We start from the raw sequence: 57671 nt of genomic DNA on the forward strand, positions 1-57671 counted from the left end.
TTCGCAGCTGGTACGGCCACCGATGCCGAGCGCGATGCATTCAATAACTGGCTTCAAAGCCTTTCGCCTGAAGCATTCCGGGAAGTACTTGCACAATATGAAGCATTACTATCGACCCAACAACAATTAGGACCACACAATGAAAGGATGCTGCAAAACATCCTTTCGAAACTGGAAAATGAAAAAAGCACGGCGCCTGTCCGCTCCCTCTCCACCGGCAAGTGGTTAAGGTATGCAGCCGCTGTACTGGTTTTGCTGGGCATCGGAACCTGGTTCCTTTTGCGCAAACAACAAGATCCGCAGACGCTGGCAACAAAGGAAAAAACAGAACAACCTGCCAGCCCGGACATTCCTCCCGGCACAGCAGGTGCGCTACTTACGCTGGCCGATGGACGAACCATTCTGCTCGACAGTCTGCAACCCGGCGCCATCGCCGAGCAGGGCAGTAATATTTTGTTGAAAGATGGAGAACTGAGCTATACGCACTGGCAACAGAACGGCAGCTCTTCCACTACCCTCTTCAACACCATGCAAACGCCCCGTGGCCGCCAGTTCCAGCTCACGCTGCCCGATGGCACCAGGGTCTGGCTGAATGCGATGAGTTCTATCCGCTTCCCTGTTGCCTTTCCCGGCAATACGCGTGAAGTGAGCATTACCGGTGAAGCTTACCTGGAAGTGGCAAAGGATGCCAGCAAACCATTCATGGTGCACAGCAATGGCATCACTACCGAAGTACTGGGCACCAGCTTCAACGTGAATGCCTATGATGATGAAGACGCTACACGCATCACATTGCTGGAAGGGAAAGTGAGAGTGCACGACCAGCACAGCAGCATGGAACTGAAACCCGGCATGCAGGCAAGACAAAACAGTACAGGCATTAAACTGGCGGAAGTAGACACTGACCAGATCATCGCCTGGAAAAATGGATTGTTCAATTTCAACCAGATCAGCCTCCAGTCTGGTTTGCGGCAGATCGCGAGATGGTACGATGTGGAAGTGGTATACGAGAAAAATGTACCGGGTATCACGTTCGCGGGAAAGATCCAGCGCAACCTGAGCCTGCAGCAAATATTGAAAGGACTGGAAGACGATCAGGTGCATTTCAGGATCAAAGGAAAGAAACTGATCGTATCGCCATAAAAGTTTTTCGTTAAGGCTCAAAAAAAGAACTGCTCCGGGTAGTGACCGGAACAGTTCAGGATTCTGAGTTCGTTCATAAATAAGTCCGGCAAGACTTGTATCTATTAGTTAACCCAAAACTGTTACAAAAGTATGCAATTAAATGTTGCAAAATCCCGGGTGACTGCGGGATGGCTTTGTAATCCAACTGCTTTGCACCAAACTGCTGAAACGCCCGTTGGCGTTGGATTATCAGGGTCTCACCGCTTCAACCTGCACCAAACTTTGCGCGTAATGAGACTGACCGCTTTTATGCTTCTCTCCTTCTGCCTGCATGTGAGTGCAACCAGCAATTCACAAACCGTGACCTACTCCGGCAAGGAAGTGTCGCTTGAAAAAGTATTCGCTGCTATCGAAAAGCAGACGGGTTACTTCGTGGTATGGAAAACCAACATGCTGCAGCAGACCAAACCAATCACCATCGATGCAGAAAACCTGCCCCTGCAGCAATTCCTTCAGGAAGCGCTGAGAGATCAGCCGCTGGATTTCACCATCGAGAACCAAACCATCTTCATCCGCATGATGGCTGTGCGGGCCGTACCATCCATCCCCCGGCTCTACGTAACGCCGCAGTCCGCCCCTCCCACAGGTGGCCGGATCACGGACGACAGAGGCCGCCCTCTCTCCGGCGTGAACGTATTGGTACGCGGCACCACCCGCGGCGCCACCACCGATGCCGATGGCAATTTCAAACTTGCCGCCAATGCCGGCGATATACTGGTGATCTCTTTCATCGGTTACCAGACCAGGCAAGTGACTGTTCCCGCCAGCCTGGTAGTGAATGTATCGCTCGTGAAAACCGCCATGGAGCTCACTGACGTTGTGGTGAGCGGATTCCAGGACAGGAAGAGGGCAGTAACAGTTGGATCCATCTCCTCCGCCACTGCCAAAGACCTGGAGAATGCAGGCATCACCACTTTTGAAAAAGCATTGTCCGGCAAACTATCGGGCGTGTATGTACGAAGCCAGTCGGGTCGCCCGGGTGAAGTAGGCAATATCATCATCCGCGGTATCAATACGCTCACCGGAAATGCAGAGCCGCTCTATGTGCTGGACGGAATGCCACTGCAAACAGGTGAAGTGTCCGGCGGTATGAACAGCCTTATCACCAACGGTATCGGAAATATCCCTCCTGAAAATATCGAAAGCATCACCATCCTGAAAGATGCCACCGCCGCTTCCATTTACGGTGCAAGGGCCGCCAACGGCGTGATCGTGATCACCACAAAAAATGGAAAAGTGGGCAATGATTATGTGAACTATTCCGGTAAATACGGCATCACCCTTCGTCCGGAGAACAAGTTCAACTTCATGAACTCTGCTGAGAAGATCGCATTCGAAAGATCGATCGTGGAAGACTTTCGTCCCAATTACGAAAAAGGCGGTCGCGTTATCCAGCTCACCAATCTTGCAGACAAAGGCGTGATCACTTACGAAGAAGCTGAACGGAGGATCGCAGAACTGGAAAAAACGAATACCAACTGGATCGATCAGCTCTACCGCGTTGCGCAAAGCCAGAGCCACAATATCAGTTTCAGTGGTGGTAATAACAAAACCACTTATTTCGCCAGCTTTAATTACCAGGATGCACAGGGAAGCCTTATCCAGAACAGGTTCCAGACTGGTGGCCTCAATATGAAGCTCTCCCGTTTTGTTACTCCTGATCTTCTCTTCAGGGTGAATGTGTATGCTACGATCAAGAAAAATATGGAAGGTCAGGCAGGCACTGATCCGTTCAAATATGCAGTGTTTGCCAACCCTTACGAGAAACCTTACAATGAAGACGGTTCCTATGCTTCAGACATGACTTACCGCGAGATCCCTTACACAGTGGGCACTTCATCTTCTTTATACTATTCCAATTTCAATATGATCCGTGAGCTGAAAGAGAATAAGCTCAGCAATACCTATGGTAATATCAGAGGACAATTCAGCCTGGAATACACTTTCCTGCGCAATTTCAAATACACGGGGAATATCGCAGCCAGCTACACATCAGTGCAGGACAAGGATGAATCCTTTGCAGGCACTTACCGCTCCTGGGTGCGGAACTGGCTCAACAGCGCTTCCACCGGGTCCCTCGGCGTGCTGCCCGAACATAACAGGGGCTTCCTGCAGGAAAGCAGTGGCCGCACAATGGATTACACCGTGCGCAACACGATCGAGTATAATAACACTTTCGCAGGAAAACATTTTGTACAGGGTTTCTTCGCCAGCGAATTCGGCGCAGTGAAGAACGATCAGTTCAGGCATTTCAATCCTATCTATTTGCAGGAATACGCCATTGCTGGTTATCCCAGCTGGGACCTCGTTGCCGATACCCGCTTCATGAATCTCAGGCTGGAAGCGCTCGGAGGAACAGGAACAAGAGAAAACAGGACAGCCAGCTTCATCGGCTCTGCCGCCTATGCATACGATAACCGTTATGTGGTGAACGGCAACGTTCGCTATGATGGTGTTGATATCATCGGTTCAGACAACCAGTTCTCACCACTCTGGTCTGCCGGTGTAAAATGGAATGCGCACAATGAAAAATTCCTGAAAGATCATGAAGATGTACTCAGTCGCCTGGTGGTATCGCTGGGTTATGGTTACAGGGGAAGCATCAACAGAAGTGTATTGCCTTTCCACACGTATACGCTCAGCACTAACGTTTACGCCAATACGTCTGTGTCTGACCTGTTCAATTATGGTAACCCTGTTATCAAATGGGAACAGAAAAAAGAAACCAATCTCGGACTGGAGCTTTCGTTCTTCAAAGGCCGCTTCAATACAGAGTTCCGCTACTTCAACGAAGAAGTGTCTGACCTCCTGGACCAAACCAAAACGCCGCCATCAGTTGGCCGTCAGTCTGCCTTCGTGAATGTTGGCAATCTCACCAACAAAGGCTATGAACTGAGCTTCCGCATGGAAGTGGTGAAATCGAAAGACTGGTTATGGGAGATCGGAGGTAACTATACCAAAGTGAACAATAACCTCACGAATGTATTCCAGAAACAGGTGCCGGACATCTCGGACTCTTCTGCGTTGGACATCCAGGGTTATCCCGTGGACAGCTGGTTCGGTTACAAGTTCTCTCACGTGGATGAACAAACGGGCGACCTCATCGTGTACGCACAGAAAGCCAGTACGAAAGTGGTGAACGGTAATGTACAAACGACGTATGAAGATGCGCTCATCAACCTGAGCAGGATCACCGATGCAGACCTGAAAGCCGTATACCGCCCCTATTACCTTGGTCATTACAATGCCGATTTCTACGGCGGTTTCAACACACGCCTTACCTACAAAGCGTTTGAATTCACTGCCAGCTTCGTGTATGCAGGAGGAAATATGATCGAGAGTTTCCGGGACAGGCGTGAAGGTCCCAGCAGAGGTGTTGATGATATCAGCGCCAGCAGGACCAACCGCCTCAAGGAAAATGCTTACCGCTGGCGTCAGGCGGGAGATATCACCAATATCCCGCATTCAGGAACAGTTCCAGCAACTATACCAGAACGCTGATCAGCACGGATATCGAGAAAGGCGATTACATCAAATGCAATGAGATGAGCATCAGCTGGAGGGCACCCAAGTCCATCATCGGCAGAACTGCCATGAAAACCCTGAAAGCCACACTGGTGGCAGGAAACCTGTTCATCATCAGCCCTTACAGCGGAACAGATCCTGAAAGCCGTCTGCCTTTCGGCTATCCCAATACCAGGAATTTCGCTTTGTCATTAACCGTTGGATTCTAAAAAATGACTGCAATGAAAAGAAACAAATTCATCATAGCCCTCACAGTGATCAGCCTGCTGGCTTCAACAGGTTGTAAGAAATACCTGGACCTGGCTCCCAAGAACCAGCGGACAGTTACCACTGCGCAGGATGTAAAATCCCTGCTGGCAAACTACCTCCGCTCCATTACCACTTTTGGCGTGGCCCCCAAACCCGGCACCACCACCACTTCCATCAATGCGATGTGCCCGGTGTACGCCAACCTGATGTTTGAATCGTATTCAGATAATATCGATTTTGATGTGGCACTCACGCAGACCTATCTGAAGTCGAACAATATCCACCAGACACAGGAAAAAGTGTATGCCGACTGGCTCTTATGGAATGATTACAATTCACCCACGAAGATCTGGACGGAATACTATCAGCTCATCGGCTTCTTCAATGCACTTATAGATCAGATGCTGGAAGAAGTGAAAGATGGTACGCCTGCCCTCCGCGATCAGCTGCTGGGAGAAATGTACGCCACCCGCGCTTACTATTTCTTCAAGCTCCTGCAATATTTCGGTCAATATAAAAATGCAGCGCTCGGTATTCCCGTTTACCTGCATTCAGGAAAAGAAGTACTGTCTGTGGACATGTCCAGGAAATCACATGCAGACGTATACAAGACCATCCTGGAAGACCTGAACAATGCCATGCAGATGGCGGAAAGAACACAGCCGCTCACTGGTTACAATGTGCTGTTCAATAGTCGATATTTACATCATCTCACTGCACAAGTGTATTGGTATAAGGCCGAATCGCCCGCAAAAGAAACAGGCGACTATGACCAGGTGAAAACACATGCCGCTATTGCAGCAGAGAATACTGAAAGCGTAATTCCTGTAACCGGCGCCAATATGATCCTGGCTCAATCCGGCAAGCTTACGGATTACCCGGCAGTCTGCATGGAGAACAATATTCAGGGAGGCGTCAGCGCTATTTATGGAAGTTGTTACCAGTACCTGGCTGCGTTCAGTCCAGAGAATATTCCTTTGAAAGCAGATTTCTGCGCCCTTTTCAAACCCGGAGATATCCGTAATGCTATTTACTTCAATGCCAATCCCGCTGTTGCTGGTGGTAAAGTAGGTCCTGAAGGGCAGGTACTCAACTGGGCCTGGCCTTCAGACGGATCAACCATCGGAAGCGTTAAGAGAGGGAACCTTTCGCTGCTCAGACCGGAAGAAGCCTGGCTGATGCTGGCTGAAGCACAGTTCCGGAGTAATCAACCCGGTGATGCCATTATCACTTTGAACAAGTTCAAGAGCTTCCGCAATGCAGGCACAGCTGATGGCCTCTCAGGTGATGCGCTGTTGCAGGAGATCATCGATGAAAGAAGGAAAGAATTCTTCGGGGATTCGGATAAACGCTGGCTGGACCTGAAACGCTATGGCGGCAAAACCATCACCAGGAATTTGCGTTTCTTCCAGAAGGAATACACGCTGAAGGCCGAGCCCAACGATTATCACTATGCGCTTCCGATCCCCCTCGTTGAAATTCAGCAAAACAGGAATATCGTTCCCAACGAAGGTTGGATCACCATTGAATACTAATTGCATTTGTTCAACATACAGAAACACTTATTATGAACAGGAAATTATTATGTGTTGCGGCCCTGCTTGTATTGTTGCTCAGCAACTGCAAAAAGGACAGCTACGATTATAAAATGTACTCGCCCGCATTGAGCGATGTGGACTCCATATATCTATCAGCAACTGATAAAATGCTGATAGCCGATGGACAGGCCAAACTGAAATTCATTGTGGAAGCCTTTCGCCTGGTGAAACTGCCTTCCGGTAAGGATTCTATGGAGAAGATCATACTCGATCAGCTGCCCGCCAATTCCATTAAGATCATCGAGGAAAGATCCGGAACGGAAGTGGGCATGGAATATTCCACTTCCACCCTTCCTTACGATACCGTGAAATTCCATGCAGTGATCGGTGATAAGCAGTCAACCACAAAAGCAGTTGCGCTTCGCGCTAAGCCGGGCCTGCCACAGAAATTATATGTGGATGTGATTTTTCATGTTTGGGAGCTGAACACCACACACCCAACCTATGATGTGTCGTCTTATCAACCAGTCACCTACGAAATGTTACAGACAGCGATCCAGAATATCAATAGCGCTATCAACAACAAATTGAGCAGCAGTCCCAACGGGGCTTCCGCCAATATCGAATTCAGACTGGCCACCAAAAACCAGAACGGCGCCACCATGATCCAGCCCGGTTTCAATAAGGTCGTGTACAGCGATAATGTAAAAGTGAACCCGCTGGCCACCACTTTCAATCCCAATGATTTCACCAATTACATCAATACCAATAAAGCCACACTGATCTGGAAACCGAAAGAATTCCTGAACATCCACGTCCTGCCTTACGGCTCCAACACCAGCATGGGAACTGCACGCGCCACCAAACAACTGGCGCCGCAACCCGGAGAGGAACTGATACCTGGTGTAGCAGGCATTGCCGCCAATGAAGATGATTTCGTTACAGATTATGTGAACACTGTTTGCGGCATGCCACGTACACTCTTCTTTCCCGGCTTTGAAAGGAAGATCGAGATCTTCCAGTTCATCGGCGAGTTCTATGGCCTGTATGTTCCAACCTATCGCGCCAATATCACCAATTCAGATTATTGCTATGATACCAGGGAATACAATACCTCTAACCAAAGCAATTATGTGAATGCTTTGAAGATCGGAGTGGATAATGAGAAATATGTAGCGGACAATGTGATGGACGATAGCCGTTATCCGAGCCTGCTCAATTCCATTACACTGGACCAGGTGAACAGGATGCGCAGTGTGCTGGCCCGCTGCCCCGGCAGAATGAATGCAAAAACACAATAATATACAATGAAAAAAATCGCCCTGCTCCTTGTTACCGGATTTGTTTCGGTACTCGCAACAGCTCAAACCCCGATTGAGTTCAAGCTGAACGGTCAGATCAAAGATGTAAAAGAACCCGCCAAAGTAGCGATGGTATACTTTGCTGATGGTAAACGACAATCGGACACCGTTGAGCTTACCAAAGGTAAGTTTGCTTTCAAAGGAAAAATCAACAGTCCTGTAAAAGCAATTCTCGTTGTACTGAAAAGCAGCGATAACCCCAGGATGATGCTGAGCATCGGTTATGGCGGTGATGTGATGGGACGCGATGGAAGACAGGTGTACCTCGACAAAGGCACTATCACCCTGAAAGGCGACAGCCTCAAAACTGCTACCATCAAAGGTTCTGCAGCCCAGCTCGATTTCGATCAACTACAAGCCCTCCGTCAGCCTGTAGTGAACAAACTCGATGCCATCAACAAAGAACTGTCCAGCCTTTCCGACAACAGGGAAAGTGAAGAGTACAAAACAGTTTACGCCAAACTGCTCACAACGATGAAAGAGTTTGGACCGATAGAAGAAGCTTTCATTGCATCACATCCGGACTCCTGGGTAAGCTGGCATACGCTCACAGGTAAGAGTATCATCAGCGATGTAAAAAAACTGGAAGGGCAGTTCAATGCGATGAACGCTTCATTCCGTAACAGTGCGGAAGGCAAAAAACTGGAAGAGAAGATCCGGAAATCTTACAAAACAGCTATGGGCGCTGTAGCTCCCGAGTTTGCACAGAACAATCCCGAAGGACAGCCGGTAGCACTTTCATCGCTCCGCGGCAAATATGTACTGATCGATTTCTGGGCCAGCTGGTGCGGTCCCTGCCGTGCAGAGAACCCCCATGTGAAAGCAGCCTATGAGAAATTCAAGGACAAGAATTTCGAGATCCTTGCCGTATCGCTGGACAATAAGAAAGACGCCTGGGTACAGGCCATCGAAAAAGATGGACTGCCCTGGCTGCATGTAAGCGATCTGCTCGGATGGAAGAATGCAGTGGCTGAACAATATGATGTGAAGGCCATTCCACAGAACTGGCTGCTGGATCCCAATGGTGTGATCATCGGTCAGAATATGCGCGGAAAAGAGCTGGAAGAAAAACTGGCATCAGTATTGAAGTGATCTTTCTACCTGATCTCTCAATAAAAAATCCGGGCTGCGAAATACAGTCCGGATTTTCATTTTTGTATTGTTCTATTATTATTTCACGCGTACATACTTCTCGATGATATACCTGTCGATCCCCAGATCGGCCAGTTTCTCCACACCCCGTTGTATCAGTGTATCATTACTGATGCTGACAGTGAACTCAAAGCTTCTTCCCTCCCATTCCCGGTAACTGCAGAACTCAAGCAGCTCCGTGTATTTATCATCTTTCAATGAATAGATTCCGCCGCCGCCATCATAGATGGCTGTGTCCTTTCCTTTGGAGAGATCATGACGGAGAAAAGAGAAATGAGACTCGTTGATGATCTTGATCATCTTCTGTCCTTTTGTATAATCCGTTACTACAGTATCATTTTTAGTAATAGCGGTTCCGGTGAGCAATTGCCAGGTGCCCTGGATAGGAAGTTCTTTCGGGCCGGGAGCCTGACAGGAAAAAAAGACAACTGAAACTAACGTTGATACATAGCGGATTTTGATCATATAGACAGGTTTGGGGATGATCTTCATCAAATATAAACATCAAATCACAATTATCGAAGTTCTACTACAGATAGATAGTAGTACGGCTACGCATGAAAGTTATTGCCTGAACTACTTTTACCGGACACACAGGAAAATCAAACTTATGAAGAAACTTTTACTCGTTTGCCTGCTATTGGCAGGTTCAGTATCCTCGTTATTTGCAGTAGACTACTATTGGGTAGGCGGTGCAGGAAGCTGGACCGATATCAACCACTGGGCCACCGCTTCTGGTGGTACTACCAAGCACTCCATTGTTCCCTCAGAAAATGATAACGTATTCTTCGACGCCAACAGCGGACTGTTGAATGGCAATATCGTAACGCTCCCTGCTAACGGTGACGCCTATTGTAAGAATATGAGCTGGGCGGGTGTTACCACTACAGCTTCTTTCCGCCGTGGCGGTGGTGGCTATTCCATTCACATTTATGGCAGCATGGAACTGGCAGCTTCCGTTACTTATGGTATGCAGGCTATTTATTTTGACGGGCCGGACGATGTTACGATCCGTTGTAACGGAGCTGGCCGGGTACCGGTAATGGGATGGTATAATCCTTTTTACATCAATAAACCAGGCGCTACTGTCAAGCTGCTGGATGACATCCCTTTAGCATTGCAGGTGAATGATCTCCTGCTGAGTGCCGGCACCCTGGATCTGTCTGGCTTCAACCATACTTTCTGGCAAATGCGGGCCAACCATAATACGGCAGCCACCATCGATATCAGTAATGCCATCATCAATAATACAGTCCACTGGGATGTGAGAGGGCTCAATAAGACTGTGATCACAACCAATTCTGTGATCAATACAGTTACGCTCTATACAGATGGCAATGTGTATAATGAAGTGAATGTTTCAACTACCGGTACGGATATGGCTATCAACGGTACTACGATAGACAAGCTCACTTTCGTTACCCCAGCTGCCGTAAATGGCAGTGTACGTATTGGAGCCAACAACATTATCAATATACTCGAATTCAAAGGCGGCGGCACGTTGCGCGCCGGCGGAAATGTGATCAATCAGCTGATTGTAGCACCCGGCAAAGGATTGATAGCTTACGGTAATAATACCATCAATACCCTGTTCCGCATGAATACGCCTGACTGTAGTGGTCTGGCTGAGCTCACAGGCGCCACCAATGAAGTGGTCACCCTGACCTTTGGCTCCGGCGCAGTACTGGACCTGAAGAACCTGTTCATAACAAATATGATTGCAGCAGGAAGCGTTACCCTTCCCGTAGACGTGGTGGGCGCAGACGGTGGCAACAACACCAACTTCAATATCACCAATCCCCTCACCGGCACCACACTGTTCTGGGTAGGCGGCTCGGGTGACTGGAACGATAATGCACACTGGTCCGCCACAAGCGGCGGTACCGGCGGATACTGCGTTCCTTTCAAAGCCGATAATGTAGTTTTTGACAATAACAGTGGATTTGCCGCAGGCAACAATTTAGTTACCACCAGTTCCAATACATGGTGTAACAGTATGACCTGGACCAACATTGCAGTACCTACCACCTTCGTTGAAAGCGGCAGCTATACAATGGAAGTGTACGGATCAATTGTTTTGGATCCTAAAGTAACCATGACTGCGAACCTGTTATTGAAAGGCACTGCTGCATCCACACTCACCACTAATGGTGCAGGGCTGGGCGGCCTTGGTATCGATATCAGCAGAACCGGCACGGATGGCGGTCTTACACTTGTGGATGATTTTGTGAATCCCAACGCCACACTGCGTCTCTCACTCGGAAAACTTCTGATGTCAGGCCGTACCGTGGATCTGTTCTTTTTCGCCAGCAATACCAGTGGCGCCAGGGTTATGGATCTGACCAATGCCACCGTTAACGTACGCGAAACCTTTTCCATCAGTGGAACAGGCAGAACCTGGGTTGGTAATGGCGCAGGTTTGACTGTTAACTCTGCCAGGTATTTTGTAGTGGATGGACTCAACTACCCTACTGTTAACCTTAGCTCCCTGGAAAACGTGTTCGATATCAGGAACGCTACTATCGGCACACTCACATTCACCAACACTGCCGGTAATTCCAATGCGAGGATCCTGGCCAACAATACTATCACAACGCTGGATTTCAGAGGCGGCGGTAATATTGCACAAACCGGCAATACTATCGGAACACTGCTGCTGGCGCCTTCCAAATATTATGGATTCACCGGCACCAATACCATCACTACCCATTTACGATTCAACAGCCCAGCCTGTTCCGGATTGGGTGAAATGCGCGGCATCAACGGTGTGTTGTCTACCCTGAACTTCGGACCATCCGCCACTACCGATCTGGCGAATGTTTATATCCAGAATATTGCGGCTACAGGCAGCATCACTCCCATTACGGTTTCCGGTGCAGATGCAGGCGGCAACTCTGGTTTCACCATCAACAGCAATGCCGGATCAGCCAGATACTGGGTTGGCGGCAGTGGAGACTGGAACGATGCCAACCACTGGAGCTTAACATCCGGAGGCACAGGCGGAGCCTGTGTACCTACTGTGAATGACGATGTATTCTTCAATGCACAAAGCTTTACATCCGGCAGCAGCACCGTTACCACTACCGGTAACATATATGCTAAGAATATGGATTGGACAGGCGCTACCAATGCACCTGTGTTCAATGAAAGCACAACTTTCGGATTCGAGCTTTGGGGTAACCTGGTGATGAATCCCGCAGTGACCATGAATGCTACTGCCATCTTCATGGGAAGTACCAACACTACCCTCAATACCAACGGAAGCACCCTCGGCAATTTCGATTTCACATTGAATAAGCTGAATGGCAGCCTCAGCCTGGGATTGAATGATGATCTCAACAATCCCCAAACATTCATCACCCTGCAAAGAGGCACATTGAATGTTGCCAACAGAACGCTTGTTGTGGAGGCCATCAGCGATGAAGGCTCTACAAATGCTACTGCTATCGATATCAGTAACTCTAATTTCACAGGTGGCTGGAGATATAACGGTACCAATAAAACGCTCAATGCAACCAATTCTTTATTGAATGCTGCTACATTCCTGGTAAATGGCGGTGTTTATAACAAAGTGAATGTTGCCAGTATAAACACCACTTACGTGGCAGTCACCAATACCACAGTAAGCAAATTAGTGTTCACCAGTACTGCGCCATTAGCCAACATGAATATAGCGGCTGGTAATACCATCGATACACTCGAATTCAAATCAAGAGGCAATATTACCGGCACAGGTAATAATATTGGTACGTTGATCTTTGCTCCCGGAAGACAATACACTTTCGCCAATGGCACCAACACTACTGTTACCAACGCATGGTATGGTAGCGGCACTCCCTGTAACCTTACAGATATTTCCGCTGCAACCACCGCCACTGTTACGGTGAACGGAGATCCTGTGAACCTGGATTATGTGCTCCTTTCCGGTATCACTGCCGCCGGTACAGCTGCACCATTCCACGCGTATGAACATAGCCGTGACCAGGGACGCAATACCAACTGGACCATCGAGCCATATGCAGGTTCCAATCCAATCCTCGGACTGGGGCCAGATATCACCATCACAACCGATGATCTGCCTTATGTTCTCAGAACAGACGGCTTTTTCGGCTCGCCACTCTCGAACTATCTCTGGAACGATAACAGTACAGGTGATACCCTGGAAATTACAGCAGCCGGCACTTACAGCGTGAACGTTGGCTTCCCTGACGGTTGCAGCATCCCTGATCAGATTGTAGTGACCGTTGTGGCGCCACTGCCCATCACGCTCACCAGCTTCACTGTGAAATCAGTGAACTGTGCACCGGTACTCAGCTGGTCAACTACCGATGCCGTGAACTTCCACAGGTTCGAGATCGAGCGCAGCAGCGATGGCCGTAACTTCCAGCCAGTAGGTTCCATCCATTTCAATGCTTCAGTTAGCCGTTACAGTTATACCGATAACAAAGCTGGTGAAGGCAGGTTCTTCTACCGCCTCCGCCTGGTTGATATCGATAACAAATATGAGTACAGCAATATCATTTCACTCAGCAACAACTGCGGTGGCATCCTGGAAGTAACACCAACTGTTACAGCAGACCTGGTGCAGGTAACACTGCCCGGTGGTTATGAGAATGCCAGGATCCGCGTGTTCAGTGCAGCAGGACAGGAAATGTCTGCCCGTCTCAGCGGCAACGGCAACAGGAAGACCATTGACCTGAGCAGCTTTGCCAAAGGTTACTACTTTGTACAAGTGAACAACGGAGTGGAACTGAAGACCTTCAAAATAATGAAGAAATAAAAGGACGGTTTATTTTCGTGATACAAACAGCGCGCCGGGCAACCGGTGCGCTGTTGCTTTTTGCAATACTGATACAGGCGGAATTGATAAATCTGATACTGTTTTTGTTGGAGGATATTCACCAAATTTGAATAACAAAACCTGTTGCCATGATACCTTTAGCTGAGCTTTGGATATTCATCATCGCCGCATTTGCGCTGGTGATCACACCCGGTCCGAATATGCTGTACCTCATCTCACGTTCCATCACACAGGGAAAGAAGGCAGGACTGATCTCGCTGGTGGGTGTGGTATTGGGTTTTCTCTTCCATGCACTGATGGTGAGTTTCGGGCTCACGGCTATCTTCATGGCCATTCCCTATGCCTTCCTGGTTTTGAAAACCCTGGGCGTGGGATACCTGCTCTGGCTGGCTTTCCAGGCCGTCAGGCCTTCAGGCAAAAGTATCTTTGAAGCACGTACAGACCTGAAGCCAGACAAACCAGGCAAACTCTTCACCATGGGCTTTCTTACCAATGTGCTTAATCCGAAGATTGCCGTTTTCTATCTTTCCTTTTTTCCACAATTCATAAAACCTGAGCAAGGTACGGTTCTGGCGCAAAGCCTGGAACTGGCGCTGGTGCAGATGAGCATTAGTTTCAGCATCAATTTTATCATAGTACTGAGCGCAGCAAGATTGTCTTTATGGTTCAACAAGAATCCTTCCTGGTTGAAAATGCAGAAATGGTTTATGGCCAGCGTGCTTACAGGACTGGCAGTGAAGATGGCTTTCACAAAAGTGAAATAAAAAAGCCGGATGATATCCGGCTAAATAGTATCTGAAATAATTTGGATCTAAAAGAAGATATCTACATAATCCACTGCTGCTCCCTCTTCGCAGTTGTCCATTTCCTGCAGCCGCCAGTACTTACGCACACCGCTGGCAAAGAAGGTGTAGGTACCGGTTTTGTCGCACACTTCATTATTGTTCATGGTCCTTACTTTGGTGAGAATGGTTCCTTCAAAACGCAGCCTGCGCGGAGTGAGCATGATGAGGTTGCCATCGATGCTGGCAAAATCCAGACTGTCTTCTGAACGTTGTTCCCCTTTTACATAATAGGTACTGTCGTTCACCTTCTTTATCTCCACAGATCCGAACTGCTCTCCCCATCCGATCCACTGAAGACTGAACTTATGCTTGCCTTCGCGGATAGTGGCGGGAGCAGGCGCTTCTTTTTCCTGGGCCATTCCGGAGAACCCGGCCAATACAACCGATGCAATTCCAAGTATTTTTTTCATGCGCTTCCAATACGGTTTTATGATCAATGTTTATGAACTAACGTAATCAGTTATCCGAATATCAATTTCAGTGCCAATGCTGCAAGGGCTCCTGCTAAAGTATTGCAGGCATTCACTTCATTGTTGCTGAGCCGGCCCCTGCGTTGAAAGGTGGCGCCCAGTAAAGAGTCTATATAATTTCCGGCAACACCTGCCAGAACAATGTAGATGGCATCCGCGCTAAATCCCTGCATGGCACTGTAAATGACGGCAATCACGGCAGCGGCCGCAAAGCCTGCCAGGGTGCCTTCCAGGCTGATCACACCATCCAGTCCACGCTCCTCTTTCCGGAAATTCTGCACATTCACAAATCGCTTACCCAGCACCGTTCCCAGTTCGGAGGCAACCGTATCGGCAGATGCCGAGGCAAGGCTGCCTGCAATCAAAAGTACAAACAATCCGCTATGTGCAGGATCCACGATAGCCAGTATGGAACAGATACCGGTTATTCCACCATTAGCCAGTACCTGCGCAATATTCCTTTCCTCGCTGTGTGGTTGTCCTGCCGTGACGTTCCGCTTCACTTTCTTTCCGAACCGCGATGCCAGTACGCCCATCATAAAAAAAGCGATGAGCAAAAAAGCGCCGGTGAAACTGGTTCCTTCCACCACTATCAAACCCAATAGGAAGGCTGTGAAGGCAGCGCCGGGTGTTAGTTTTCTTTTGATCACACAGAGGAACAATACCAACAGCATCGCTGGTCCCAGCCATCCCGGGCAGTACATCAGATCATATGGGCCCGAAAACGATTCTTCCATGCCGGCAAAATAGTGCTGTTTTCCATTTTTCCCATAAAAAGCTAACTTAAAGTTCATATTACTGCGCCGGGCAGCACAGTAATTTCGCGCACTATACTCAACAGTCCTTTTATGAAAAAAACCTTTCTAGCTCTCTGTTCCCTGCTGCTTTTGCAAACTGCATCGCAGGCACAGGAACAGCATGTAATACTGATCAGCATCGATGGCCTTCGTCCTGAATTCTATAAAGATCCCAGCTGGAATATGGTGAACCTTCGCCAGGCGATGGCTGAAGGAGCTTATTCAAATGGCGTGGATGGCGTGTTCCCTACCGTCACCTACCCTTCACATACTACCATGATCACGGGAGTGAAACCAGGCAAACATGGCATCAATTCCAATACTCCTGCAGAACCGCTGGGCATTACCGGCAAATGGAACTGGATGTACGATAGCATCAAAGTGCCTACTGTATTTGGTCTCGCAAAAGCAAAAGGATTGACTACCGCATCTGTGTTCTGGCCTGTTTCCGTTGGCTCTCCCGCCACCTGGAATGTTCCGGAATACTGGTACCTGTCCGCAGAAAAAGGAAAGCCCAGGATCATGGCAAAAGCTCTGCGCGAACATGCCAGCCCAAAAGGATTGTTCGAGGAACTGGAACAAAATGCAACAGGAAAACTGGATGAGAAAGATTTTGACGACGATTATCTCAATATCGATGAGAACCTCGCGCGTATGAGCTCTTATATCATTCAGCAATACAAACCCAATCTCCTCGCTGTGCACCTGGTGATGGTAGATCATTTCGAGCACGAGCAGGGCCGTGAGGGCGACAAAGTGCGTGCAGCCATTGCCGGTGTTGATCACGCTGTAAAGACCATCCGCGAAGCCGTGCAGAAAGCAGGCATTGCCGGTAAGACAACTTTCATTGTAACAGGCGATCACGGATTTGTAGACATTCATTCCGTCTTCGCTCCCAATACACTGCTGATGCAGGCAGGTTTGTATGATCCGCAGAAGCCTCAGGACTGGAAAGCTTATTTCCATACATCAGGCGGCGGCGCCATGTTATTGCTCCGCAACAAAAACGATAAAGCCACAAAAGAAAAAGTGCTGCAACTGCTGAAATCACTGCCTGCCACACAGCAACGCGGCTTTATCATCAAGACGCGCGAAGAACTGGATGCTATAGGAGCTGATCCCAATGCAGCTTTCGGTTTGACCGGTCAGCAGGGATTCACATTCACACCTGCAGCTACCGGTAATTTCATCAGACCAGGCAAAGGCGGCACGCATGGCTTCTTTCCTGATTTCAAGGAGATACAGACAGGCTTTGTGGCCTTCGGTAAAGGCATTCGCAAAGGAGCAGTGATCCCGCAAATGGGACTGGTGGATATCGCTCCGCTGATCAGCAAACTGCTGCAACTGGAATTACCTGAAGGCGATGGAATATTGTACGAAGGATTGCTCACCAAATAGTTCAAACACTCACTTCATACGGGCTGCTCCTTCACAACGGGAGTGGCCCTTTATTTTTTTCGAAGTGCAGGAATTTTGGCGCCGCGGGTAAGGTCCCAGTTGGCATTGTAGGATTTGCCGGATTGAGCAGTCACCCAAATGAATCCCAGTTCCTGTTTTGGATCTTTAATAAGTGGTAAAATGGAATCGCCCCAATCCTTCACCGGATCTCCAAGCCGCCACCAGCCCAGTTCTGCGCTGCCATTCATGCCATCTTCATCAGCCGGGTAGCCGAGCTGGAAAGCGCAGGCGGTTGGAGCGAATCGATTGGCCCAGTCTGCAAAGCTTTTGTTGAGCTCATCCAGTTTGCCTTCGGAAGCATCGTTGATGAAAATGAGATCGCCCTTGCCGCGGTAAGAGGGCGGCATATAATCAGCGTTGTAATGACGAAGGAAGAGACGGTAAGATGATTTGATGGATTTCAGTTTTGCATCCCAAACAGCCACTGCGGAATCGGTGGCTTTACCAAAATACTCCAGCTCGATACCCATGCCCACCACACAGCGATGGTGTTTGAATTTCTTCAGCCAGCTTTCCATTTCTGCAGGTATGTCCGTTGCCGTTATGCCTTTCTTCGGATTTGCTTTGAATGGAAACACTTCCAGGAATACCCTCACCCCGATCCTGTCCATATAATAGAGCCATGCCTCATGTGTTGCATCGCTGATGCCGGGATATGCCGGGGTGATCCTGCTCAGGTCTCCCACTGCCCAGGTGGCCCAGGGCGCCGAACCGGGAAATTTATTCTGCACATTGAAGATCACATTGGCAAGTGATTCCTTGGGAAGCGTTAACGATTGCCCGATCTTGATATCCAGTTTGATAATGCCGTCGCCCGCGCTTTTGCGGCTGGGTTGCCAGGCACCTGCCCATTTGAAAGCCGCATGGCCATTGCCCGACACGGGTTTAGCCTGCTTTCGCGGCATTGCGGCATAAGCAGCCGCAGCTGCGAGGATTACGATCAGTATTAGAGGTACAAGTACTTGCTTCATGGGTGGCCTGGTTCTGGGGAAGACAGGAAGATACAAAAACAGGAGCACTTTTACTACATATAATGCTGCAATTGATTGAGTTTGTTTAACAATGGAACCTGATCCAACCTCAAAAAGGACAAACCTTAAAAATATTCAGTGAAATATTTGCGCAGCTATATGACTGCACATATATTTGCAGTCATATAGCTGCAAATAAGATCATCACCAATTAAAACAATTGATATGTCTAAAAGAAATAAGATCGTATACTGGATCGCTACTGTATGGCTGGCATTGGGAATGGTATCCACCGGACTGGTGCAGGTGCTGCAGATGGAGAAAGAAATAGAGCCTGTAGTGAAACTGGGTTATCCTGCGTATTTCCTGATCATACTTGGCTCCTGGAAAATACTGGGCTCAGTGGTAGTATTGCTTCCCAAATTTCCCTTGCTGAAGGAATGGGCTTATGCAGGATTTTTCTTTACTACTACCGGGGCGATACTTTCACATCTGATGACTGGTGCACCGGTTACAGGAACATTTCCAGCTTTGTTGTTGCTGGTACTGACCGTGATTAGCTGGTATTTCAGACCGGCAGAAAGAAGGCTTGCGGCAGTTATTTCCCGTTAAACAGGATTTGATATAATAAGATGTTTGAAAGAAATGATGAACCCAGAAAAGACGTGATGATTTAAGATTAATTTATGGAAATTAGGACTTTGATTGACGATTATTAACTTGTCAATCAAAGTGAGTTTATGAGTCCAAAAGAACAATCAGACATTCGTAGAAAACTTAGGGTACTTAATCATGGAAAAGAGAGTGGAAACATTTCAAAGACATGCAGGCACTTCGGTGTTTCCAGGGAAACATACTATAAATGGAAAAGAGATTATGAGCAAAAGGGAGAGATTTCGCTAATCAATAGTAAACCGTGCCCTCAAAATCCTAAACTTAGAATCCCAGCGCATATTGAGGAGAAAATATTGCACCTCCGTACAACCTACCATTTAGGGCAATAAAGAATTTCTTGGTACTTGAAGCGTTATCACGACATTAAGGTTTCTCCTGTAGGTGTGTGGCATGTCCTAAGGAGAAATGGACTTAATAGACTTCCTAAAAATCAGCGTAAGCGGTCTATGGAGCAGTTTAAACGCTATGAAAAGCAAGTACCAGGTCATAGAATTCAAATTGACGTCAAGTTTTTGTCATTCACTGATAATTCAGGAAAAGAAGTAAAGCGATTTCAATACACGGCAATCGATGATGCAACTCGGGCCAGAGCACTTAAGATTTACCCCCGTCATAGCCAGAAAAATGCAGTTGAGTTCGTAGACTATGTCAGAAACAAATTTCCCTTTAGAATACACACGATTCAAACAGACAATGGTCATGAATTTCAGGCATTGTTTCATTGGCACTGCGAAGACCATGGTATTCGCCACGTATACATACGGAAAGCCAGCCCTCACCTCAACGGTAAGGTCGAAAGATCTCATCTAACAGATCAACAAGAATTTTACCAATTAATAGAATACAAAGATGACATCGATATAGAGAAAAAGCTATCAGAATGGGAGAACTTCTATAATTGCCATCGTCCGAACGGAGCGCTTAATGGGAAAACACCTTATGAAGTCCTGCGAGAGAAGCTGCAGCCTTCATAATTTTTCCCCTGATCGGCCGCCCCCAGAAATAGGTTGATCAGGGGAAAAATTTATATTTGGATTGTCAATCATAGTTCTGATCCGCACACTTTAATAAATTTTCGATTATGTCGTATTACAAATTTAAGCTAGCTGTAGATACTATTGAAACGGGACGAATTTTTCCGCAGGTGCAAAAAATGACAGCGGGCTATGATTTTGATGCTTCGAATTCAGTATATGCCATATCAAGAGAAACAGAAAAACTTCCCGAATATGAACCTAACCTAAACCATTTTTCCCTTCATGGCAGAGCTAAACTTACTGATATCCTAAGTGTTTCCGTAATTCATGGTGGCTTTTTGATCAGTGAAAAATTTAAGACTCTTTTGGAAAAGTTCACCCTTCCCACACATAAATTTTATCCAGCAAAAGTTCAGACGAAGAAACAGTTTCTGGATTATTACTGGCTCCACATTATTTGTAACCTTTCCGACTATGTAGATTATCCAAAATCAACCTTTTTTGTTTATTATAATTTTAGCAAAAATCTTGGTTACGTGGATGTACTTTCTAAAAATGAACTCATTATTAAGGAAGAAAAACTCAAATCAGATAATCCGGGAAAAACTGTAGCTATTTGGGCAGAGAAAATATACTTGAATTCTTCACTAAATACAAGATTTGATCTTTTCAAAATTGGAACTATCAATTCTGATTATTTCATTAGCGAATCTTTACGGCAATCCATTCATGAAGCAAAAATTACTGGTTGTGACATATCTGAAGCCAATAATCTCATTGTTCAATAGAAAGAAGGCTCACCTAACCACATTATTACTTTATTCGATTGTTCGAAAGATTTGTATTTCATGGGAATATTAGATATATGGGATTGTCACTGGAACAGGTTGGGGTTTGGGTTTTGGACCAATTGATCCTGGCGCAGGGATGCCAATTAATATACCATCTTTCACTTGGGGAGGAAGTACACTCTTAAATAGGTCATTTAATTTTGTTTGGGGATTTGAGTTTATTGATTCCTTTAGATCTTTAACTGTTCCTCTGATGAAATCAATGGCTTGTTGAGGAGTCCAATTGGGGTTTTTATCTTGGAACTCTACAAACCTCTTACTTATTTCGTTTGTGTAGTTAGGATGCGGCCCGTGCTGTCCCTCACCTGTGCTTTTATCAAACTTTTCTAATGGAATCTTATTTTCTTTCCCTTCAAACTTAAAGCCCTCCTTTCTTGCCGCTTGCACCAATCTTTCGCCCTTCAATTCCCTCGGAATAATATGGTGCTCTTCCATTTTCGGCACTTTGTTTCCGACTTCCGATGTTTTAGCGCCTACTTCCGCAGCTTTACCTCCAACTTCTAAGGTTGGCTTTATTACTTGTTCAATAATTGGACCTCGCAAAACCGTAGGATTACTACCTAATAAAGGTAGCCCCAACCATTCAAGACCTTCTAAATCTATTCCATTAATAACTCTGTTTTCTGCATATGCATATGTACTGTTATATACATATTTATCAGCTAATGGGTCTATTTGATTAAATCTTCCAATTTGTGGATCATGTGTTCTGAATCTAAACTGATACATATCCCACCCCAAATCGCTTTCAAAATCCTGACCAACGAATTTTTTCTTATTTTCTGCATATCCTAGTTTCAATGCCTTACTACTAATCCCCGCCATTGTCAACCCAAACGGATAATAATCATTCACCTCCAAAATCGGTCCTCGTGTATGCGTCACCTGCAGGTTATCAAAATATACCGGCAGATTACTCTCATTGCTTATATAAATATATAAATATCCACTCTTGCTTACTCCAACCGGACTATTCACAAACTTCACATGATTCTTATACCCACCACCAGCCACAACCCCATCAAAATCAGCCGCTACATACTTGAACTGCTCATCAAACAAGATCCAGTTCACCGCAGCTTTTGCAGTATTTGTTCCTAGAGCATTGCTATTCACAAAGGAAGTGAGCGCGGCAGGATTACCGGAGATCCCAGAAACATCTGTAGTTGCGCTAACGCCTTTCATCGAAGCAATATTGCTTCCAACAAAAGAAGTCAATAATTCCACAAGGCCCATCGTCAGCGGAGCTCCTGCATTCCCACCTGGAAGACTATAAAATGATTCTCCACGGATCGCAACCTTATCTCCTGCCATCACTTTCAAAACCACAGCCAGTCCGGTCTTCTCATTGGTAAGACCACCATGCGTTCGATACAGCTTATTCTCAAAGCTCGTTTGTGTGGCGCCGGTAGTAGCTTTTGAAATGATGCGAGCTGGAACGATATGATATACTTTTTCCTCCGTTGCAACACGCGCATCCTCTACCGTTGCTGCCAGGTAACAATCAGAAGGCTGTTCCTCTGTAAGCACTGCACGCACATTACCCAGATGATCTTTCAGGAAATAATCATATACAAACCGAAGCGGTAAAACCTGACAGGTATTGATAGTTGGTTGCTCCAATCGGACCCGACCTTCGGAATGCATCAGCTGTTGCAGCGTATCATTCCGGTATTCAAAGCCTGCGATGTACAAAGTAATTGTAGTAATATCGGTAACTGTGTCAACAACAGTTTTACTTAGCTTATTACCACCATTATCATACAAATATTCAATGCTGCCTTTGCCCTTCACCCTGATCTTTACAGGAAGATTCAAATGATTATACTCGATGCCGGCAAGCGAAGGATCGTCTATATCCTTGTTCAGATCCTTATTCATGTTGCCATTGACATCATAAGTATAGTCTGTGGTTGTAGCATTTTTAGTGCTCAGCAAATTCATATATGCCTTCGAGCTTCTGAAATCGCCCAGCCGGGTGGCTGTATCATTTACCGCATCGATCACATTCATTAGCAGGTTGCCGTTGTTGTAATAATTGTATTTCAGGGAATCAATATAGCTGCTGCCACTGATCTTCCACCCTTTTTGATTCATGCTCAGAATGTTTCCATTCGCATCATAACTCATGGAGGTCAGGCTGAAATCAAGTCCTGCAGATTTGTCAAATACAGCGCTGGTACCACTCCCTGAAACATATTGGTTGAAATTGGCAGCAGTAATACGATTGCTTGCATCATAGGCGAAGTCATACTTTCGAACACGCTGATCGCTTTCATTCTTCCAGATGGTTCCGCCAATATTGCCATTGAATAGTGGACTGAAAATACCGAGTGTTCCATTTTTATCGTATCCCAGCTGCATGGCAAAATACTGGTCATTGTTCGCGGCAGTGAGATATCCCTTATTGATGGCCGTTAGCCAGCCGCGGATATTGTATTCATATTCCAGGTTGGATAATGGCGCTCCGCTTACTCCCGGTTTATTGCCCAGTTTCTTTTTCAATAATTGCCCGAGCGCATCGTATGAATTGCTGACTATGATCTGCTCCGCCGAAGTAACCGCAGTAGCGCCAATGGTACTGGACACTGATTGCTTTACCGTCAGCAGACGCCACAGATCATCATACTGGAATTTATTGATTACGGTATGCGTCTGCGCATTGGCGCCGCTTTTCTTATGCCGGAGCAGGGTTTGCAATACCTGTCCACTGAAACTGTATTGGGTGGTGAGAAGATCTATTTCTCCGGTGATATTTTTAGTCCGCGTTTGGATCACACGACCGTAGTCGTCGTAAAAAATTGCATTCACAAGACCATTGCCTGTTTTGTCCCAACTACCTGTTGCCAGTCCGGTTGTATTGGTAATATTGGCGGCAAGGGGTTGTGGATAGGGCCAGTCTGTATTACTGGCTGCCGGAAACTGTGCATCAAAACTATTGTCTTTACTGCCGAAGCCACTAAACCCAGCGGCCCAGCTATAGTTGTCGAACCAGGCTACTGTAAGCAATGCGGTATCGCCAATTACCGGAAAGGTCTGGTTCAATGAATAATACGGGAAACTGGTTGTTGGATAATTTTCAGCAAACCCCAGGTTCTGTGAATTCAAAAAACTTTGCATGGCTGCCTGAGTGAGCTGTGCAGTATTGCGATACATGCCTGTCATAACCGGCCTGTTCTGTGCATCGTATTTTGTGAAGAGCCACTTGTTGGCAGTCCGCAGATTACCGTCCTGCTGAAGAACAATCCGGTCCCGCGCATCATACACTTTCCATACCTCTGCCGCTCCCGGCACTTTTTGAATGATCATTCGTCCTTTTCCATCATACTCATAACGGAAACATTGCTCATTGAGAATATCGCCGCCAAGCGCATTGATATTCCAGGCATTTGCCATGAGCAGTTCTATTCCGCGGGGTTGGATCACCAGGCGAAGCCTGTTCAGATGATCATAAACATAATAGGTGCACAGCCAGCCATAATGCCCGCTGGAAGGACTGTTCAGTAACTGTACTTTTTTTAGCAGCACCTGTCCTTCCTTGTTCTTATATTCTATGGTTTGCTTTTTGTGCTCATCTGTTGTAACAGTCTTGTATAGTTGATTATTTCCAAAAATTGCAGTGGTGGTGAATGCAGTCCCGTTTACCAGCCAGATCCTTACTGAATCAGCCGTTGTATTGATCTTTTGCTGAGAAACAATATTTCTCCGCAAATTGGGATCAGTTTTGGTTTCACTACCCGCCCAACTGTTGCCTGGTGCATAGGTTTCCAGCGCCCGGTTCAAAGGCGACGCTTCGTATATTGTTTTACTATAGTAACAGGTCTCACCTGGAAACTGGCCTTTGTTGAATACTGAATCCTGCTGAAAAGGATTCATCTTAAAAGAACCATTGCTCACCGAAGGATTACCGCCGAAATTATTGGCAGCAAAAGGCAGGTATTTCAATAGTTCCCTCCCATAGTTATCATATACAACAGGGCTCACCAGATCCACGGAAGCTCCGTCACTTGCCATCGATCCTTTCTTAGCTACTGTTTGAAATGGCCTTCCCAACCCGTCAAAGTACTGAGTGACCTGATTCACGTCCTGCAGATTCTTTGTGATCAATACAGCAGGATCAGTCACGGGCGCGGCGGAAGTCCAGGTTCGAATGGAATTTATTTTGATACTGCTATTGTATGGAGCGGGCGTACGCTGCTGTGCCGGAAGCACCAGCACTTTCAATAACAGAAAACCAATGGTTTAGCTGTTAGAAGCTGCTGCTTCAGCAAAAGCGTTTCAAACTGAAATCAATTTCAGAAAACAGAGACTGTGCCGCTCAGGATCTCTTGAACGAAATCCGGCTATGCGGCTCAAGCCTTAATCATTTAAGATGCAGGGTAACGTAATAAACCGATGGAAATAAATTCCAACCTTACACATCTTTCCAAACAGAACGAAATAGCAAGACCGATAATCAGAACAAAAACCAGATGGGCTGAGTAGAATGAAAGGATGATAAACTGTCAACTGACTGGGCCGGAACTGAAAGTTGACAACTAAGACCGGAAAAAGGAAAATTGGTGACCGGCGTTACTCCATCCGGAATAAAAATAGGGAGGAATGATAAACTGGCAAAAAAATATTACTCCTCTTTTCTAATATTTCAAATGTTCGCAGAGCTATATAAATTGTTCAACATCTCCCTCAATAAGTTCAATTTTGTTAAGCCGCTCCCGCAGCTTAACTTGTACGGATGTTAGCGAAAAAAGTAAGAGAACTGGCGGCAGCCATCAAACCCGACCTGGTTGCCATAAGAAGGCATTTGCATGCTCATCCGGAATTGTCCTACCATGAGTACAATACTGCAGATTATGTAAGCAGTCAGCTCACTGCAATGGACATCGATCATATACGTATGTCCGTAACCGGTATCACAGGGATATTGAAAGGTAAGAAGACGGGAGACGGACCTGTGCTGGCGCTCCGGGCCGATATGGATGCCCTTCCAATTCATGAGCTGCATGAATCAGATTACAAATCCACCAACCAGGGCGTGATGCACGCCTGTGGCCACGATTTCCATATGACTTCCCTGCTGGGGACACTCCGCATCCTGAAAGCCCTGGAAGCGGAATTCTCCGGAGAAGTGAAATTCATATTCCAGCCGGCTGAAGAACTGGCGCCTGGCGGCGCTTTGATGATGATCAACGATGGCGTGCTGGAGAACCCACGGCCTTTGAATATCATCGGGCAGCACGTAATGCCTGAGCTTCCTGCAGGGAAGATCGGATTTCATGCCGGCATGTATATGGCCAGCGTGGATGAGCTCTATCTCACCATCACCGGCAAAGGCGGTCATGCTGCTGCGCCACACCAGGTGATCGATCCCGTGATCATTTCCTGTGAGCTGCTTGTACTGTTGCAACAAATCGTGAGCCGCCGCACCAATCCGTTACTACCGGCAGTGTTATCGTTTGGGAGGTTTATTGCCGATGGCGTTCACAATGTGATTCCCGACAAAGTAACCATCGATGGTACACTTCGCACTATGGATGAAAAATGGAGACGCGAAGCGCATGAGCTTCTAAAGAAAACAGTAACAGCATATGCAACCAGTAAAGGTGCAACTGCTGATCTTTATATCAAGGAAGGCTATCCCGTATTATTTAATGAACCAGCATTGACCGCCGATACAAGAAAATGGACAGAAGAATATCTCGGCAAAGAGCAGGTGGTGGATATCCCGAAATGGATGGCAGGAGAAGACTTTGCACGTTACTCACATCTGCTGGACTCCTGCTTCTACCGGCTCGGCGTGCAATATCCCGATTCCGAAAAAGTGACGCCACTGCATACCGCCACTTTCAATCCCGATGAAGAAGCGCTTTCCACAGGCGCCGGCCTGATGGCCTGGATCACATTATGCAATCTGGAGAAAAATGCAAAAACAGATAAGCAGTAGAATCCCCTTTTCAGGTGATTGATCCGCTTCAGGGATTATATCAATTTTGAGCAAAGGATTGTAAGATCACAAACCGGATGCTCATGAAAAAGATAATACTGTTTTACACTTTTCTACTTATTGCTTTTTTTGCGGTTGCTCAGAAAGAAAGCTATGATATGCTCTCCTATCTCCCTCCTCAGGGGAAAGGATGGAAAAAAGAAAACGGGAATAATTTCATGAGCTATAGCTGCATCAACAAAAAGGACTGGTGCCAGATCTCCGTGTTCAAGGCAACCGTCAGCAAAGGATCGCTGGATGCAGACTTCAACAGCGAATGGGAAAGTCTCACTGCTCAAAAACATCTCATCACCGCCGGTCCGCAACTATCGGAAACAAAAGCAGCAGGCGAATGGCAGGTGATCACAGGTGGCGCCAAAGCCAGTTTCAACGGAGCAGATATGATGGTGCTGCACACTGTAATGAGAAACCAGAATAATTGCATCAGCATTGTTGCCAAAACCAATAGCGCCAGTTTTTTACAGGCAATAGAGCACTTCACCAGCTCCATCGATCTGATCCAATCCGGATCAACACACGAAAACAATTCTCCCGCGTCTCATAACAACACTAATGCTATCACCACCACTTGGGACGATGGCTGGATCAGCATCATGCAGGAAAACTGGGCAGAAGTGAAAAAAGGGAATATCCGCGTACTGGTACATTACCCAAATAAAAACGCCGATTCTTATAATTCTGTACTGAAAGATGGTTTACAGAACGCCTGGAATATACTGGTAGCGCCGCGTTATTCAGGCATCTGCAATTTTGCACTGAAACCCATTCAGAGTTTCGAATCAATCGCATTTGCCGAGGCAGACGGTATTGAAAATTCAACGGGCAAACCGGTACATATTGTTCTCTTCAAAAAATATTATTCCAACGGCAATGGACGCTACCTGGAATTCATCACTCCCGATCAAAACAGCTTTGAGCAGGAATTTGGTGCTTACCACAATGATGAGTTCGGGTGGGATAAACTTTCAGGAATGCAGTTCCGGAACAAATTTGCAGTGAATCCATCCAGCCTTACCGGAAAATGGCTGGCGAGCGACTATGCTTCGCTCTCCTACTACTATGTAAGCAGTGGCGGATTTGCAGGCGCTACAGCAACATCCATTGCACATGAGTTTACATTTTTCAATAATGGAAAATACCAGAGCGATCATGCAGGTGCATCCGGCGTGGTAGGCAATCAGAAATTCTCCCGCCAGGTTTACAAAGGGAATTATTCCACCAACAACTGGGAATTGAAATTGACCAACCGTTTCCAGGGAGGCGCCGAAACCTATCAATGTTATTTTGAAGCAGTAAAAAATGGACAGATCCTGATCATGACCGATAAACACAATACAGTGTATTCACTGGTAAAAGCACATTGATCCAATTCTTCCCATCAAAACGATGGGAAGGTTCCCGCCTTACGGGAATGTTCCCACGCAAATATTCTTCCTGTTTTCCTTTGGCAAGTGATTGGTAAATCAAAGATTGCATCAACAACGATTTACGCAAACCAAACACTTGCCATATGAGAACAATTCTATGCTCTCTCCTTTTCTTTTGTGCTATCAGTTCCGATGCACAAACTTTCGGCAACGGAAATATCGTAGTGGTCAGGATTGGCTCAGGAACCACAAGCATGGCGGCTGGCACAGCACAGCCTGTATTCCTGGATGAATACAATCCCTGCGGTGAATTCATCAGAAGCATCGCACTACCGGTAACGGCCAGTGGCAGTAACCGGCGTCTCACTCTTCCGCCGGCCTCGCCAGATTATTCAGAAGGATTCATCAGCTTATCGGAAGATGGTCAATACCTCGCACTCGGCGGATACGATGCCGCTACAGGAACGGCATCTGTTACCAGCAGCGCCAGTACCACCGTTAACCGGGTGGTAGGCATTATCGATTTCGCTTCCAATGTAAATACAAGTACTGCCTTCAGCAATCGATTCAGTACTGTATCTATTCGTTCTGCGGTTGTTGATGGTAGTAATGTATGGGCGGCTGGCGGCAATGGAGGAATTGTTTACGCTACTGCAGGCAGCACAGGAACAAGCAATACGCTGATCAGCAGCACTACCGGGCGTTGCCTGAATATCTTTGACGGGCAATTGTATGCCACTTCAACCGCTACCAATCTCCGCATGGCCCGTGTAGGTACCGGGCTACCTAACACTACCGGGCAAACGATGAGCAACCTGCCCGGCTATTCCACCACAGGCGGCAACCCGCTCCAGTTCTATATGGCAGCGCTCAATGGAAGCGATACGGTGAATGTGCTTTATATCGCCGATAATGGTCAGCTTAAGAAGTTCTCCCTGGTTTCGGGCAACTGGACAGCCAATGGAGTGCTCGGTGTAACCAGTGATAAATTCCGCGGTCTCACCGGCACAGTGATCGACGGCGAAGTGGTCCTCTATGCCCTCCGCAGAAATGATTCAGGCGGCGAGATCATCAAATACACGGACAATACCGGACACAACGGCAATTTCGCCAGTCTTAAGCCTGTCATCATTGTACAGGCGGACAGCAACAAAGTATTCCGCGACCTCAGTATGGCGCCACAGGAAACTCCTGCACCCGCCATGCAAAAACTGAACAACAGTACAACAGCTTTCCGCGTATTGAGCAAAGAGAAAGACCCGAAAGTGCTGGCCGAGATCACAGTTGGCAAACCTGTACAGGGCATGGTGAACATCTACGACATGAATGGCCGCCTCGTCCGCACCAGGAAAGTGGAACTGGACAAAGGCATTTACCGCTACCAGCTGCAGTTGCCGGCGCATGCCCGCGGCCTTTACTTCGCCACTTTCATTTCCAACAATGGCGATCTCATCACCCGTAAGTTCATCTACTAATCTTCAATGCTCCTTCTCATGAAAAATACTACACTGATCATCATATGGATCACATGCCTTTGTGCCGGTAAAAGTTTTGCGCAGGGAAAACCTGCTTTGTCAGCCCCTTCCAACAACAGCACAGGCTATGTACGCAATCCTTCCTTCACCTGGCAGGCTTTTGCAGGTGGTTATAGCTACGACATAGAACTGGCCACAGACGCTGGTTTCAGCAATATCATCACGAGCCGCAGTAATCTGAACATCACCCGTTTTGTGCCCGTTGCACAGTTGCCAGCCGGTAATGTATACTGGAGGGTAAAAGCGAAAAATGAAGCAGGAGCAGATGTCAGCCTCTGGTCCGATGCTTTCAGGTATGTAGTTTCGATCCCCACCAGGACTTACACTATTCCTCCGCACGCATCACTGCAGGCCCTCAAAGACACGATGCGCAAAGCGATCATGAACACGCCGGCCATCCTCGCTTTCACTGCCGATTCCACTTATGAGCTGGATGGCAATATTACAGGCTTGTTTGCCATCGATACTGCCAATATCAATGATCTTATTATCGAAGGCAACAATGCGAAAATTGTAATAAAGAACAATGCACATGTTGGCTTCATGCGCATACAGAACTCCAACAGAGTAACGGTAAGAAGATTGTCGATCGACTGGGATCCACTCCCCCATTCACTGCTGGACGTGATCAGCGTGAACAATTCCGACAGCACCGTACTGAACGTGAATGTGCGCCTGAGAAAAGTGAAAGGCATGTCGTCTCCTTATTACCCGGCCATCTACGGCAATCCATCTTTCACGAACCATTGGTCATGGTCTTACCTTGTAGACACAGCCGATCCCGGCAGTCTGAAAAAAATAGACAATAACACTTATGGAATTGCACCGGCAGATATTACACCAATTGCCTGCCGCGATCAACCCGAGTACAATATCTACCGTGCCGGTTCCAAATCAGGCAAATACTTTGCCGTTGGTGATGTACTTGCCATAGTGGCCCGCGACAATGTAGGATCACTCATGAGCACACGCAACTGTATCGATTTCGTGTGCGACAGCATCATCAACTATACCAGTCCGATCGGCTGCTATTATTCTTTCGATGGAAGCGATATGAAAGTGCTCAACTGCCATTCCGCGCTCAAGGATGAAAGCCGCTTCGTTTCAGCCAATGCAGACGGCGTGCATTGCCGCGCCAATAATATCGGCCCCTGGGTGGAGAGCAGCTCCTTTGTTGGCAATGCAGATGATGGTGTGGCGCTATACAATAAAGGCATCGCAGTAAGATCGAAGATCAGCAGTACTGCACTCACGGTGACCAACAACGAATTCATGAACCTGAAGAAGGGACATATCTTCCGCATCTTCATCCCAAAAACCGGCAAGGTGCTGGGCACTAATTTCACCGTGGATACAGTGTACCTCCAAAGCGGCGCCTACCGCGTTCAATTCACCCCTGCCATCCCTGCCACGGATTACGACAGCCTGGTGGATATCGGCCTCTCTGATGTTCAACAAAATGTACAACTGTACAACACAACGCTGCGCAACGACCGGTTCATGATCACCAATAACCGGTTCACTGTACGCGCCCGCGGGGCCATTATCCGGTCTTCCAGGGGCGTGGTATCGAACAATCAGTTCTTCAGCTGCTCATCGGCAGGCGTTGCCCTCTACAACGAAGCAGCGCTCTGGTACAATGGCCTCTATAGTCGAGATATGTGGATCATGAACAACGATATCAGGGATTGCGCATTCGATAATCTCGGAGCTGATGCCGGCGCTATCAATGTGCGCATCAACAAGATCGATTCAGCAGCGGGCAATGTGTTTGAAGACAGGATGTCGCCGGTTTCACTGGACCATGCGAATATCCGTATCACGAATAATACCATTAAGAATTTTGCACAGCATGGTATCTCCCTTTTCAATGCAGCCAATTGCAGTATCCGGAACAATGTGTTCATCAGCGATATGCCGGCGTATTACAGGAATGGAACACATTACGGCATCTATATCAACACAGTTTTCGGAACCGCGATCACCGGTAATAATTTCTCCGGAGATCTGCGTCCGATGACGCAGATACAGCGAGTGAATGATTCGGGAACAACGGTGACGCCGTGATGAATTAGCATGATTATTATTTATATAAACGCAAAAGGTAGTTATCTCAACTACCTTTTCTCGTTTCAAAATCATTCGGTATCCGATTTACCACCTAACCATTTTGATAAACTGATCGAATTTCATTATCCCGGATTCCGATGGGTATGTGCGCACAAAACCTGGTTCCCTGAAAGGAATCGAATAATATACAAAATGCCAGTTATCTTTTTCGATATCGTAAGTAACATGTAAAGTCTCCCGGTGCCACTCAATGGGATCATAAATTCCAATAATCAATTTCCACATCGATGTCAATCCATACAACCTGTTTGAAAGTCCGCTTTGGATAATATGACGAACAAGTTCTCCCATGTTGGATTTATACTGTTCTCCATAAAACCGGTTATAAGAATCTTCTATTTCAAGCCAGGGGCGTACTTTGCAATTAAGAGGACGATATGTTGTGATCAGGGTCATCTTCGAATCATACTTTTGGAAAAATATATTTCTATCCCAAGTTATCAAAAATATTTACATTATTCCTGTTTTACACCGCAGCAGTCTCCCTCACAGTTCTTAGCGCCAGCTTTTGCGCAATCGCTTTCTGCATTGCTTCTGCTGCCAGCTTCCCGGTTCTGGCACCTCCTTCCATAAATCCCTGGAACTTTTCACAACAGTGCTCTCCGGCAAAATAAATATTCTCAACAGGCGCCATCATCTCTGTTGTATCGATATCATACCACTGCCCTTTTCTGATACAGGCATAACTTCCTTTTGCATATTGGAACCGGGACCAGTTAAAGACGCTTTGCTTTCCGTTGTATTGTTTCTTTATCCCTTTGTACACTTTTTGAAGATGGCGCAGGAATTTGTTCCGGAGAAGTTCCGTATTTGTCATCTGCTCACCTTCTTTGCCTCCCAGGAACACAGTATAACCACCATCTCCAGTATTGTTATTTTGAAGTTGGCTGTTATCCCAGCCATTTTGAATGGTTTCATTGATAACGTAGCCTGATCTACCCTGACGCCGCCAGATCCGGTCTTTGAATCCCATGAGGAACTTGCTGTTTGTACCATATCCATACTCCTCGATCATTTTCTTTTTCGCCGGTGGTATTTCATTTTTCAATTCAAAAGTTACGTTCCGCAACAAGGTGAACGGAATAGCGATCAATACATATGAAGCCTGAGCGGTTGACCCATCCTCGAAATGCAGGATGGTATCTTCACCTGCTTTGGTCAATCTGGTGAGCCTGTGCGAATATTTTATCTGTGCTGCAAAATCATTGGCCATCGCATCCATCAGTGTTTGGTTTCCTCCCTTGATCTTGAAACGCTCATCACTGTCGCCGAATATGTCGAATTTATTCTCATCATCGATACCAATCAGGTCGATAAAATTGAGGCAATTCAATTCATCAGCTTCCATTCCGAACTCGGCAGTGAAAGCCCAGTAGAGCAGATCGGAAAACCAGGGCTTCAGGTCAAATTTTTCCAGGTATGCTTTCAGGGATAATTTATCCAGCTCCCTTCCCAGTTCTTCGTTTTCCATATCCGTTTTATCTTTTTGCAATTGCGGGATCATCTTTTTGAATTCTGCAATGATCTCCTGTTCGTTGCGTTTCCTGCCTCCGAAATAATATGTATGCTCCACCAGTTTATTATCCCGGATATCTTTTACGCAGTCCATTGTTTCCAGCTGGTATTGCTGAACAAGACCAAACATCGTTTCATGACTGGTATCTATAAATTCGGCTCCCAGTTCAGTGGTAATACCATCTCCCAATAAATTCTTTGCTGTGAAAATCCGGCCTCCTGCGCGTTTGCTTGCTTCATACACAGTTACTTCAACACCGGGTATCTTTGATAAGATATTGCAGGCATTCAATCCTGCTATGCCTGCACCAACTATGGCTACTTTTGCGGGGGCACCGGATGGATCAAAGTAGCCGGTTCCTGCTTCCAGGAGATCCGGAATGAATAAGGCCGGTGCGCTCAATGCAATATTCCTGATGAATTTCTTTCTGGACATCCCGCCTTCTACCGGCCCATTGGAAGGTGGTTGTAATTTGTTCTTTTCCCGGAATGCCTTTTTATAGGCCTGTTGAAGCAGATATACAAGGTTAGTTTTGGCAGATTTCATTGAACAGCAGTTTTATGTTGTTGGTTTGAAAAGAATGGAAAAATGAAATTCCTGTCCGTCTACTGAACAGGGAAAATGCTTTCACAAAAGAGGAAGCTGATTAGTAATTGCCGCTTTCAATAGGTTACAGTCTGGAAAAAAGAAAAAGGGGGATCTGGTTTTCAAAAGGCGGGTATTGCTATACGTACGAGAATAAATGTACAATTTCAAATCCTGACCACCTTCCGTAGAAACACCTTTTTTGGATGGGCATCCTGATAATTTGTCCATTTTTGGAATCTTAGCGGCCGCTGGCATAATTTTTTAGCTTTATTGAGGCATTGCAGTATTTTTGATTACTCTCCCTATTACCCCCGTCTCATCACACCCGTAAAAACCATTTTATGCAAAAGATCATTCCACATTTATGGTTCGACAAAGAAGCAAAGAAGGCCGCAAACTTCTACACATCGATTTTTCCAAATTCCAGGATCATCGATTCCTATGTGCTTCGCAATACACCCAGCGGTGATTGTGATGTATTGAGCTTTGAACTCTGGGGACAGGAATTTATGTGCATCAGTGCCGGTCCATTTTTCAAGTTCAACCCTTCTGTTTCCTTTATGGTGAATTTTGATCCATTGTTCTTCGAAGATGCTTCTGACCGCAATGAAGCGGCTAAAGATGCACTCAGCAAACTCTGGGAAAAGTTATCTGATGGAGGCAAGGTTTTGATGGAGCTGGGCGAATACCCATTCAGCAGTCGCTACGGGTGGGTACAGGACAAATACGGCGTTTCCTGGCAACTGATCTTCACCGATCCGGAAGGTGAACCGCGTCCTCCGATCGTGCCTTCCATTTTATTTGTAAAAGAGAATTATGGAAAAGCGGAAGAAGCCATCAATTTTTATCTTTCTGTTTTCAGGAATTCAAAAGCCGGCAGTATGCACAAGTACCCGGCAGGAATGGCGCCCGATAAGGAAGGCGCCGTTATGTACGCCGATCTCCAATTGGAAGGCAAATGGTTTTCATTGATGGAAAGCGCCCACGAACATGGATTCCAATTCAATGAAGCGATATCTTTTATGGTGAATTGTGATGATCAGGCAGAGATCGATTATTACTGGAGTAAATTGTCTGCAGTGAAAGAATCTGAACAATGCGGCTGGGTAAAGGATAAATATGGACTGAGCTGGCAGATCAGCCCAAAAGAACTGGAAGAGATGATGCGATCAGGCACACAGGAACAGGTGGACCGGGTTACGCAGGCATTCCTGCCGATGAAGAAACTGGATATCGCGAAAATCAGGGAGGCTTTCCGTTAAACTACTATAGCTTTCTTTTTCTTTGACCTGAAATAAGCGGCTCCCCAATTAAACAGGAACAGGGCCTGTGCTGCAGCAAATACAAAAGCAGTCAGGCTTCTGAATTCTATAAATCGAAGTTCACCCTTAAGAAGAGTTTGAATCAGGGCAGATTGCATCGGATTTGTTACATGGAATCTGAAATAGGATTTGTGTGTTGCAACAAAAAGCAGGCAAATCCCGCAAGTAATAAGGATATGCAACCAGGTTAGCAATGCCGAATACAGGAACTGTCGCCAGAACCAATAACAAAGCCATTCAAAAAAAAGAAAGACAGATAGCATCGCCATAAAGCTGGTGCCATGCATTAACACTCTTGTTTCGTTTATTTTGAAGACGATACTTGATTGCCAGAAAAGCAAAGAGTATATAAAAATGAGTATGCCGGTGCCCAAATAGATGGCCAGAGGGATTGCCAGTCTTCTGCTTTTCTTTCCCTGCAGGGCGAGCTCCTTCTCCAGGAAGGCTAATTTGTTTTCAGGATTATTTAAGTTCATCTTAGTTGTTCGCATACAAGATATAAAAATAGAAAGATGTACAAACAAAAAAAGCGTCTCAAAAACTGAGACGCTTACCTGCTACCGGCTTATTTCAATGGCTATTACTTTCTCCTTCTTCTGATGAGTATAATGATACCCGTTAGCAGCAATGCGCCGGGTAGCACATATACATACATATACCAGATCATATTGCCAGCCTGCTTACCAATGGTGAGCATAACATCCTTCGGTACAATAAGTCTTGTATATACCGGGTATTCGTTATAGACCAGCCAGCTGTAAATACCTGCACCGATCGATCCTCCGGGAACTCCTGTACGGCTTGCCATAAAGTCTGCATCACTTGTTACCACTATCCGCTGTTCTTTATTGTTGATTTTCCTGGTGAGCCTTACGCCGGTTGTATAGATATCTTTTTGAAGGTCGCCTTCTGCAGGGGAGAACAAAGGTTTGGCAGAGTCTGCCTTGAACAATCCGTTTTCCACCCATAAGTTTTTTTCTCCGGGAATTTCCAGAATGGGTTCTACCCGAAAACCGGCGGTATCTTTAAAGCTTAGATCGCAGGTACCCCAAAAGGATCCACCGGCGCCTGAGGTACTATCTGATAGTTGGGCTCCCTGCATTGCCAGTTCTCTTGACATTCCATTACCTGTCTTATTCATCGCTGCCATTAAAGCATCAGTAGTTGCATTTTGGGCTGGTTGCACCAGTCTTCCTTCATTCAGGTGAACACCGATCCCGTTAAGGAGCGGATTCAACATAGCCTGTTTCTCCGGCTCTCCATAGAAATATACATTCCCGCCTTTTGCTATGAATTGTTTTATTTTTTCCTGTTCAACAGTTTGTAATGCAGATCTCGGATCTCCCACTACAAGAACGGCAGTTGCTGCAGGAATTTCCTGGTGCAGCAGATTGATGGTGTCACAATCCATTCCATAATTGATCAGGGATACACCCCTCTCCTGTTCATTTGTATGCGGCCCGAATTCCCTTTCACCATTCCGCCAGGGGCTTCGTTCGTAATGCCCGGTAGTAAACAACAACTTTGGAACGGGGGGCCTGGTCAGCCTCCGGATACTTCCGGATACAACAGGTTGTTCCGGCCAAAGAGTACCTTGAAAAGTCCTGAGTATTGATTTCTTCCCTTTATATTCCAGCTCCATCAGCAGACCAAGTTTGTCTTCCCGCGAAAGATCTATCAGCTTACGCACTTCATGTGGTTTCATAAATGCAGCTGTATCCTTTTTGAAGATCTTTGCAAACTGCGCAGCGATCTGGTGAATATCCTTGCCTGGAAATGCCTCCTGGAACATGGTCTCGCCTGGCTTGATATCATAGTAGTTAACATACTTCAGTTTGATATTCGGATAGAATCTTACATACTGGTCCCAGAAATACCAAACATATTCATTCCTTTTTTCAGGCATCGATGCTTCCATTGCTCTCCCCAGTAAATTCCCGTACATCGTAACGGTTAACTGAGATCCGTCCATTTCCTTCAGCACTGCCTGCGTAGCGGTATCGATCGTATTCAGTTTATTCCTTGTTACATCCAGGTAGCCAATATATCCCGGCCTGGAACTGAAATATCCGAGCATCAGTATAGTACAGATCAGGGCCATATTCCTGGAAAATGTGACTGTCCATTTTTTCGACTCCTGTTTACTTTTCAACCTGATCATGGTGAGACCGAGGAACAAAACAATGATCAGGAAAAAGTAAAACAGCTCCCTGGTAGTGATCAAGCCTTTGATCATGGGATCAACCCTTCCACTCAGCGACAGGAACCAGGTAATATCCCTGATGAAATCATATTGCTGCAATACATTCCCCATATAGCTCAGCACAAAAAGAGCAGCAAAAGTGGCGATGCCGGCAACTATCTGGTAACCTGTCAGACTTGAAATAAACAATCCGATGGCCATATAAGTACTGGAAAGTAAAAAGAAGCCCAGCAACATAGACAGATACCAGCTGAACTCCGCATGCAGGATGGTAAAATAACCGGTAAACAACAAGAAAGTGATAGCGCTCATCAACACCAGGTTGAACAACATCAATCCCGTGTATTTCCCCAATACAATTTCTCTTATCCTTACAGGTGAAGAGCTCAGCAACTTCATAGTGCCGCTATTCTCTTCCCGGTTGATAACTCCCATGGTAAGGAGTGGTATAAACAAATACAGGTACTGCAGGAACTGACCAATGGTGCCCAGGAACAATTTTAAGGTGAGGGGGCCGGGAAAACCTCCAAAACTCGGGCTATTGGCTATTTTCAACTCCTGCTTGATGGCCAGGAATTGCAGCGGGGTTACGAACTGAATGCCACTGATCACGAAAAACACTACGATGGTAATCCAGGCAACAGGAGAATAGAACAATGTTCTTAACTCTGCCCTGGCTATCTTGAATATAATTCTCATTATGATCTGTTGTTACAATGAATTGAATTTGGTTGATACTGATCAGTTCAATGGCCGATCATTTCAATGATACCTTCATTCCTGATGATCATCATCCCCTGCCTGTCTTCTGTGATTCCTTCCTTCAATCTGTAAGTATAGCGGGAACATTTCCATCGAGAATGGTGGGCATATAATTGAATTGTATATTATTCCTGTTTTTCAATTGTTCACCCACTTCAATGATATGTGTGCTCACAATAAAAAGACAGTTCGCGTATTCCGAGAAAGCTTCTGTAACGGCAAGCGTGCCGTCGAATGCATCTTTCACGTTGGTGCCTTTGAAGAGCTCATCGAACATCAGCAGGAGATGTTTACCAGTGCGTGTAGCGTCAGCGGCATTTTTCACCCGCACCACTTCCGCATAGAAATGGCTATATCCAAGAGCGATATTATCCGCTACGTTGATGCTGGAATAGATCCCCTCCCGCACAGAAAATTCCATCGAAGTTGCCGCCACAGGAAATCCCAGATGCGCCAGGTACATGCTGATGCCAATGGTTTTCATCCAGGTGGATTTGCCGGCCATATTGGCGCCGGTGAGAAAGATCACATTACTGTTCTCCTTCATTGCAATGGAATTGCCGATGGCTTTATCAATTGATGGATGTTTCAGGTCAGCGGCATTGAAAACATTCTTATGCTTCGGCAATGCTACAGCCCAGGTAAACCCTTTTGTTGCTGCGATATCTCCTACAGCAATATTCACATCCAGCTCTGCTATGAACTGCAGCACCATTACAACCTGCTGATTGAATGTATTCTTCAGCAGGTGATCATACTCTGCTATCTTTTTAACAGAAATACCCGAATAGATATCGGTATCAATCAGTGCGGCCATTTGCCGGGCATGCAGTATAGTCCTGATTTCGGCTGTCCGTTGCTGAAAAGGGCCCTGCATGGAATGTAATAATTCTACAATGCCCAAACATTTCTTCAAAGTCATGATGGTGGCCTGCAATCCCTGGATCAATGCTTTGTACCGCTCATCACGCGTAAGTGACGACAATGTTTTCTTCAGCATAACGCTGGCATACACACTAAACTGACTGCCGGAACCAGACTGATCTGTATACTCCTGCATCAGTAATACCTGTTGCGGATCAAAGGGAAACGGCAGCTTTGACTGCTGAAAGAATTTGAATACAGCTGTCCTTTGGTTGATGCTGTTCTCATCGGTCAGCGGATTTTTGAACAGCTCATCCAGCAATCGCTCCCCTCCTCTTGTTTTCACCTGGTTGAAGATCGAATACACAGATCCCTGCCTGAACTTGCCCATCAGGTTGAGCTCCTCCTGGGATTGTCTGTCTATACTAAAACTCATACTGTAAAATTTTTATTTGATTGTGTGGGCACACGCTGACTATTATCATTTCTTCTTACCTGTTGCCAGTGATTCCAGGATCCCCTCATTCCGGATGATGATCATACCATGCCGGTCATCGGTAATGCCTTCCTCTAGCGTATAGGTATATTCGGGAACTGTGCCATTCATGCGCGTAGGCAAATAATGGAAACCGATATTCGGCTTTTGCTTCAATTCATCACCTGCTTCAACAATATGCGAGGAGATCAAAAACAAACTATCCTTCTTACCTGCAAAAGCCTTTGTAACCGCTACGGTGCCTTCATGCGCATCCTTCACATTCGTTCCTCTAAACAATTCATCAAACAATACAAACAAGGATTTACCGGCACCCAGTTCCGATGCCACTTTCTTTACCCGCAGCACTTCAGCGTAGAAGTGAGAAGCGCCGACACCCAGGTTATCAGGAAGGTTAATGGTAGTGAGCACGCCATCCATCACTGAAAAATCCAGTGATTTCGCAGCTACCGGAAACCCCATATGCGCTACGTAAACTGCTGTACTGAATGCGCGTAAGAAAGTTGACTTACCGGCCATATTAGCCCCTGTGAGGAATACCACTGATTTGTTTGCATGCATGGTCAGGTCATTGGCTACAGGGTGTTTCAGTTCCGGATGGTAAACTCCCTGCACTTTCAAAACATTGCTGCCACGGGGATGGGCAACCGGAAATACAAATCCTCTTTTATTAGCCACCTGGGCCACGGATATATATACATCCAGCAGGTAAATGAAATTCAGGACGGCCATGATCTTGTCCTTTTCTTTCACCCGCATCAATATATCAAAAGCCGTTACTGCGCCAAATGAGATCTTGTTACCGGGCTTTTCATTGAATACCGGTTCCAGTGCCGGGTCCAGCAAGAGTTGAAGGATCTTCTTTCTTTCTTCTTCCATCATGGGCACCTGTACAATGGCGCCGTTTGCCAGGAAATTCCTCACTGCATGCAGGAGCTCTATCAGCGCTGTTACGCCTGCATTGATCTCTTTTTCACCGGGTGTCCATTTTTGACCGGAATTCTCATTATCACTATAAGCGAGGTATTTTTCTACGCTGTCCAGTGTAGAAGAATCAAAAGGAAACTGCGTTAGTTGTTTTGCAAAGGAGGCAATGATGCCCGCCCGTTTGTTGATGGCATCCAGGCTGGCCAGCGGGTTCCTGAACATTTTTTCCAGCATCATTTCCCCACCCCGCGTGGAAGTATTATTGTAGATATCATAGATACCATTCCGTTCACGTTTGGCGAACAGCCGGAGATCTTCAATGGTTTGCTCATCCGTTAGCAGGAACATATTTGTTTGATTTGTACTTGACACAGTTCAGTTTTTTATTTTCTTTTTCTGCGCACCAGCAGCACGATGGCCGCCAGCAGCAATGCACCAGAAGCTACATACATATAAATAACCATCAGGAACTTCGACTGAGCATGGGTAATTTTCACGTACTTGTCCGGCGCCATCGGGGAATTGCAGTAAATGGGGTATTTATTATCGAGTCCCCAGCTGTACAATGCTGAATTGATCTGAGACATTACGATCCGCGATGGTGTAATAAAATCCGCATCACCGGTAACGATGATCCTTTGCTCCCTGTTCCCTATCCTCCGGGTCAGTTTCAGGGCAGTTACATATTCCTCTTTTCTGAGATCGCCTTCGGATGCATTGAAGATGGGAGCGGCAGAATCAACTACCAGTATGCCATTCTCGATCCAGGATTTCTCATCGCCTTCTTTTGTGATCACAGGCTCGATACTGAAGCCATTTTTTGCTTCATATTCCAGGTGTAATGTACCCTCATGTTGAACCTTCACTCCAGGGAATCTGTATTGCTGGAAATCTTCCATGGCTGGTTCCTTTGCCAGGTAATTACCAGCCCGCGTCATAGGAGCATAAAAGATATGCGGCATTTCATGTGCATCGGGTTGAACGATAGTACCTGCAACAGGATGCACTCCCAGTTGTTTGAGAACAGGTTCCAGGATCGTCTCCTTTCCAGGCTCCAGATAAAATATAGTATTGCCGCCTTTATCGATATGATCACTGATCTTTTGAAGCTCAGCTTCACTATAGGCAGACCTGGGATCGGCTACTACCAGCAGATTGGTTTTGGCTGGTATGTCTCTGGCAGCGAGGGAAACAGTATCCGCATCCACCCCATTATTGAGCAGCGTATGCCGGCCTTTTCCAGTGATCAGAAAACCATAGTTCCTGCCAGCATGATCAAACGGGTCGCGCTCGTAATGCCCTGTTGCAAACTGGATCTTTACGTTTTCCTTCCTCGTCAGCCTTTTGAATACTGCAGCAACATGGTTTTGTTCAGGCCACACAGTTGCATCTGAATATGTTCTCAGCCATTCCTTTTTTCCATTATATTCCAACTGCATGATCAGGCGCTTACCTTCAGACGACAAATCGATCTGTTTCCTGATCGTTTCCGGCTTTTTGAAAATAGATGGACGGATACCTTTTATTTCCGCTTCAATGGCAACTATCTCTTCCAGTGATTTGCCGGGGTACTCGTAATACAGGGAACTGTCGCCATCCATGGTATCATAATAATATTCGTATTTGAATTGCAGGTTGGGATAGAACCTGATATATTGTTCCCATACTCCCCAGATATACCCGTTGCGGGATTGAGGGAGACCAGCAAAAGCATATTTCTCCAGCAAATTGGTATATAAGGTAACGGTAACGGGAGAACCATCCAGTTCTGCAATGGCTTCCTGAACAGCAGGATGCACTGTATTCAACTTATTTTTGGTAAGATCGAAATAGGCAATGTAGCCGGGCCTTGAGCTGACATATCCGATCAATACCACCAGCATTGTCAGCAAGATGTATTTGCCGATGGTTATCTTTTTCCTGCCGGATTCCTGCGTACTTTTTAGTTTGATCAGGGCAAAACCAATGAACAGCATGATGATGATCAGAAAATAGATAATATCCCTGCTGGTGATCAGACCATTCAACATGCGATCTGCTTTTCCATTAATAGAAAGTGCAAAAGTGAGATCACGTACCAGGTCGTATTGCTGCCAGAGACCGCCAATAACGGAGAGCACAAAGAAGACCGTGAATGTGATCATCGCCGCCACTATCTGGTAGGTGGTCAAACAGGAAATGAACAGGCCAATAGCTGCATAGGTATTGATCAGCAGGAAAGTTCCCAGCAACACAGACAAATACCATTTGTATTCTCCGTTCTCAACCACAAAATAAATAGAGGTGAGCATGAGCGCGAAAATCAGTACCAGCAGCATGTTGAAGATCACCAGACCAAGGTATTTCCCCAATACGATCTCCCTGGTTGTAACCGGAGAAGAATAGAGTAGTTTGATGGTGCCATTGCTGATCTCCCGGTTGATGATCCCCATTGTCAGTAAGGGAATAAAGAGATAAATATATCCCATCAGTTTGTTGCGCATGCCATCTACCAACATACCTCCGATCCCCGGGAATCCCTGCCATTCAGGTTGCAGATCGCGAATCAGTTCCTGGAAATTACTGGCATCCTCCAAACCGAAACTAAAAACAGCTGCAGTGATCACATAGAAAAGAAAGATCACAAACCAGGCAACAGGAGAATAAAACAAGGTCCTCAGTTCGGCCCGCGCTATCTTGAAAATAATCTTCATCAGTTGCGGGGTTTAGGATTGTTGAGATAATTGTTTGAACACATCATCCAGGATGGACCTTTCGAGATTGATCTCCACCAGTTGCCAGTTATGCTGCACACTGGCGGTGATGAGGGATTGCGTGATATTGTTATTGCCGCTGAACCAGACCCGGATCTGTTTGTCTGTGAGGTATTGCACTTTTGTTACTCCTTCCACTTTGAGCAACTCCGATTCAACAGGTGGATTCTCCATCTTCATCATCACGGTGGCAGGCTGGATATAATTATTGAAAGAGTCCATGGAATCAGAGAATACCATCCTGCCACTTTCGATCATGATGATATCGCGGCATAGCAGGTTGATCTCGGAAAGCACGTGAGAGCTCAATAAGATCGTATGGTCCTGCGCAATTTCCTTGATCAGTTTCCTGGCTTCGATGATCTGGTTGGGATCCAGGCCGGTAGTGGGCTCATCGAGAATTACAATACTCGGTTTGTGAATGATGGCCTGGGCTATACCTACCCGTTGGCGATAACCACCGGAGAGGTTCTTGATAAGCCTGGAACTGAAATGACTGATACCCGTTCTGTCCATCACTTCCGCCACGGATTGTTTCACTTTTGTTTTTTCGATGAAACGCAGGTCTGCTGCGTACGTGAGGTATTCATTCACGGTGAAGTCCATATACACCGGTGGCGTTTGCGGAAGAAAGCCCAGTTGTTTTTTGGCGAGCCGGGGGTCTTCCCGCTTATTGATGCCATTGATGTATACTTCACCTTCTGTTTGATTGAGTACGCCACAGATGATATTCATGGTGGTGGATTTGCCGGCTCCGTTGGAACCGAGCAGTCCGATCACTCCATTTTGGCTGATCTCAAAGTTGATATCACGGATAGCCCAGGCAGTAGCATACCTGTGGGAGAGGTTCTCCACTTTTAATACGATGCTCATATGTGTATGGTAAATGTGTTTACATGAATGCTGCGTAGCCTAAGACGCGCGATGTTTGATCTCAGTTATTTTCTGTTCATTGGGAGATGATGCTCCTGCTTTTCCTGAGAGTACCAGCGTATATGGCTGAAATATCATGTTCAGGGAAAAAATAATATCACTATTGATGCCTGTTAGGGTGTAGCTACTTATCAGGACACCGCTGGCCTGATCTCTTATTTCAAATTCATAGTCCGGGAGACTCCTGTCTACCTTGATTGTTTTGAATTCGGATGTTGATCTGAACGGAAGCTGTTGAACCAGGGAACCTGGGGCCTGTCCTTTGATGTTTACACTAACAGGATTTGCTTCGCTGATATTACTAAACCGGATATAGACGGAGCTGTCACTTACAATGATGGATGGGAATTCATCTTTCACCAGTGTAAAGTCAGGATCTGATTTTGTACCGAAAAGGAGCATAAGATAACTGGCGCCGGGAATAGTTTCCAGGCTGGTGCTGATCAAAGGTTTGTCATGCGAAAATGTATCCTCCCGGCTATAGAATTCCACCTTCGTGGAAAGTTCAGAGAAGGTAAACGTATTGTTTTGAACAGAGTATCCCTGATTGCCTAAATAGCCATTGGTAGCAAATTGTGCCGGACGTTTATCGCTCAGATTAATGTACAGATTCAGCCCATCGTCCATTGCATTATAAACCTGTAACACGGAAGGATTACCGCCAGCGAAATCATTTTTCTTGCAGGAAAAGAAACCTGCAAGCAAACAAAACAGTGGTATGATATAGATCGCTTTGTACAGGAACCTTTTATGTAGAACCTGATGGCTATATATTGAGAACATAAAATTCATTTTAGATAATTAAATAACGGCGCCCCTCACCTGCTTTCGTACTGAGGATTTTGTACGAGGAAGCTGTTGTTTTCAAGATCAAAAGGAGGCAAAGGATATACAAGCTGATAATTGCCCAACCAGGGTTGCTTGTATGAAATGGCGCTGAGAACCGATTCTGCTTTTCCTGTTCTTTTCAGATCGAACCAGCGATGCCCCCATTCGAGAAATAATTCAACCTGGCGTTCATGTGCAATGGCCTCGCTTACCTGTGCTGCTGTGAGTTGATTATCGAGTTCATCTACTCCTGCCCTTCTTCTCAGTACATTAAGGTCATCGATGGCTTGCTGTTTGGCAGCCGGCGAGAGCAATACGGTAGCTTCGGCCCTGATCAGGTGGAGCTCTGAAAGCCGCATCACCATATAATACTGGAAAGGTTGACCTCTGGAATATTTGGCAGGATAAACTGAAGGACCTTCTGTTTTTGTCCAGTTCAGCTTTCTCTTGTCTCCGGGCTCGAATGCACCAATCAGGTTTTCGGCTATCCTGTAGGGATAGAGAAAACTGCCGGCATCCAGCAGTCGATAGGTGAAAACATACCCTTCTGGTGTGGCATTATTCAGCCCGGCAGCTTCTGAAGTTTGCAATTGAAAGATGGCTTCACCATTATTGGCGAGAAAGGTTTGTGTGAGATCGGTTTGCACAGCATACAGGCCTGATTGTGCAATCACATTTCCGGCACTGGTAATAGCATTCTGATATTCCCCGGTATACAAATAAACCCTGGCCAGTAATGCTTCAGCAAACCAGCTGTTTACCCTTGTTCTCTCGCCCTTGCTTACTGAATAATCTTTTGCCAGCATTGAGCGTGCGTTCACGAGATCCGTTTTGATCTGATCATATACTTTTGAAACCGGTGAACGGGATAGCGTCTGGCTCTTTTTAAAATCGGAAGTCAGCACGATCGGAATATCTCCAAAAAAATTCACGAGGTAGAAATGACAGAATGCACGAATAGCGAGGGCTTCACCTGTCAGTTGTTTACGTACACTATCGATCAATGAGGTTGATTCGGAGGCAGCGATCCCATCGATCACCGCGTTGGCATCGAAGATGGTTTGGTAAGCTGAATTCCAGATTGCTGTTGCTCTGTCAGCTGCTTTCAAATTTATTTTGTTATAGGAAGCCAGCAAATCATCAGCATAACCACCTGTAGCTGGCGCTCTCAATTCATCTGCGGAAAGACCGCCCATAATGGTACTTAGGCCCGAAGCAAATTGCGTAAAGGCAAGTCCCGTGAATTCGTTGTCAAGGTGGGCAATGCCATAGACCATTTTGCTGTACATACCTGCTATAGCCCACTCTGCCTGTTGATTATTGGCGAATATTTCTTCCGTGGTGATAGAGTCGATAGGTGCCGGGATATCAAGTAGTTTCTTACAACTGCTGAAACAAATGATAACAGCAACCAGGAAGATGGAGAGTATAGGTTTATGTTGCATGAGCTAAGGTTTTAGAATGAAAGGGAGAGTTGTGTGGTAATGACCCTGGGAATTGGTGTAGCTGCAAATCCGGAGAGTATGTCTGGTCCCAAACCCTTAAAAGCTGAAATGGTGAAAAGATTTTGGGTTGCAAAACTGATCGCCGCAGCTTTCATTTTGATCCTGCTGACCCATTTCTGAGGAAGCTGGCAGGATAGGAAAAGATTCTCCATCCGGACATAGGATCCGTTTACGTAATTGGCGTCCGAATCAGTTATTGGTCCAAGCGCTCCCGAGATTGTGTATCTTGGATATTTAACCTGATCTCCGGGTTGGGTCCAATGATTGTTTTTTATATCATCCGGTAAGGATATGTTTGTCATTCTTCCGACAACAGAACTCAGATACGGATCATCCCGGAGCCTGTTGACAAAGCTGAAACTTGTGCTCAGCTGGAGGAACTTAAACTTTACTCCCATATTAAATCCTCCTGAATATTTTTCATTCAGGTCAATGGAAATATATCGGTCGTCGAGCGGATTTGTAGGAATTCTGCTACCACCCACTGTGATCCTGCCATCTTTGTTGTAGTCTTCAAATGAATAGTTTCCTGTAGCCGGATTGACTCCAGTATATTTCAACAGGTATTTGGTGGTGATAGATTCGCCAGGATTGAGGATCCCTGCATAAGGGGAGTTCTCGATATTGGGAAAATCTAGCAGTATGTTACGCACCATGCCTACATTGAAACCGAGGCTGATCGACCAGTTTTTTGTTTGCAATGCATTGGCATTGATGCCAAGCTCGAATCCGGAATTCTGAACATTCGCCGGCCAGTTGGTCAGGGCGGTTGCAAAGCCCGTCATCTTTGGTAGTGGTGCATTGGTCAGTTGATTGGAAGTTCTGTTCCTGAGCCAGGTGAAATCGATGGTCAGATTATTGCCAAGCAATTGCATTGTCATTCCTATATCCCGACTTCTGGAGGAAGCCCATTGATATTGCTGGTTCAAAGGATTGATCACATGGAAAGCATTGATGCCATTGTAGGTAAGCAAAGGAGCTGAAGTGGTCTTCGTCACATTTCTCGACCATCTGGAAAGAAATTCATAATTGGGAATTCCATCTGAGCCTGTTTCTCCATAGCTCGCCCTGAATTTAAGCATATTGAACCAGGATGGCAGCAGTTTCCTTAACCATTTTTCATCAGAGGCGATCCATGACAGCCCGATAGCACCGAAGTTCCCGAACTGTTTCCCGGGACCAAATTTGGAAGAGCCGTCGCGCCTGCCTGTGAGATTGATCACATATTTATTATCCCAGGTATAATTGATCCCTCCCAATGCGGAAACATTTTTATACTGTTCACTATTTTCAATGGTATTTACAAAACTGGCATTGTTATGACTTTTCATCATATCATCATTGGGAAACATAGCTGCTGTAATGGTTTCTCCCATGGAGGTCATATGTTGCATATTCACGGCCAGCATCAATGAAAGATCGCCCTTGCCAATAAAAGTAGAATAGTTGAGCTTTGATTCTACGAACTTGTTCCTGGAGTTTGATTTGCCATAAACGGCACTTGATATGCCACCTGCCATCGGATCCTGTGATGCCAACGGTATTAGATACTTGTTATCATTTATGGAAAAGCCATATCCTCCACTTGCTGAAACATTCAGCCCCTTCATTAGTTCGTAACTCACGGAGGCATTGCTTTCCAAAAAAACGCTATTGCTGGAATTGGGTCTTTTGAGGTTCTCGAAAGGGTTGCGATTGCTTCCAAGTACCCTGTATCCATCAAAATTCAACTCTCCCTTTTGGTTGTAGATATCTGGCGAATTGGGTGCTAACGCGTTGATGCTGGCAATATTATAAACAATCACTTCCGAAAACCCCAGGGAATTGTTGATACTGAATTTGAACTTCTGATCTTTGCTCGCGCTGCTGAAACTTCCCGTTATAGAAATCATTTCATTTTTACCTCCGATATTCATGGGAGTTTTCATGGTATTAAAACCAGCGCTAAGCCTGTAATTGGACTGATTGGTTCCTCCGCCCACAGATGCGTTTATGGATGTTGTTGATCCGGTGCCAGCAAGTACACGCTGCCAGTCCGTGTATTTGTTAGCATCCCAGACCAAAAGGTCGGGTGCTTCAGATGGTGTTGGTAGAGCTCCATCATTCCGGTAAGCTTCCCTTCGGATAGCAAGGTATTCTGCAGTATTGAGCATTTTCGGAAAACGCTGCAATGTGGTCAGTCCATTTCTTATGCCAATCGAAAGTTCAGTTGGACCTACCTTTCCTTTTTTGGTGGTGATAAGTATAACGCCGTTGGCCCCGCGGGAACCGTAGATAGCTGTTGCATCCGCATCTTTCAGAATACTGATGCTTTCTATATCATTCGGGTTAATGCCGACCAATGGGTTTTCGCCTCCGAGAAGGCTATATCCTCCCTGTACTGCACCAGTGGAAACAGGAGAATTTTTTGTGATCACACTCACATTAAGGTTGTTTCTTGGAACGCCGTCGATTACATAAAGAGGATCGGTTAGTGCATTTTCATTGATATTGTTCCTTCCCCTGATGATCACTTTTACAGGAGCCGCAGGATTGCCGGAATAAGGCGTAACAATTACGCCAGGCACCCGTCCTTTTATCGCTTCCAACACTCCCATCACAGGTTGATTGGCAATATCTTCTCCTTTGATAACGCCAATACTGCCGGTTGATAATCGTCTGGTAGTTTTGCCGTATGCGATCACCTGGGCTTCATCCAGCAGACTCACCGCCTTCTTCATCACGAACACAAAACTGATGATGCCGGTACTTACATCAGCTGATCCCACCATACCACCACTGTATTTAGCAACAGTATATCCCGTTTCTGTTTTCTTGATGTTCACTTCCATCAGCTCATATCCGATCATCGAGATCGCCAGAACCGGATCTTCTTCATCAGTCTTCAATTGGAAAGATCCTTTACTGTCTGATATCGTACCACTGGACTTCCCTTTCAATCTTACCGAAGCACCGGCCAGCAGCTCACCTTCGGCAGTTCTGAGAATGCCGGTGATCAGCAAGGGTGGCTTTTCTGTACTCAGCATTTCGGAAAATGGCACCAACGGAGGCGATATGATCTTCGGGCTCAGGATGATCGTTTTCCCTTCGATCGTGTAATCGAGCGGCTGATTTCTGAAGACAGTATTGAGCAATTCCTTCAGGGGCATGCTGTACACCGTCAATGTTACCGGCTTCGTATGGGCCAGTATGCTTACATTGTAAAAAGCAACATAATCGGTTTGCTTCTCGATGGCGGCAAACACCTGTTGCAGCGTAAGGTCTTTACCAGACAGCGTTACCGTCTGTGCCTTGCTGTTAGCATGCACGTTTAATAATGCAGCAGTGAGTAGTAAGATAGTCAGTTTCAAAACTAGCAGTGTTTTGGTGATGGCTCCGTAGCCTCCTCTCCGAAACTGTTGCAGTGAACGGTCATAAACCTGCACGAACAATTTGGGCAAAGGAAACCTGGATCCGATCGCAATTTTTTGCATAAATTGTGATTGGTTTGGTTAACTTAAATTGGTTGCGATACCTTTTAAAAGATCAACTGAACTATACGCCGGAAACGCTTCGACCCGTTTCCGGTTTTGTTTTTATTGACCCCTTCAATTGTCCAGTGATAAGGTTGCCCGGGGACAAAAGTTTCCAGGCCGGCCCACAAAGAATGCAGGCCGTCAGGTTAATGACATATAAATTAGCGGGACAGGTTTAATTATTGGTGATGATCAGCTTCTTTCCTTCCAGTCTGAATTGCAGCTCAGACTTCTTCAGTGCGTTCAGTAATCCATTCAGGTCTACATCCTTCGTTATCTTTCCACCCAGTTCGATATCCGGAACGCCGTTCTCGAATACAACTTCAATATCATACCAGCGTTCCAGTTGCTTCATCGCTTCAGGCAATTTCACGCCGTTGAAATCGAATTTGCCGGCCTTCCAGGCAAGCACTTTGTCTGTGTCTACATTATTGATCAGTTTCAGGCCATTTGCTGAATGGGCTGCGCTGGTATTGAGCTGCGCCTGCTGACCAGGTTTGAGGATGGTGGATGCTACGCGCACCGAACCAGATATGAGCGTTGTATTGATGGTTTCTTCATTGTCGTAGGCTTTTACATTGAAAGCAGTGCCCAGCACCTGTATCGTTTCCTTATTGCTTACTTCAACTACAAATGGCATTTTTTCATTTTTCGCCACTTCAAAATATGCTTCTCCGGAAACAAACACTTTGCGGAGATCGCCTGCAAACGCAACAGGATACCTGATAGAGCTGGCAGCATTCAACCAAACATTGGTGCCATCGGGTAAGGTCACCTGGAAATGCCGTCCCCTGGGGGTTGACATGGTATTGAATGCAACGGTATTGTTATTCGCTGAATTTGTATTGTATTTCAGTTGTCCATTATTCAATAAAACTTCTGATCCCTGCTGACTGGCTACTACCCCATTGCCCAGACTGTCCAGCACTAACGTAGACCCATCTGCGAGGGTGAGAATGGCGCCTTCTTTTCCGGGAGCAATATTCGTTTTTTCTATTCCTGCAACAGGCGGTGCGATCTGCTGTTGCATATTGTAAAACCATAATCCGGCAGCCAGCACCAGCAGCACAGAAGCCGCAGCCCAACCCCACCTCCGCATGAAATGCACGCGGTGTACAGGCGGGATCTCAGCAATCTTTCCAGTTTCATTGCTTCCGGATTTCTGCAATACGTCCCGGATGAATTTCCTTTCCATGGCCGGCAGTTCGCCTGTAAGCGCAAAAGAGCGGGATTCCAATTGCTGATCGATCAGCACGGCAAACTCCTCTGAATGGCCAGGATTGCCGAGTAATTGGATCAGCTCTTGCTTCTCCGGCTCGGTCAATTCACCGTTAATTAATTTATCCAATAAACTGTTCAGTTCTTCTTGCATCATATATAAAGACGCGTAGGGAAAAAGATGGGGAGTAGCGAAGAGAAGAAATCTTAAAAAAATTCTGCGAAAGCGATCAGAAGCGCCCACTGTTCGGGCATTCTTTCTTTCATATGGGCTTTCAGGAACACGGTAGCCTTGGCGATATATTGCTTTACCGTGTCTTTGTTCATATCCAGCTGGCGGGCAATTTCAGGATAGGTCATACCCTCCAGGCGGCTCATACGGAAGATCTGCTGCCTTTTGGGAGGCAACAATGCAATGCCTTCCAGCAGAATAGCGTAAGCTTCCTTGTTTTCCATGATCCGGTCGGGACGCCAGTAGTGGTTCTCCTCCTGCTGGTTTTCCACGAAATCCGGGTCCTGCAATTTCAGGCGGATCCTGGATACAAAACTATTGCGGGCAATAATGAAGAGATAATCCTTTACATCACGGAGCTCGGGAAGCTTATCACGACTTTTCCAGAGTTTCACAAATACATCCTGCGCCAGTTCCTCGGCTTCTTCCACCGATTTCAGCCAGGCGAGTGCAAGTCCGTATATGTTTTTCCAGTGAAGCCCAATAAAGCCGGCAAATGCCTTTTCATCGCTATTGGCAATGCGGAGCAGCAGTTCGTTTTCAGTGTATGGTGGATCGGGGAGCAAAAACCTTAACCGTAATTTGTAGCAATACTAGGGGAAAATTCTGAAAAACTGATTTTACTGTTTTCCATTTTGTGGATGGATAAAATGTTAATGATAGTAACTGGAGAGGTAGCTCAAACAAGCGGGGCTGATCACCGTAATGTGATCAGCCCCGCTTGTTTTATATCATGGCTCAATCCGCCAGCGGATCACTGGCCTCTGTTTTCCTTGATTGGATCTTCGCAATATCTTTCAGCCATTTGAATTGGCTGCTGTTCAGTTTTTTCAATTGTTTCTTATCGAAATTCCTGATACTTTCTATGAAGGATTTCTGTTTGTCGTTCAGTGCACCTGCTTCCAGGGCTTTAATGGCCTCCTGCTGGAGTATTTCAACATTTGTCATGATCCGGCAAAGATAAGCTCTTTACCGGGGATGGAAAGAAATGATCAGATCCGGCCGGCAGGAACGGCCAAAACCCAGCACCGATGGGCTTCCTGCGGCAATCTTCATGGATTTGACAAGCGGCGCAGCCTGGCGGCCTGCCGGGGCTTACCTTTAAGCGGTAACCTGTTCAGTGAACCTGTCAAACATCCGTCACATGAGAAAGATGCATTACGGCTTTATTCAGGCCATCCTTTTCGCGTTTTCGTTTATTACATTTTCCTGCCAATCACCTCAGGAAGACTCTATTATCAACTATCCCTCTCCGTTACCAGACAGCACAGCCCTCAAATCATTACCAGGCATTGTTTCCAAAGAGGGGCTCGACTTCAACGCCGCATTCTCTCCCGATGGCAAAAGCTTGTTTTTTTCCCGTTCCGGACATGGTAAATACCTGATCATGGAAAGCCGGTATGATAGCGGCCGCTGGCATGAGCCAGTTATCTCTCCTGCTTTCGATACAATGTTCTCCAACACCGATCCATTCTTTACTGCAGATGGCGCGTTGTATTTCATTTCCAACAGGCCAGCCAGTACAACGGATACAACCAGGGATTATGACATTTACAAAATGGCGAAGCAAAACGATCAGTGGCTGGCTCCGGAGCGTTTGCATGCCATCAACTCAGACAGCACCGAATACTATGTATCCCTTGCCAGGAACGGCAATATCTATTTCGCGTCCTATCGTGATGGCAACCTGGATCTCTACAGCAGTAAAATGGAAAAAGGAAATTATCAAAACCCTGTCAGCCTGGGCCCCGTGATCAATTCCGCTTCCGATGAGCATGATCCGCTGATTGCACCTGACGAAAGCTACCTGATCTTCACTTCCACCAGGCCCGGAGGCGCCGGAGAAGCCGATCTCTACATTGCGCATAAAAAAGATAAGGCCTGGCAAAGGCCAAAGAATATGGGTGGCGGAATAAACACTGCAACCTATGAATACTGCCCCAACCTCTCCCCTAATGGAAAATACTTTTTATTCAGCAGCGAATACGATGTGAAGTGGATTTCAGCTGATGTTTTGAAAACCTACCAATAATGCAAAAGGGCAGCAAGCGCTGCCCTCTGCATCTTTTCAAACATTCAAGAACAATACAACAAGAGAGACGGATTGTTATTATTTACCTTGTTTGATCAGCTCCATAGTGTAGCTTAATTCAGGATCCTGTGTTTGCTGCAGGTAAGTAATAAACTTGTCCATCGGTACTTCTTTATCAGGTAAAATACCGCGGCCATTGTCTGATTGAGAATTGAAGAAATACAATTCAGACATCGGCACGGTAAGTACAGATTTTGTTTTAGGCAGTGTATAGGTCAGGAACCAGGCTGCTGTAGTGGCATTTTCGCCGCTGCCTGTTTCTTTACCGATCACCAGACCACGTTTGTTCTTCTGCACCAGCGAAGCGAAATAGGTAGCTGCAGAAACAGTACCACCGCCAGCGAGTACATAGATCTCTCCTTTGAACGCATCCTTATCAGGAGGGAAATTCTCCAGTTGTCCTTCTTTCAAACGCGCATTGCCAACATAGAAACCTGTAGTGCTGTCGAGATCAAAACGCTGATACAGGAATTGTTTATTGTTGCGGATATCTTCATCGCTCATCTTCCTGCCCTGCGTGGTAGCATGCTCGGGATAGAAAACATCTACATTCTTCGTTCTGTAATTGTACACGTTCTGGAAAGCTTTTGGAGCCATGAAAGAGAAGAGCAGCGCAGAGATGGCAGGGTTGCCACCACCGTTGTTACGGATATCGATGATCACGTTCTTGTATCCACGCTTATTCACTTCCTTGAAGAAAGAGCTGAACTCTTTGTACGCATATGACTCCTGCAGGTTGAAGGAATTCACGGTGAGTGTGCCAGTCTTGTTTTCGTCGTCATAGCTGCCGTAGATCCAATAAGAGCGGGCCAGTTGGTTCACGGGCAGTACAGCCTGATTGCTGGAATGCACGCCGGGTGAGGCTTGCAGGGAAGCAACCGTGATCTTTTTGGCGCCTTTGCTTTTGGCGTCGGCATACTCGATATCGTAACTTTTCGCATAAGGGGTACGGAGGCTGAGCATGGTCTGGAAATTACCAGCCACCCTGTCTGTGCCGGTAGTGATGAAACCATCACTGTAGGCGGCAGAAGTGAGAGATTCGATGATCGCCTTGGCGGACTGTTTGTTGATGCTGAGGATCTCAGTACCAAAAGGCAGCTCGGAGCCTTTGATGTTCACCAGGATCTTTCCTCTTTCGATCACAACGGGAAAAGGAAAGAAACGCAGGTTGCTGATCATGTCGCGATTATTATCAGCGGAGAACTGCATATTGGTGTGCACATCTCTTACCAGCTGGATGGGAGAATACTGGAGAATGGAAAAAACATTGTCCTCTTTTTCCGCCAGCTTCATCAGGGAGTCCACTTTTCTATCGAAATCGGCAGAATCGATGAACTTAAAGGGATTGGGGTGTTGCTTTTTGAGGATGTCCATTGCCAGGCGGTAATCGGAGATCATGTCCTCTTTTTTGAGCTCAGGCAGCTCTTTGACCTGGGCAGTACTGTTGAGGCCATACACAGCCAGTAAGGCGGTGATGCCAGTTTTGGAAATAAATTTCATAGCTAATACTTAATTGAGGGCGTTTTTGTTTTTCTGTTTAGTTCGGTTCTAGTTTTTATCGTTCATGAAAGATGAAGTTTGAAAGTGGTCGCAATATACGACCTGATTCGTACATCAATCTGTTATAAAGACATTAAAATGGCGAAAATGGGTGGGGTGTCTGAAAAAAATATTTTGGCTAATGCGCCTCATGTACACATTCAGGTCGGGTAAACTACATAAGAAAAGGCGCCAGCATTGTTCTGGCGCCTTCCGGACAGGTTTTTGTTTTTCAGGACTTACTTTCTCTTTCTTCTTATCAGTAAGACAGTTCCGGTAAGCAACAGGAAGCCTGGGATACCATACAAATAAATATACCGGAGTACTCTTGCCGGGTTCTTCCCGATCGTCAGCTTATTGTCTTTCACTTTTATCCATTTTTTATAAACCGGGTATTCATTATTGACCAGCCAGCTGTAAAGGCCGAGTCCGATCTTGCCACCCGACTTATATCTGGGCGACATAAAATCGGCATCGCCCATGATCACGATCCTTTGCTCTTTGTTGTTGATCGTGCGGGATAGTTTTACTCCCAGGATGTACTCATCCTGCTGTATGTCTCCCTCTCCCGGTGTATAGATGGGAGCAGCAGAATCTGCCACAAATACACCAGTCTCGATCCAGGTGTTTGGATAACCTGGTAAAGTGAGGATGGGTACGGCCCTGAAACCGGCAGTATCCTTGAAGCTGATGGTAGTATTGCCCGAAAACTCAGCTCCGGCAGGCTCTTTGCCTGTTTTTTGATACTTCTGCATTAGCATCTCCCTGGCCATGTAATTACCTGTATCGTTCAAAAAGTAGCCAAACTTATGAGCTTCCCGGTTTGGACCGGGACTTACGAGTATCCCATTGTTGAGATTCACTCCCAGCTTGTTCAGGATCGGGTTCAGCATTTGTTGTTTGCCCGGTTCCGCATAGAACAGTGCATTGCCCCCTTTCTCCAGGTAACGAAGGATCGCGTCCTGCTCTGTTGCATCAAGTTTCGACCTCGGGTCTGCAACCACCAGTACACTGGTTTTTGCAGGAATATCCTTGTGCAGCAAGGAGAGCGTATCAGCATCCATGCCATTATTCACAATGGACACATCTGACGACTGTAAGTTGGCATGCACACCGAATTCTCTTTCACCAAATCTCCATGGGCTGCGTTCGTAATGCCCGGTAGTGAAAAATAGCTGAGGTGTATTATTTCTGACCAACCTTCTGAAGGTCCCTGACATTGGAGGTTCTTTTGGCCAGGCATCCTGGCCCCCATTCGTAAATCGTGCAAATGCTTTCTTGCCTTTATACTCCAGCTCTAACAATGTATTCAGGCTTTGTTCACCGGAAAGATCAACGAGCTTATTTACTTCCCCCGGCTTCAGAAAATCGTTTACATCAATATTGTTCAGCCTGGCGGTTTGCCGCGCAATGTAATGTATGTCTCTGCCTGGGTATTTCCTGTAAAGAGAACTATCTCCATTCATGATATCGTAATAGTATACATACTTCCATTTAATGTTGGGATAGAAACGCACATACCTGTCCCAAAACATCCAGATGTAAGCGTTTCTTGACTTCGGGAGCCCGTATTCTAATTTGTTTCCCAGCAGGTTTGTATACAGGGTGGCCGTTACCGGCGATCCATCCAGTTCTTTGAGCACAGCCTGTGATGCACTGTCGAGGGTATTGGTTTTTTCTCTTGTTACATCCAGGTAACCGATATAACCTGGTCTTGAAGTAAAATAACCGAGTGTGAGGATCACCAGGGTCAGGATTGTGTTTCTGTACAGGGCTACCCTCCATGATTTTGACTCCTGCCTGCTTTTCAACCTTATTGCAGTAAAGCCCAGGAAGAGGATGATGATGAGCAGAAAGTAGCATACATCCCTGGTAGTGATCAGTCCCGCCGTCATATTGCCTGCTCTGCCCGATGGTGAAAGAAACCAGGTGATATCCCTGATCAGGTCATATTGCTGCCCGATGCTTCCCATCATATTCAGGAAACTGAGCAGCAGAAATGTAGCAATACCTGCCACTACCTGATAACTGGTGATACTGGAAACAAACAAACCTATTGCCATCAGGCAGCTTGCGTACAATGTCAGTCCCAGCAGCATGGAGAGATACAAATACATTTCAGCATCATGAACGCAGAAATAGCTGGTAAAGAGGATCAGCGCAACAGAAGACATCAACATGAGATTGAACAGGATCAGGCCCAGGTATTTACCCAGCACAATTTCAGTGATGCTCACCGGAGAAGATCCAAGCAGTTTCATGGTACCAGACTGCTCTTCTCTGTTGATCGTGCCCATGGTTAGCAATGGCACAAAAATGAAAATGTAGAAAAATGCGTTTAACAGGCTGCCATCAACCATGCTGTATGAGAGCGATGCTTCGGACTCAATCGGTACAATACTGTTCTTTAGTAATAACTCCTGTTCCCTGGCAGAATCAGTAAGCCTCGATAAGAAACTTGTACAGGAAATAACAAAGAACACTACA

37 protein-coding genes and 1 pseudogene (2 of these 38 only partly in view) are annotated in these 57671 nt (G+C 46.2%); 18 read left to right on the top strand and 20 right to left on the bottom strand.

Annotated features, from left to right (window positions below; all coding sequences use genetic code 11):
* The 6 genes from FSB84_RS24085 to FSB84_RS24110 form a co-directional block, all read left to right on the top strand.
* On the top strand, positions 1–1143 hold the 3' portion of the coding sequence (locus tag FSB84_RS24085; RefSeq protein WP_130540404.1) for a FecR family protein. Its footprint begins 27 nt before the window's first position; 1143 of the gene's 1170 nt are visible here — the last part of the coding sequence; its start codon lies beyond the left edge, outside the window; its stop codon occupies positions 1141–1143.
* 192 nt (positions 1144–1335) lie between these two features.
* Positions 1336–4686 carry a SusC/RagA family TonB-linked outer membrane protein gene (locus tag FSB84_RS24090; RefSeq protein ID WP_158644093.1) on the top strand — a complete coding sequence of 1117 codons (3351 nt, stop codon included), beginning with the start codon at positions 1336–1338 and terminating at the stop codon, positions 4684–4686.
* Positions 4687–4730: 44 nt separating this feature from the next.
* Entirely contained in the window at positions 4731–4919 is a 189-nt protein-coding gene (locus FSB84_RS24095; RefSeq protein ID WP_147122341.1) for a hypothetical protein, read from the top strand.
* A 12-nt stretch (positions 4920–4931) separates the two neighbouring features.
* Positions 4932–6494 carry a RagB/SusD family nutrient uptake outer membrane protein gene (locus FSB84_RS24100; RefSeq protein ID WP_158644094.1) on the top strand — a complete coding sequence of 521 codons (1563 nt, stop codon included), beginning with the start codon at positions 4932–4934 and terminating at the stop codon, positions 6492–6494.
* A 32-nt stretch (positions 6495–6526) separates the two neighbouring features.
* Positions 6527–7798 carry a hypothetical protein gene (locus tag FSB84_RS24105; RefSeq protein ID WP_130540407.1) on the top strand — a complete coding sequence of 424 codons (1272 nt, stop codon included), beginning with the start codon at positions 6527–6529 and terminating at the stop codon, positions 7796–7798.
* A 6-nt stretch (positions 7799–7804) separates the two neighbouring features.
* On the top strand, positions 7805–8950 hold the full coding sequence (locus tag FSB84_RS24110) for a TlpA disulfide reductase family protein (RefSeq protein ID WP_130540408.1): 1146 nt from the start codon (positions 7805–7807) through the stop codon (positions 8948–8950).
* Between the two features lie 78 nt (positions 8951–9028).
* Here FSB84_RS24110 and FSB84_RS24115 read toward each other — a convergent pair whose 3' ends face one another.
* Positions 9029–9475: a hypothetical protein gene (locus FSB84_RS24115; protein WP_130540409.1), complete on the bottom strand. Its 447-nt coding sequence runs from the start codon at positions 9473–9475 to the stop codon at positions 9029–9031.
* A gap of 145 nt (positions 9476–9620) precedes the next feature.
* Between FSB84_RS24115 and FSB84_RS24120 the strand changes: the two genes are divergently transcribed.
* Together FSB84_RS24120 and FSB84_RS24125 are read left to right on the top strand one after the other, a co-directional pair.
* Positions 9621–13790 carry a T9SS type A sorting domain-containing protein gene (locus FSB84_RS24120; RefSeq protein WP_158644095.1) on the top strand — a complete coding sequence of 1390 codons (4170 nt, stop codon included), beginning with the start codon at positions 9621–9623 and terminating at the stop codon, positions 13788–13790.
* A 149-nt stretch (positions 13791–13939) separates the two neighbouring features.
* Complete coding sequence (locus FSB84_RS24125) at positions 13940–14575, top strand: LysE family translocator (protein ID WP_130540411.1); 636 nt, start codon at positions 13940–13942, stop codon at positions 14573–14575.
* A 47-nt stretch (positions 14576–14622) separates the two neighbouring features.
* Here FSB84_RS24125 and FSB84_RS24130 read toward each other — a convergent pair whose 3' ends face one another.
* Together FSB84_RS24130 and FSB84_RS24135 are read right to left on the bottom strand one after the other, a co-directional pair.
* A complete protein-coding gene (locus tag FSB84_RS24130; protein ID WP_130540412.1) occupies positions 14623–15066 on the bottom strand; it encodes a hypothetical protein in 444 nt (147 codons plus the stop codon).
* A gap of 50 nt (positions 15067–15116) precedes the next feature.
* The gene (locus FSB84_RS24135; protein WP_158644096.1) at positions 15117–15863 is read right to left on the bottom strand and encodes a DUF92 domain-containing protein; all 747 of its coding nucleotides are present in this window, start codon (positions 15861–15863) and stop codon (positions 15117–15119) included.
* Positions 15864–15974: 111 nt separating this feature from the next.
* Here FSB84_RS24135 and FSB84_RS24140 point away from each other — a divergent pair, with 111 nt between their 5' ends.
* A complete protein-coding gene (locus FSB84_RS24140) occupies positions 15975–17321 on the top strand; it encodes an alkaline phosphatase family protein (RefSeq protein ID WP_130540414.1) in 1347 nt (448 codons plus the stop codon).
* Between the two features lie 50 nt (positions 17322–17371).
* On the opposite strand, the gene FSB84_RS24145 is transcribed toward FSB84_RS24140, so the two are convergent.
* Entirely contained in the window at positions 17372–18352 is a 981-nt protein-coding gene (locus FSB84_RS24145; RefSeq protein ID WP_130540415.1) for a hypothetical protein, read from the bottom strand.
* Between the two features lie 225 nt (positions 18353–18577).
* Here FSB84_RS24145 and FSB84_RS24150 point away from each other — a divergent pair, with 225 nt between their 5' ends.
* The 3 genes and pseudogenes from FSB84_RS24150 (at position 18578) to FSB84_RS24160 (ending at position 20792) form a co-directional block, all read left to right on the top strand.
* A complete protein-coding gene (locus tag FSB84_RS24150; RefSeq protein WP_130540416.1) occupies positions 18578–18964 on the top strand; it encodes a DoxX family protein in 387 nt (128 codons plus the stop codon).
* A 128-nt stretch (positions 18965–19092) separates the two neighbouring features.
* Positions 19093–20001 (top strand): annotated as a pseudogene (locus tag FSB84_RS24155) (IS481 family transposase).
* A gap of 107 nt (positions 20002–20108) precedes the next feature.
* A complete protein-coding gene (locus tag FSB84_RS24160) occupies positions 20109–20792 on the top strand; it encodes an imm11 family protein (protein WP_130540417.1) in 684 nt (227 codons plus the stop codon).
* A gap of 69 nt (positions 20793–20861) precedes the next feature.
* On the opposite strand, the gene FSB84_RS24165 is transcribed toward FSB84_RS24160, so the two are convergent.
* Positions 20862–25073 (bottom strand): DUF6443 domain-containing protein, encoded by a 4212-nt coding sequence (locus tag FSB84_RS24165; RefSeq protein ID WP_225980118.1) that lies wholly within the window; start codon positions 25071–25073, stop codon positions 20862–20864.
* A gap of 517 nt (positions 25074–25590) precedes the next feature.
* Here FSB84_RS24165 and FSB84_RS24170 point away from each other — a divergent pair.
* From FSB84_RS24170 to FSB84_RS24185, 4 genes are all read left to right on the top strand, one after another.
* Positions 25591–26799, top strand: coding sequence for a M20 metallopeptidase family protein (locus FSB84_RS24170; protein WP_130540419.1), 1209 nt, complete (start codon positions 25591–25593; stop codon positions 26797–26799).
* Positions 26800–26882: 83 nt separating this feature from the next.
* Positions 26883–28223 (top strand): hypothetical protein, encoded by a 1341-nt coding sequence (locus FSB84_RS24175; RefSeq protein ID WP_130540420.1) that lies wholly within the window; start codon positions 26883–26885, stop codon positions 28221–28223.
* Between the two features lie 146 nt (positions 28224–28369).
* Positions 28370–29701, top strand: coding sequence for a T9SS type A sorting domain-containing protein (locus FSB84_RS24180; RefSeq protein ID WP_130540421.1), 1332 nt, complete (start codon positions 28370–28372; stop codon positions 29699–29701).
* Between the two features lie 18 nt (positions 29702–29719).
* A complete protein-coding gene (locus FSB84_RS24185) occupies positions 29720–31828 on the top strand; it encodes a right-handed parallel beta-helix repeat-containing protein (RefSeq protein WP_158644097.1) in 2109 nt (702 codons plus the stop codon).
* 529 nt (positions 31829–32357) lie between these two features.
* Here FSB84_RS24185 and FSB84_RS24190 read toward each other — a convergent pair.
* Complete coding sequence (locus FSB84_RS24190) at positions 32358–33953, bottom strand: flavin monoamine oxidase family protein (protein WP_130540423.1); 1596 nt, start codon at positions 33951–33953, stop codon at positions 32358–32360.
* A 383-nt stretch (positions 33954–34336) separates the two neighbouring features.
* Between FSB84_RS24190 and FSB84_RS24195 the strand changes: the two genes are divergently transcribed.
* Entirely contained in the window at positions 34337–35257 is a 921-nt protein-coding gene (locus FSB84_RS24195) for a VOC family protein (RefSeq protein WP_130540424.1), read from the top strand.
* Here the strand turns inward: FSB84_RS24195 and FSB84_RS24200 are convergent.
* The 12 genes from FSB84_RS24200 to FSB84_RS24255 form a co-directional block, all read right to left on the bottom strand.
* Complete coding sequence (locus FSB84_RS24200) at positions 35254–35841, bottom strand: hypothetical protein (protein WP_130540425.1); 588 nt, start codon at positions 35839–35841, stop codon at positions 35254–35256. The two genes, FSB84_RS24195 and FSB84_RS24200, sit on opposite strands and share 4 nt — an antisense overlap.
* A gap of 56 nt (positions 35842–35897) precedes the next feature.
* Complete coding sequence (locus FSB84_RS24205) at positions 35898–38219, bottom strand: Gldg family protein (RefSeq protein WP_130540426.1); 2322 nt, start codon at positions 38217–38219, stop codon at positions 35898–35900.
* A 124-nt stretch (positions 38220–38343) separates the two neighbouring features.
* Positions 38344–39582 carry a MutS-related protein gene (locus tag FSB84_RS24210; RefSeq protein ID WP_147122343.1) on the bottom strand — a complete coding sequence of 413 codons (1239 nt, stop codon included), beginning with the start codon at positions 39580–39582 and terminating at the stop codon, positions 38344–38346.
* 45 nt (positions 39583–39627) lie between these two features.
* A complete protein-coding gene (locus tag FSB84_RS24215) occupies positions 39628–40917 on the bottom strand; it encodes a MutS-related protein (protein ID WP_130540428.1) in 1290 nt (429 codons plus the stop codon).
* A 35-nt stretch (positions 40918–40952) separates the two neighbouring features.
* Positions 40953–43262 (bottom strand): ABC transporter permease subunit, encoded by a 2310-nt coding sequence (locus FSB84_RS24220; RefSeq protein ID WP_130540429.1) that lies wholly within the window; start codon positions 43260–43262, stop codon positions 40953–40955.
* Positions 43263–43274: 12 nt separating this feature from the next.
* Positions 43275–44195: an ABC transporter ATP-binding protein gene (locus FSB84_RS24225; RefSeq protein WP_130540430.1), complete on the bottom strand. Its 921-nt coding sequence runs from the start codon at positions 44193–44195 to the stop codon at positions 43275–43277.
* A gap of 39 nt (positions 44196–44234) precedes the next feature.
* On the bottom strand, positions 44235–45038 hold the full coding sequence (locus FSB84_RS24230; protein WP_130540431.1) for a hypothetical protein: 804 nt from the start codon (positions 45036–45038) through the stop codon (positions 44235–44237).
* Positions 45039–45073: 35 nt separating this feature from the next.
* Positions 45074–46528 carry a RagB/SusD family nutrient uptake outer membrane protein gene (locus FSB84_RS24235; RefSeq protein ID WP_130540432.1) on the bottom strand — a complete coding sequence of 485 codons (1455 nt, stop codon included), beginning with the start codon at positions 46526–46528 and terminating at the stop codon, positions 45074–45076.
* 11 nt (positions 46529–46539) lie between these two features.
* The gene (locus FSB84_RS24240) at positions 46540–50061 is read right to left on the bottom strand and encodes a SusC/RagA family TonB-linked outer membrane protein (protein WP_130540433.1); all 3522 of its coding nucleotides are present in this window, start codon (positions 50059–50061) and stop codon (positions 46540–46542) included.
* Between the two features lie 217 nt (positions 50062–50278).
* On the bottom strand, positions 50279–51478 hold the full coding sequence (locus FSB84_RS24245) for a FecR family protein (protein ID WP_130540434.1): 1200 nt from the start codon (positions 51476–51478) through the stop codon (positions 50279–50281).
* 50 nt (positions 51479–51528) lie between these two features.
* Positions 51529–52119: an RNA polymerase sigma factor gene (locus tag FSB84_RS24250; protein ID WP_130540435.1), complete on the bottom strand. Its 591-nt coding sequence runs from the start codon at positions 52117–52119 to the stop codon at positions 51529–51531.
* A gap of 172 nt (positions 52120–52291) precedes the next feature.
* Positions 52292–52501, bottom strand: a complete 210-nt coding sequence (locus tag FSB84_RS24255) for a hypothetical protein (protein WP_130540436.1) — start codon at positions 52499–52501, stop codon at positions 52292–52294.
* 196 nt (positions 52502–52697) lie between these two features.
* Here FSB84_RS24255 and FSB84_RS24260 point away from each other — a divergent pair, with 196 nt between their 5' ends.
* Positions 52698–53585 (top strand): TolB family protein, encoded by an 888-nt coding sequence (locus FSB84_RS24260; RefSeq protein ID WP_130540437.1) that lies wholly within the window; start codon positions 52698–52700, stop codon positions 53583–53585.
* 78 nt (positions 53586–53663) lie between these two features.
* On the opposite strand, the gene FSB84_RS24265 is transcribed toward FSB84_RS24260, so the two are convergent.
* Both FSB84_RS24265 and FSB84_RS24270 read right to left on the bottom strand, forming a co-directional pair.
* Positions 53664–55145 (bottom strand): S41 family peptidase, encoded by a 1482-nt coding sequence (locus tag FSB84_RS24265; protein WP_130540438.1) that lies wholly within the window; start codon positions 55143–55145, stop codon positions 53664–53666.
* A gap of 278 nt (positions 55146–55423) precedes the next feature.
* A protein-coding gene (locus FSB84_RS24270) for an ABC transporter permease subunit (RefSeq protein ID WP_130540439.1) crosses the window boundary here: on the bottom strand, positions 55424–57671 show its 3' portion. Its footprint extends 74 nt past the window's final position; 2248 of the gene's 2322 nt are visible here — the last part of the coding sequence; its start codon lies beyond the right edge, outside the window — the gene reads right to left on this strand; its stop codon occupies positions 55424–55426.

The sequence above is a fragment of the Pseudobacter ginsenosidimutans genome (assembly GCF_007970185.1).
Taxonomy (GTDB): domain Bacteria; phylum Bacteroidota; class Bacteroidia; order Chitinophagales; family Chitinophagaceae; genus Pseudobacter; species Pseudobacter ginsenosidimutans.

Bases quoted from the DNA above. Each gene is read 5' to 3' on its own strand.
- FSB84_RS24095 (WP_147122341.1), top strand. From the start codon at position 4,731: ATGAGCATCAGCTGGAGGGCACCCAAGTCCATCATCGGCAGAACTGCC.
- FSB84_RS24100 (WP_158644094.1), top strand. From the start codon at position 4,932: ATGAAAAGAAACAAATTCATCATAGCCCTCACAGTGATCAGCCTGCTG.
- FSB84_RS24105 (WP_130540407.1), top strand. From the start codon at position 6,527: ATGAACAGGAAATTATTATGTGTTGCGGCCCTGCTTGTATTGTTGCTC.
- FSB84_RS24110 (WP_130540408.1), top strand. From the start codon at position 7,805: ATGAAAAAAATCGCCCTGCTCCTTGTTACCGGATTTGTTTCGGTACTC.
- FSB84_RS24115 (WP_130540409.1), bottom strand. From the start codon at position 9,475: ATGATCAAAATCCGCTATGTATCAACGTTAGTTTCAGTTGTCTTTTTT.
- FSB84_RS24120 (WP_158644095.1), top strand. From the start codon at position 9,621: ATGAAGAAACTTTTACTCGTTTGCCTGCTATTGGCAGGTTCAGTATCC.
- FSB84_RS24125 (WP_130540411.1), top strand. From the start codon at position 13,940: ATGATACCTTTAGCTGAGCTTTGGATATTCATCATCGCCGCATTTGCG.
- FSB84_RS24130 (WP_130540412.1), bottom strand. From the start codon at position 15,066: ATGAAAAAAATACTTGGAATTGCATCGGTTGTATTGGCCGGGTTCTCC.
- FSB84_RS24135 (WP_158644096.1), bottom strand. From the start codon at position 15,863: ATGGAAGAATCGTTTTCGGGCCCATATGATCTGATGTACTGCCCGGGA.
- FSB84_RS24140 (WP_130540414.1), top strand. From the start codon at position 15,975: ATGAAAAAAACCTTTCTAGCTCTCTGTTCCCTGCTGCTTTTGCAAACT.
- FSB84_RS24145 (WP_130540415.1), bottom strand. From the start codon at position 18,352: ATGAAGCAAGTACTTGTACCTCTAATACTGATCGTAATCCTCGCAGCT.
- FSB84_RS24150 (WP_130540416.1), top strand. From the start codon at position 18,578: ATGTCTAAAAGAAATAAGATCGTATACTGGATCGCTACTGTATGGCTG.
- FSB84_RS24160 (WP_130540417.1), top strand. From the start codon at position 20,109: ATGTCGTATTACAAATTTAAGCTAGCTGTAGATACTATTGAAACGGGA.
- FSB84_RS24170 (WP_130540419.1), top strand. From the start codon at position 25,591: ATGTTAGCGAAAAAAGTAAGAGAACTGGCGGCAGCCATCAAACCCGAC.
- FSB84_RS24175 (WP_130540420.1), top strand. From the start codon at position 26,883: ATGAAAAAGATAATACTGTTTTACACTTTTCTACTTATTGCTTTTTTT.
- FSB84_RS24180 (WP_130540421.1), top strand. From the start codon at position 28,370: ATGAGAACAATTCTATGCTCTCTCCTTTTCTTTTGTGCTATCAGTTCC.
- FSB84_RS24185 (WP_158644097.1), top strand. From the start codon at position 29,720: ATGAAAAATACTACACTGATCATCATATGGATCACATGCCTTTGTGCC.
- FSB84_RS24190 (WP_130540423.1), bottom strand. From the start codon at position 33,953: ATGAAATCTGCCAAAACTAACCTTGTATATCTGCTTCAACAGGCCTAT.
- FSB84_RS24195 (WP_130540424.1), top strand. From the start codon at position 34,337: ATGCAAAAGATCATTCCACATTTATGGTTCGACAAAGAAGCAAAGAAG.
- FSB84_RS24205 (WP_130540426.1), bottom strand. From the start codon at position 38,219: ATGAGAATTATATTCAAGATAGCCAGGGCAGAGTTAAGAACATTGTTC.
- FSB84_RS24210 (WP_147122343.1), bottom strand. From the start codon at position 39,582: ATGAGTTTTAGTATAGACAGACAATCCCAGGAGGAGCTCAACCTGATG.
- FSB84_RS24215 (WP_130540428.1), bottom strand. From the start codon at position 40,917: ATGTTCCTGCTAACGGATGAGCAAACCATTGAAGATCTCCGGCTGTTC.
- FSB84_RS24220 (WP_130540429.1), bottom strand. From the start codon at position 43,262: ATGAAGATTATTTTCAAGATAGCGCGGGCCGAACTGAGGACCTTGTTT.
- FSB84_RS24225 (WP_130540430.1), bottom strand. From the start codon at position 44,195: ATGAGCATCGTATTAAAAGTGGAGAACCTCTCCCACAGGTATGCTACT.
- FSB84_RS24230 (WP_130540431.1), bottom strand. From the start codon at position 45,038: ATGTTCTCAATATATAGCCATCAGGTTCTACATAAAAGGTTCCTGTAC.
- FSB84_RS24235 (WP_130540432.1), bottom strand. From the start codon at position 46,528: ATGCAACATAAACCTATACTCTCCATCTTCCTGGTTGCTGTTATCATT.
- FSB84_RS24240 (WP_130540433.1), bottom strand. From the start codon at position 50,061: ATGCAAAAAATTGCGATCGGATCCAGGTTTCCTTTGCCCAAATTGTTC.
- FSB84_RS24245 (WP_130540434.1), bottom strand. From the start codon at position 51,478: ATGATGCAAGAAGAACTGAACAGTTTATTGGATAAATTAATTAACGGT.
- FSB84_RS24255 (WP_130540436.1), bottom strand. From the start codon at position 52,501: ATGACAAATGTTGAAATACTCCAGCAGGAGGCCATTAAAGCCCTGGAA.
- FSB84_RS24260 (WP_130540437.1), top strand. From the start codon at position 52,698: ATGAGAAAGATGCATTACGGCTTTATTCAGGCCATCCTTTTCGCGTTT.
- FSB84_RS24265 (WP_130540438.1), bottom strand. From the start codon at position 55,145: ATGAAATTTATTTCCAAAACTGGCATCACCGCCTTACTGGCTGTGTAT.